The 54,513-nt window shown below is 56.8% G+C and carries 71 protein-coding genes and 1 other annotated feature (1 of these 72 only partly in view); of the genes, 4 read left to right on the plus strand and 67 right to left on the minus strand.

The window, feature by feature from the left end; genetic code table 11:
• Positions 1-283 precede the first annotated feature (283 nt).
• Together ACFO3S_RS24850 and ACFO3S_RS24855 are read right to left on the minus strand one after the other, a co-directional pair.
• On the minus strand, positions 284-514 hold the full coding sequence (locus ACFO3S_RS24850) for a hypothetical protein (RefSeq protein ID WP_378101610.1): 231 nt from the start codon (positions 512-514) through the stop codon (positions 284-286).
• A 350-nt stretch (positions 515-864) separates the two neighbouring features.
• A complete protein-coding gene (locus ACFO3S_RS24855) occupies positions 865-1,476 on the minus strand; it encodes a stage II sporulation protein M (protein ID WP_378101613.1) in 612 nt (203 codons plus the stop codon).
• 216 nt (positions 1,477-1,692) lie between these two features.
• On the opposite strand from ACFO3S_RS24855, the gene pdaB reads away from it, so the two are divergent.
• Positions 1,693-2,493 (plus strand): polysaccharide deacetylase family sporulation protein PdaB, encoded by an 801-nt coding sequence (gene pdaB / locus ACFO3S_RS24860; protein WP_378101616.1) that lies wholly within the window; start codon positions 1,693-1,695, stop codon positions 2,491-2,493.
• On the opposite strand, the gene ACFO3S_RS24865 is transcribed toward pdaB, so the two are convergent.
• Positions 2,486-3,103 (minus strand): KinB-signaling pathway activation protein, encoded by a 618-nt coding sequence (locus ACFO3S_RS24865; RefSeq protein ID WP_378101619.1) that lies wholly within the window; start codon positions 3,101-3,103, stop codon positions 2,486-2,488. The genes pdaB and ACFO3S_RS24865 overlap by 8 nt on opposite strands.
• Before the next feature lie 132 nt (positions 3,104-3,235).
• On the opposite strand from ACFO3S_RS24865, the gene gerD reads away from it, so the two are divergent.
• On the plus strand, positions 3,236-3,946 hold the full coding sequence (gene gerD / locus ACFO3S_RS24870) for a spore germination lipoprotein GerD (protein ID WP_378101622.1): 711 nt from the start codon (positions 3,236-3,238) through the stop codon (positions 3,944-3,946).
• A 68-nt stretch (positions 3,947-4,014) separates the two neighbouring features.
• On the opposite strand, the gene ACFO3S_RS24875 is transcribed toward gerD, so the two are convergent.
• The 38 genes from ACFO3S_RS24875 to rpsJ all read right to left on the minus strand — a co-directional run bounded on the left by ACFO3S_RS24875 (position 4,015) and on the right by rpsJ (position 25,552).
• Positions 4,015-5,130 carry a P-loop NTPase gene (locus tag ACFO3S_RS24875; RefSeq protein ID WP_378101625.1) on the minus strand — a complete coding sequence of 372 codons (1,116 nt, stop codon included), beginning with the start codon at positions 5,128-5,130 and terminating at the stop codon, positions 4,015-4,017.
• A 45-nt stretch (positions 5,131-5,175) separates the two neighbouring features.
• Positions 5,176-5,967, minus strand: a complete 792-nt coding sequence (cwlD, locus tag ACFO3S_RS24880; RefSeq protein WP_378101810.1) for an N-acetylmuramoyl-L-alanine amidase CwlD — start codon at positions 5,965-5,967, stop codon at positions 5,176-5,178.
• Between the two features lie 93 nt (positions 5,968-6,060).
• On the minus strand, positions 6,061-7,239 hold the full coding sequence (gene sat, locus ACFO3S_RS24885; protein ID WP_378101628.1) for a sulfate adenylyltransferase: 1,179 nt from the start codon (positions 7,237-7,239) through the stop codon (positions 6,061-6,063).
• Positions 7,240-7,281: 42 nt separating this feature from the next.
• Entirely contained in the window at positions 7,282-7,974 is a 693-nt protein-coding gene (locus ACFO3S_RS24890) for a phosphoadenylyl-sulfate reductase (protein WP_378101631.1), read from the minus strand.
• A gap of 221 nt (positions 7,975-8,195) precedes the next feature.
• The gene (gene rpsI / locus ACFO3S_RS24895; protein ID WP_378101634.1) at positions 8,196-8,588 is read right to left on the minus strand and encodes a 30S ribosomal protein S9; all 393 of its coding nucleotides are present in this window, start codon (positions 8,586-8,588) and stop codon (positions 8,196-8,198) included.
• 18 nt (positions 8,589-8,606) lie between these two features.
• Positions 8,607-9,044 carry a 50S ribosomal protein L13 gene (gene rplM, locus ACFO3S_RS24900; protein ID WP_378101637.1) on the minus strand — a complete coding sequence of 146 codons (438 nt, stop codon included), beginning with the start codon at positions 9,042-9,044 and terminating at the stop codon, positions 8,607-8,609.
• 254 nt (positions 9,045-9,298) lie between these two features.
• On the minus strand, positions 9,299-10,156 hold the full coding sequence (gene truA / locus ACFO3S_RS24905) for a tRNA pseudouridine(38-40) synthase TruA (RefSeq protein ID WP_378101639.1): 858 nt from the start codon (positions 10,154-10,156) through the stop codon (positions 9,299-9,301).
• Positions 10,157-10,255: 99 nt separating this feature from the next.
• Positions 10,256-10,621, minus strand: a complete 366-nt coding sequence (gene rplQ / locus ACFO3S_RS24910; RefSeq protein WP_378101641.1) for a 50S ribosomal protein L17 — start codon at positions 10,619-10,621, stop codon at positions 10,256-10,258.
• Between the two features lie 33 nt (positions 10,622-10,654).
• Entirely contained in the window at positions 10,655-11,599 is a 945-nt protein-coding gene (locus tag ACFO3S_RS24915) for a DNA-directed RNA polymerase subunit alpha (protein WP_378049948.1), read from the minus strand.
• 170 nt (positions 11,600-11,769) lie between these two features.
• Entirely contained in the window at positions 11,770-12,168 is a 399-nt protein-coding gene (rpsK, locus tag ACFO3S_RS24920) for a 30S ribosomal protein S11 (protein WP_378101644.1), read from the minus strand.
• Positions 12,169-12,184: 16 nt separating this feature from the next.
• The gene (gene rpsM, locus ACFO3S_RS24925; RefSeq protein WP_094050606.1) at positions 12,185-12,553 is read right to left on the minus strand and encodes a 30S ribosomal protein S13; all 369 of its coding nucleotides are present in this window, start codon (positions 12,551-12,553) and stop codon (positions 12,185-12,187) included.
• Positions 12,554-12,578: 25 nt separating this feature from the next.
• Complete coding sequence (gene rpmJ / locus ACFO3S_RS24930; protein WP_003333770.1) at positions 12,579-12,692, minus strand: 50S ribosomal protein L36; 114 nt, start codon at positions 12,690-12,692, stop codon at positions 12,579-12,581.
• 152 nt (positions 12,693-12,844) lie between these two features.
• Positions 12,845-13,060 (minus strand): translation initiation factor IF-1, encoded by a 216-nt coding sequence (gene infA / locus ACFO3S_RS24935; RefSeq protein WP_116065578.1) that lies wholly within the window; start codon positions 13,058-13,060, stop codon positions 12,845-12,847.
• Positions 13,061-13,062: 2 nt separating this feature from the next.
• Positions 13,063-13,419 (minus strand): hypothetical protein, encoded by a 357-nt coding sequence (locus ACFO3S_RS24940; protein ID WP_378101647.1) that lies wholly within the window; start codon positions 13,417-13,419, stop codon positions 13,063-13,065.
• 15 nt (positions 13,420-13,434) lie between these two features.
• A complete protein-coding gene (gene map, locus ACFO3S_RS24945; protein WP_378101650.1) occupies positions 13,435-14,181 on the minus strand; it encodes a type I methionyl aminopeptidase in 747 nt (248 codons plus the stop codon).
• 6 nt (positions 14,182-14,187) lie between these two features.
• Positions 14,188-14,832: an adenylate kinase gene (locus ACFO3S_RS24950; protein WP_378101652.1), complete on the minus strand. Its 645-nt coding sequence runs from the start codon at positions 14,830-14,832 to the stop codon at positions 14,188-14,190.
• Positions 14,833-14,859: 27 nt separating this feature from the next.
• Complete coding sequence (gene secY, locus ACFO3S_RS24955; protein WP_378101654.1) at positions 14,860-16,158, minus strand: preprotein translocase subunit SecY; 1,299 nt, start codon at positions 16,156-16,158, stop codon at positions 14,860-14,862.
• Positions 16,158-16,601, minus strand: coding sequence for a 50S ribosomal protein L15 (gene rplO, locus ACFO3S_RS24960; protein WP_378101656.1), 444 nt, complete (start codon positions 16,599-16,601; stop codon positions 16,158-16,160). The genes secY and rplO overlap by 1 nt, the downstream gene beginning before the upstream one ends.
• Positions 16,602-16,639: 38 nt before the next feature.
• Entirely contained in the window at positions 16,640-16,819 is a 180-nt protein-coding gene (gene rpmD, locus ACFO3S_RS24965) for a 50S ribosomal protein L30 (protein ID WP_378101658.1), read from the minus strand.
• A gap of 14 nt (positions 16,820-16,833) precedes the next feature.
• On the minus strand, positions 16,834-17,331 hold the full coding sequence (rpsE, locus tag ACFO3S_RS24970) for a 30S ribosomal protein S5 (protein WP_378101661.1): 498 nt from the start codon (positions 17,329-17,331) through the stop codon (positions 16,834-16,836).
• Between the two features lie 27 nt (positions 17,332-17,358).
• Complete coding sequence (rplR, locus tag ACFO3S_RS24975) at positions 17,359-17,724, minus strand: 50S ribosomal protein L18 (protein WP_378101663.1); 366 nt, start codon at positions 17,722-17,724, stop codon at positions 17,359-17,361.
• Between the two features lie 61 nt (positions 17,725-17,785).
• On the minus strand, positions 17,786-18,328 hold the full coding sequence (gene rplF, locus ACFO3S_RS24980; RefSeq protein ID WP_378101666.1) for a 50S ribosomal protein L6: 543 nt from the start codon (positions 18,326-18,328) through the stop codon (positions 17,786-17,788).
• A 30-nt stretch (positions 18,329-18,358) separates the two neighbouring features.
• Entirely contained in the window at positions 18,359-18,757 is a 399-nt protein-coding gene (gene rpsH, locus ACFO3S_RS24985; protein ID WP_378101669.1) for a 30S ribosomal protein S8, read from the minus strand.
• A 30-nt stretch (positions 18,758-18,787) separates the two neighbouring features.
• A complete protein-coding gene (locus tag ACFO3S_RS24990; protein ID WP_027087364.1) occupies positions 18,788-18,973 on the minus strand; it encodes a type Z 30S ribosomal protein S14 in 186 nt (61 codons plus the stop codon).
• Positions 18,974-19,023: 50 nt separating this feature from the next.
• Positions 19,024-19,566 carry a 50S ribosomal protein L5 gene (gene rplE, locus ACFO3S_RS24995; RefSeq protein ID WP_378101671.1) on the minus strand — a complete coding sequence of 181 codons (543 nt, stop codon included), beginning with the start codon at positions 19,564-19,566 and terminating at the stop codon, positions 19,024-19,026.
• A 35-nt stretch (positions 19,567-19,601) separates the two neighbouring features.
• Entirely contained in the window at positions 19,602-19,955 is a 354-nt protein-coding gene (gene rplX, locus ACFO3S_RS25000; RefSeq protein WP_378101673.1) for a 50S ribosomal protein L24, read from the minus strand.
• Between the two features lie 45 nt (positions 19,956-20,000).
• On the minus strand, positions 20,001-20,369 hold the full coding sequence (gene rplN, locus ACFO3S_RS25005) for a 50S ribosomal protein L14 (protein WP_378101675.1): 369 nt from the start codon (positions 20,367-20,369) through the stop codon (positions 20,001-20,003).
• Between the two features lie 35 nt (positions 20,370-20,404).
• A complete protein-coding gene (gene rpsQ, locus ACFO3S_RS25010; RefSeq protein ID WP_094050619.1) occupies positions 20,405-20,668 on the minus strand; it encodes a 30S ribosomal protein S17 in 264 nt (87 codons plus the stop codon).
• 23 nt (positions 20,669-20,691) lie between these two features.
• Entirely contained in the window at positions 20,692-20,889 is a 198-nt protein-coding gene (gene rpmC, locus ACFO3S_RS25015) for a 50S ribosomal protein L29 (RefSeq protein ID WP_094050620.1), read from the minus strand.
• The gene (gene rplP / locus ACFO3S_RS25020) at positions 20,876-21,313 is read right to left on the minus strand and encodes a 50S ribosomal protein L16 (RefSeq protein ID WP_094050621.1); all 438 of its coding nucleotides are present in this window, start codon (positions 21,311-21,313) and stop codon (positions 20,876-20,878) included. Before rplP ends, rpmC begins: the two co-directional genes overlap by 14 nt.
• A 2-nt stretch (positions 21,314-21,315) precedes the next feature.
• Positions 21,316-21,978, minus strand: a complete 663-nt coding sequence (gene rpsC / locus ACFO3S_RS25025) for a 30S ribosomal protein S3 (RefSeq protein WP_378101678.1) — start codon at positions 21,976-21,978, stop codon at positions 21,316-21,318.
• Positions 21,979-21,991: 13 nt separating this feature from the next.
• Positions 21,992-22,330: a 50S ribosomal protein L22 gene (rplV, locus tag ACFO3S_RS25030; RefSeq protein ID WP_094050623.1), complete on the minus strand. Its 339-nt coding sequence runs from the start codon at positions 22,328-22,330 to the stop codon at positions 21,992-21,994.
• An 89-nt stretch (positions 22,331-22,419) separates the two neighbouring features.
• On the minus strand, positions 22,420-22,701 hold the full coding sequence (gene rpsS, locus ACFO3S_RS25035) for a 30S ribosomal protein S19 (RefSeq protein ID WP_378101681.1): 282 nt from the start codon (positions 22,699-22,701) through the stop codon (positions 22,420-22,422).
• Positions 22,702-22,763: 62 nt separating this feature from the next.
• Positions 22,764-23,594, minus strand: a complete 831-nt coding sequence (rplB, locus tag ACFO3S_RS25040; protein ID WP_378101682.1) for a 50S ribosomal protein L2 — start codon at positions 23,592-23,594, stop codon at positions 22,764-22,766.
• A 29-nt stretch (positions 23,595-23,623) separates the two neighbouring features.
• The gene (rplW, locus tag ACFO3S_RS25045; RefSeq protein WP_378101684.1) at positions 23,624-23,917 is read right to left on the minus strand and encodes a 50S ribosomal protein L23; all 294 of its coding nucleotides are present in this window, start codon (positions 23,915-23,917) and stop codon (positions 23,624-23,626) included.
• A complete protein-coding gene (gene rplD / locus ACFO3S_RS25050; protein WP_378101686.1) occupies positions 23,917-24,540 on the minus strand; it encodes a 50S ribosomal protein L4 in 624 nt (207 codons plus the stop codon). Before rplD ends, rplW begins: the two co-directional genes overlap by 1 nt.
• A gap of 31 nt (positions 24,541-24,571) precedes the next feature.
• Positions 24,572-25,198, minus strand: coding sequence for a 50S ribosomal protein L3 (rplC, locus tag ACFO3S_RS25055; RefSeq protein ID WP_378101688.1), 627 nt, complete (start codon positions 25,196-25,198; stop codon positions 24,572-24,574).
• Between the two features lie 45 nt (positions 25,199-25,243).
• Positions 25,244-25,552, minus strand: a complete 309-nt coding sequence (gene rpsJ / locus ACFO3S_RS25060; RefSeq protein WP_027087350.1) for a 30S ribosomal protein S10 — start codon at positions 25,550-25,552, stop codon at positions 25,244-25,246.
• A gap of 307 nt (positions 25,553-25,859) precedes the next feature.
• On the opposite strand from rpsJ, the gene ACFO3S_RS25065 reads away from it, so the two are divergent.
• Together ACFO3S_RS25065 and ACFO3S_RS25070 are read left to right on the plus strand one after the other, a co-directional pair.
• A complete protein-coding gene (locus tag ACFO3S_RS25065) occupies positions 25,860-26,555 on the plus strand; it encodes a DUF421 domain-containing protein (RefSeq protein WP_378101690.1) in 696 nt (231 codons plus the stop codon).
• Between the two features lie 90 nt (positions 26,556-26,645).
• On the plus strand, positions 26,646-27,233 hold the full coding sequence (locus ACFO3S_RS25070; RefSeq protein WP_378101692.1) for a YitT family protein: 588 nt from the start codon (positions 26,646-26,648) through the stop codon (positions 27,231-27,233).
• A gap of 73 nt (positions 27,234-27,306) precedes the next feature.
• On the opposite strand, the gene tuf is transcribed toward ACFO3S_RS25070, so the two are convergent.
• The 26 genes from tuf to ACFO3S_RS25200 all read right to left on the minus strand — a co-directional run.
• The gene (tuf, locus tag ACFO3S_RS25075) at positions 27,307-28,500 is read right to left on the minus strand and encodes an elongation factor Tu (RefSeq protein WP_378101694.1); all 1,194 of its coding nucleotides are present in this window, start codon (positions 28,498-28,500) and stop codon (positions 27,307-27,309) included.
• A 104-nt stretch (positions 28,501-28,604) separates the two neighbouring features.
• Positions 28,605-30,680: an elongation factor G gene (gene fusA, locus ACFO3S_RS25080; RefSeq protein ID WP_378101696.1), complete on the minus strand. Its 2,076-nt coding sequence runs from the start codon at positions 30,678-30,680 to the stop codon at positions 28,605-28,607.
• Positions 30,681-30,719: 39 nt separating this feature from the next.
• A complete protein-coding gene (rpsG, locus tag ACFO3S_RS25085; RefSeq protein WP_378101699.1) occupies positions 30,720-31,190 on the minus strand; it encodes a 30S ribosomal protein S7 in 471 nt (156 codons plus the stop codon).
• Positions 31,191-31,247: 57 nt separating this feature from the next.
• Positions 31,248-31,670, minus strand: coding sequence for a 30S ribosomal protein S12 (gene rpsL / locus ACFO3S_RS25090; protein WP_378101701.1), 423 nt, complete (start codon positions 31,668-31,670; stop codon positions 31,248-31,250).
• 348 nt (positions 31,671-32,018) lie between these two features.
• Positions 32,019-32,723, minus strand: coding sequence for a hypothetical protein (locus ACFO3S_RS25095; RefSeq protein ID WP_378101703.1), 705 nt, complete (start codon positions 32,721-32,723; stop codon positions 32,019-32,021).
• Positions 32,720-33,604 (minus strand): ATP-binding cassette domain-containing protein, encoded by an 885-nt coding sequence (locus tag ACFO3S_RS25100; RefSeq protein ID WP_378101705.1) that lies wholly within the window; start codon positions 33,602-33,604, stop codon positions 32,720-32,722. The genes ACFO3S_RS25095 and ACFO3S_RS25100 overlap by 4 nt, the downstream gene beginning before the upstream one ends.
• Positions 33,605-33,721: 117 nt before the next feature.
• The gene (rpoC, locus tag ACFO3S_RS25105; protein ID WP_378101707.1) at positions 33,722-37,345 is read right to left on the minus strand and encodes a DNA-directed RNA polymerase subunit beta'; all 3,624 of its coding nucleotides are present in this window, start codon (positions 37,343-37,345) and stop codon (positions 33,722-33,724) included.
• 45 nt (positions 37,346-37,390) lie between these two features.
• Positions 37,391-40,936: a DNA-directed RNA polymerase subunit beta gene (rpoB, locus tag ACFO3S_RS25110; protein WP_378101709.1), complete on the minus strand. Its 3,546-nt coding sequence runs from the start codon at positions 40,934-40,936 to the stop codon at positions 37,391-37,393.
• Between the two features lie 248 nt (positions 40,937-41,184).
• Positions 41,185-41,799 (minus strand): class I SAM-dependent methyltransferase, encoded by a 615-nt coding sequence (locus ACFO3S_RS25115; protein ID WP_378101711.1) that lies wholly within the window; start codon positions 41,797-41,799, stop codon positions 41,185-41,187.
• 183 nt (positions 41,800-41,982) lie between these two features.
• The gene (gene rplL / locus ACFO3S_RS25120; RefSeq protein ID WP_378101713.1) at positions 41,983-42,351 is read right to left on the minus strand and encodes a 50S ribosomal protein L7/L12; all 369 of its coding nucleotides are present in this window, start codon (positions 42,349-42,351) and stop codon (positions 41,983-41,985) included.
• A 64-nt stretch (positions 42,352-42,415) separates the two neighbouring features.
• Positions 42,416-42,916 (minus strand): 50S ribosomal protein L10, encoded by a 501-nt coding sequence (gene rplJ / locus ACFO3S_RS25125; protein ID WP_378101715.1) that lies wholly within the window; start codon positions 42,914-42,916, stop codon positions 42,416-42,418.
• Between the two features lie 54 nt (positions 42,917-42,970).
• Positions 42,971-43,182, minus strand: a sequence feature (ribosomal protein L10 leader region).
• 68 nt (positions 43,183-43,250) lie between these two features.
• Entirely contained in the window at positions 43,251-43,943 is a 693-nt protein-coding gene (rplA, locus tag ACFO3S_RS25130) for a 50S ribosomal protein L1 (protein WP_378101717.1), read from the minus strand.
• A 123-nt stretch (positions 43,944-44,066) separates the two neighbouring features.
• Positions 44,067-44,492: a 50S ribosomal protein L11 gene (gene rplK / locus ACFO3S_RS25135; RefSeq protein WP_116065543.1), complete on the minus strand. Its 426-nt coding sequence runs from the start codon at positions 44,490-44,492 to the stop codon at positions 44,067-44,069.
• 84 nt (positions 44,493-44,576) lie between these two features.
• Positions 44,577-45,110 (minus strand): transcription termination/antitermination protein NusG, encoded by a 534-nt coding sequence (nusG, locus tag ACFO3S_RS25140; RefSeq protein ID WP_094050644.1) that lies wholly within the window; start codon positions 45,108-45,110, stop codon positions 44,577-44,579.
• 25 nt (positions 45,111-45,135) lie between these two features.
• A complete protein-coding gene (gene secE, locus ACFO3S_RS25145; RefSeq protein ID WP_094050676.1) occupies positions 45,136-45,345 on the minus strand; it encodes a preprotein translocase subunit SecE in 210 nt (69 codons plus the stop codon).
• 18 nt (positions 45,346-45,363) lie between these two features.
• Positions 45,364-45,513: a 50S ribosomal protein L33 gene (gene rpmG / locus ACFO3S_RS25150; protein ID WP_094050645.1), complete on the minus strand. Its 150-nt coding sequence runs from the start codon at positions 45,511-45,513 to the stop codon at positions 45,364-45,366.
• Between the two features lie 402 nt (positions 45,514-45,915).
• Positions 45,916-46,572 carry an RNA polymerase sporulation sigma factor SigH gene (sigH, locus tag ACFO3S_RS25155; protein WP_378101720.1) on the minus strand — a complete coding sequence of 219 codons (657 nt, stop codon included), beginning with the start codon at positions 46,570-46,572 and terminating at the stop codon, positions 45,916-45,918.
• A gap of 171 nt (positions 46,573-46,743) precedes the next feature.
• Positions 46,744-47,292: an NYN domain-containing protein gene (locus ACFO3S_RS25160; protein WP_378101723.1), complete on the minus strand. Its 549-nt coding sequence runs from the start codon at positions 47,290-47,292 to the stop codon at positions 46,744-46,746.
• Positions 47,285-48,079 (minus strand): 23S rRNA (guanosine(2251)-2'-O)-methyltransferase RlmB, encoded by a 795-nt coding sequence (rlmB, locus tag ACFO3S_RS25165; protein WP_378101814.1) that lies wholly within the window; start codon positions 48,077-48,079, stop codon positions 47,285-47,287. Before rlmB ends, ACFO3S_RS25160 begins: the two co-directional genes overlap by 8 nt.
• A 219-nt stretch (positions 48,080-48,298) precedes the next feature.
• The gene (locus tag ACFO3S_RS25170; RefSeq protein WP_378101725.1) at positions 48,299-48,745 is read right to left on the minus strand and encodes a Mini-ribonuclease 3; all 447 of its coding nucleotides are present in this window, start codon (positions 48,743-48,745) and stop codon (positions 48,299-48,301) included.
• Positions 48,742-50,154: a cysteine--tRNA ligase gene (cysS, locus tag ACFO3S_RS25175; RefSeq protein ID WP_378101727.1), complete on the minus strand. Its 1,413-nt coding sequence runs from the start codon at positions 50,152-50,154 to the stop codon at positions 48,742-48,744. Before cysS ends, ACFO3S_RS25170 begins: the two co-directional genes overlap by 4 nt.
• Before the next feature lie 5 nt (positions 50,155-50,159).
• Positions 50,160-50,945 carry a serine O-acetyltransferase gene (gene cysE / locus ACFO3S_RS25180; RefSeq protein WP_378101730.1) on the minus strand — a complete coding sequence of 262 codons (786 nt, stop codon included), beginning with the start codon at positions 50,943-50,945 and terminating at the stop codon, positions 50,160-50,162.
• Between the two features lie 504 nt (positions 50,946-51,449).
• Positions 51,450-52,910, minus strand: a complete 1,461-nt coding sequence (gene gltX, locus ACFO3S_RS25185) for a glutamate--tRNA ligase (RefSeq protein WP_378101732.1) — start codon at positions 52,908-52,910, stop codon at positions 51,450-51,452.
• 129 nt (positions 52,911-53,039) lie between these two features.
• A complete protein-coding gene (gene ispF / locus ACFO3S_RS25190) occupies positions 53,040-53,525 on the minus strand; it encodes a 2-C-methyl-D-erythritol 2,4-cyclodiphosphate synthase (protein WP_378101735.1) in 486 nt (161 codons plus the stop codon).
• Between the two features lie 70 nt (positions 53,526-53,595).
• Positions 53,596-54,285: a 2-C-methyl-D-erythritol 4-phosphate cytidylyltransferase gene (gene ispD / locus ACFO3S_RS25195; protein ID WP_378101738.1), complete on the minus strand. Its 690-nt coding sequence runs from the start codon at positions 54,283-54,285 to the stop codon at positions 53,596-53,598.
• A 92-nt stretch (positions 54,286-54,377) separates the two neighbouring features.
• Positions 54,378-54,513 carry the final stretch of a PIN/TRAM domain-containing protein gene (locus ACFO3S_RS25200; RefSeq protein WP_378101817.1) on the minus strand. Its footprint extends 953 nt past the window's final position, so only the last 136 of its 1,089 coding nucleotides appear in the window; its start codon lies beyond the right edge, outside the window — the gene reads right to left on this strand; the stop codon is at positions 54,378-54,380.

Consider the following 54,513-nt stretch of genomic DNA (forward strand, 5'->3'; position numbering starts at 1 on the left):
TTTGAGGCTCATTTCTTGCTGGTTACCGTCTTTCGACGATGTTTTGTTTCTTACGCTCAATGTTCAGTTTTCAAAGAACAATCGGTGTTGCTTTGGCGTCTACCGCGCTAACGGCGACTTTTATAATATATCACAGCCGACTACCTCTTGGCAAGAGTTTTTTTCAAACTTCTTGATCGCCGTTCAAAGTCTGTCAGCTCTTCCCCAAAAAGCGGGGCGTAGGATAATTTATCACAAACCAATACTAAGGTCAAGTTTATTTCTCGATTTCCGTACATTCTTCTCAAGACTTGTGGCTTTGAGATTTCAGCCCCAGCGCATATCGCGACAGCTCCTTCGGCGGCGCTATGCGGGCATACATTCTAAAAATGATCTTATAGCGCCGCTTGATCGCATCCTTCACCGGCCCGTCCAGCCGGCGATCGCTCATGTCCAGCAGCATCTCGTCCATTTCCTTGCGAAGCAAATAGTCAAACTCCCTGCATTCCTTTTCCGTAAACATCATTCCGAGCATAGTGCGCGAATCCTCCCGTGATTAGGCAGCTTAGAGGGCCGGAAACGTCGGGGCGAATGCCTGCGAAGATTCCGGCGCGTTCTACTGTTATGCTCTATTTTCGCCCACTTTATGACACAAGCCGGCTTACGCCGTCCTTAGGATCGGCGGGATAACGTTTATGTCGGAGGTGATTCAGATAAGGATAACGAATTTTATACTTTCTGAATCACCAAGCAAAAACGCCTTCGGCATCCTCTAAACGCAGAATCGCGTTTTTGTCGGAGGTGATTCAGAAAGAGAAAGCGAATTTCATACTTTCCGAATCCCTTAAAATGTTCGGAGGATCGCTTCCGCCTGTCGCGGGAAATTCAGGACCTCATCAGCCACATCGTAATCGTGCTCTCTACCACGGCTCCGAGCAGCAGAAGAGCGACGACGGCGATCAGCGCCGGCACCGCTCCTGTCGCCGTCCGGACGAAGGGCTGCCAGGGCTCCTTCCGGCCGAACGCCGACCCGAATACGCCGCGGATGAGCGTCAATCCGAATCTCATGCCGAACGCGCAAGCCAGAAATACCGCAGACAGCTCCAAAATACCGTGCGGCAGCAGACCTTTAACGACAAGCAGGAAAACATTCTCGCCGTTGGCGGAGAAGCCGGACAGCAAATAGCCGAGGATCATTCCGTTGGATACCAGCATGAACAAGGGCATCAAGCCGGCGAAAATGCCGAGCCCCATCACCATAATCGTATTGAAGACGTTGTTCATCGTGATGAGCAGGAACGCGGTCCGTTCGGGATGCTCGGAGGCGTCGATCGATTTCGCGATCGACTCGATTCCTTTGAGCTGCTGATTGAGAAATTCCGAAGGCGCGTTCGGCGTTCCCCCGATAACCATCCCGGCGAAAAACAAAATGATCGAGAAAATAAAGTACGGACGAATCTCCTTCCAAGTAAGCAGCAAGCCTGCGCGCGTAAACATAAGCTTATCCCCCATTAACAACAGACTATGGATTTCGGCGCTGTTTGATGCAGCCTTCCGAAAAGATCCGCCTGCGGACTTATTTGAACTTCCTCAATGCGAATATCTATATGGGTCAAGCATACATTGATAATAGTCAAGTCCCGCGGCCAGTCCAAGAGAACCCGCAAGACGAAACCGTAGACTACTCTGTTCCGGAAGGAGCCGATCGTATCCATGAGTTCTTTTTACGTATTTAACGGACGGCGCATCAAAAGAGCATTTTTTCTCACCGTTGCGGCCATTCTATCCGTAGCCGTCATCTGGGTCGAGAAAAACAACCTGAGCGTATTCGCCCCCCACCCTCCGGCTGCCGTATACAACGTGCCGACGGATCGTAAAGTCATTGCCCTGACCTTCGACATCAGCTGGGGAGAGAAAAGAGCGGAGCCGATTCTTGATGTGCTCCAGTCCAAAAACGTCGAGAACGTCACCTTTTTCCTGTCCTCTCCCTGGAGCAAGGCCCATCCGGATCTGGTGAAGAAGATCGCCGACGCCGGGTACGAGATCGGCAGCCACGGACACAAGCACGACAACTACAGCCAGTACACCGACGAGGAAATCCGCCGGCAGATCACGATAGCAGACGGCATACTGCGCGATATGACCGGCAAGTCTCCTACGCTGATCCGTCTGCCTAACGGAGATTTCGACAAGCGGGTGCTGCGAATCGCCGACGAGCTTAACTACAAGGTCGTTCAATGGGACACCGATTCCCTGGATTGGAAAAACCCCGGCGTCGACACGATCGTAGAGCGGGTAGTCGGCAAAGCCCATGCCGGCGACATCGTTCTGCTGCACGCCAGCGACTCCAGCAAGCAGACGCATGAAGCGCTCCCGATCATCATCGATCAGCTGCGCGCCAAGGGCTACGAATTCGTCACCGTGTCCCAACTGATCCATCAGACGGAAACGAAAGGCAAGATCGTGCAGGATCGGTCCGCCTGGAACGAGCTAGCTTCCCCTTATTTTATTTAGACGGCGAGACGGCGGGCTGCTGCGATTCGACCGGCTGCCCCAATATTTTATGCAGCTGCATAATCTGGTAGCCGTTGCAGACGAACAGCGGAATGAGCTGGTAGAGCAGAGAAGAAATATCTCCGGTCCTGAACGCCGGAATCGTCTCCACGGTCGTAATGGCGATCATGAAGAACAGCGTCGGAATCCAGGCTCCGGGCGACGTCTGTCCGACTTTAATCCATGCGACCAGAGCGGAGCCGGCCAGAAGCGCCAAAGGCGTCAGCCAGAACGTCATGGCGGGAAAGCTCGAATCGTATGTCCAATAGGCGATTTCGAACAGTACGAATAAAGCGAGGAAGCCTTGAATCGCCACCCAGTAATAAGGACGTCTAATGACGCTGCGAGCGATGTAGTTCAACATCATGTAGGCAAAAAAGCCCATGTGCGCGAACGCTCCGAACGTCATTCCGATCAGAGCCATCATCAGCACATAGGACAGCCAACCGCTTGCCTCGACGTTGCGGAAATCGGGATTAAACAGTTGGATGCACACGCTTCCGACCACAGTAACGATGGCACCGATCAATATCGTCATGCCGAATAATTTCATCCATTTGCGTAAGCTCAAATCCGGAAACCTCCTCTAAGTGATCAACTCTCATTTTACCATGAACAAGCTAAAAAGCCATGAACAACCCCTTATATTCACAAGGTTGTCGAAGCATACTACAGCCATCACCCTATGAAGGGAGTGGTCGGTATGCGATATCGCTTGGGAGCACTCGGATGTCTGCTGGCGGCCTCCCTCCTGCTATCGTCCTGCGGTCAGGAGTCCGGGGGCGGAGGCGGCGGCGGACAAGTCAGCTACAAAGACGTAAAATCGATGGTGATCGACATTCTGGGCTCGGAAGAAGCCCAGAAGGCGATGGAGAAAGCCTCCACCGCCCAATACGGCGCCAGCACCCTGCAGATGAAAAGCATGACGCCTTCGGATCAGGCGCAGGTTAGGCTGGCGGTGAAGGACGTGCTGACGGCCCCGGAGTATTCCACTATTCTGGAAGGCATTATGCGCGATCCCAAGTTCGCCGGCGAATTCGCCAAGGCAGTCAGCAAAGACAACAAGCAGATTCACAAGGAGCTCATGAAAGATCCGGCCTATCAGAAGGAACTCGTAGATATGTTCAAAACGCCGGAGATGGTGAAAGTCTTGACGGACTCGATGAAAAACCCCGACGTTCGCAAGGTCATTATGAGCTCGGTCACCGAACAGATGCAAAACCCGTTATTTAAGCTGGAAATCATGAAGCTGCTGCAAAGCGTCGTGAAGGAAGAGCTGAATCCCCAGCCTCAGAAGAAGGAGGAGAAAAAGGAAGGCGGCGGAGAAGGCGGAGAAGGTCAAGGAGGCGAAGGAGGAGGAGAATCGGAGGGCGGCGAATCGGAAGGCGAAAGTGGCGGAGAAAGCGAATCTTAACGATAAAAAGGCTGTTCCTCTCCCGGCAAGCGCCGCCGGTCCAAGAGAACAGCCTTCTTCATGAATCGTTATTTCCCGCAACGATCAATGACCGTCTGCGCCAGGGCCAAGTACTCCCGCCCGATCTCCGAATCGGCCTTGTAGACCGACGGGGAGAAGTCCGGTTCGGCGGGATGGTTATCGGGAGCCCCCAGCGGGAACTGAGCCAGCAGATCGGTGCCGAGCGTCTCGGCCAGCTTGCCGCCGCCTCCCCGACCGAAGACGTACTCCCGCTCGCCCGTCGTCTTGCTCTCGAAATAGGACATGTTCTCGACGACGCCGATAATCTCGTGGTTCGTCTTGATCGCCATCGCTCCGGCCCGGGCAGCGACGAACGCCGCCGTCGCATGAGGCGTCGTTACGATGATCTCCTTGCTCTGCGGAATCATCTGGTGAACGTCCAGCGCCACGTCCCCCGTTCCCGGCGGCAGGTCAAGCAGCAGGTAATCGAGTTCGCCCCAGTCGATCTCCGCGAAGAAGTTGCGCAGCATCTTGCCCAGCATCGGCCCGCGCCAGACGACGGGGCTGTTGTCCTGGACGAAGAACCCCATCGAGATCACCTTGACTCCGAACTTTTCGATCGGTTTAATTTTATCGCCGACCTGCTCGGGCCTCTCCTCGATTCCCATCATATCCGGTACGCTGAAGCCATAGATATCGCTGTCGATCAAGCCGACCCGCTTGCCCTTCCGGGCGAGCGCGACCGCAAGATTCACCGTCACGGTCGACTTGCCGACGCCGCCTTTGCCGCTGGCGATGGCAATGAATTCCACGCCGCTGGCGGGATGAAGAATCGTATGCTGCTCCAGACCGGCGCCATGGCCTCTGACCGGAGCCTCCTGCGGCTTCGCGGCCGCCGGACCCCCGTCCCCCTGGCCGGCTTCGGCCTCAGACTGCTCTCGCTCCGTCATGGCTCGCACACGAATATGAGGCCGCTGCCCGATCAGCCCGGAGAGCGCCGCGACGACGCCTTGTTCTACGTCGGAAGCCTGTCCCATGCTGTCCGGATGCAGCACTATCGTCAGCGAGACGGCCGATTCTCGAATCATCGTATCCCGAACCAGGCCGAGAGCGGTCAGGCTTCGTTGAAGGGTAGGCTCCTGCACGGACTGCAGAGCCTCCAGTACTTGTTCTTTGGTGACCACGAGTTTGACCCCCAATATATTGAAATCCGTGCCTTGCTATTGTCATTATAGCACAGGCTCGCCCGACGCACCTGATCGACCGGAAGAGCCCGGGGCTTCGGAGGCGAATTTCAGAACTCCGCGATAGATGGAAGCCGCCACCTTCCGCTGGTACTCTTCGTTGGCGAGCAGACGCGCCTCTTCCGGGTGAGACAGAAATCCGACCTCCACGAGCGCGGTCGGCATCTCCAGCGTCTTGAGCAGATAGACGGAGTCGGCTTCCTTGGCCACTCGCTGAGTGTTGCCCAGCGCGCTTCTCAGCTCGCTCTGGATATCCGTTGCCAGACGCTTGCCTTCGGCGTTCTTCGTCGAATAGAACGTCTGGGCCCCCGACCATCGGGGGGACGGAATGCTGTTCATGTGGATGCTGATCGTCATGTCGGCCCGCTGCTTGCTGACCTGATCGGCCCGTCGCAGCAGATCCTCCGTCTTGCGGCGAGCTTGACTCCTCGTCTCCGGCGCCGCCAGATCGTAATCGCCTTCGCGAGTGAGCAGCACCAGAGCGCCGGCCTGCTGCAGATAGTCCCTCAGGTACAGCACGATCGCGAGATTCAAATCCTTCTCGATCACGCCCTCCCGGCTGACCGCTCCTCCGTCCGCCCCGCCGTGGCCGGCATCGAGCGCGATCACCTTGCCGGACAGCGGCAGCGTCCAATGCGTCCATGTGCGCGACGACGGGATTTCGCTCAGAAATACGGTGGCGATCAAAGCGATCAGACATACGACGATCCCGAGCCTAAGCATAGCCTGCCGCGTCATCCAGACGACCAGACGCATGCGCCTTTTTTGGGGGTTCAATCCTGATTTTCGATGTCCGTTTAACAAAATAAATCCACCTCGTCCCGGGGAAAGCTCCCTACATCATATGGGACAAGGTGGACTTTTATGAATTTAGATCGAGTAGCTTTTGCTCGCTTCCGCCATGCCTTCGATCAGAATCGCAGCCACTTCCGGACGGGAAAACTCCGGCGGAGGGCAGATTCCGTCGCGCAGCAGGGCGCGAACCTTCGTTCCGGACAGCGTCAGATGGTCTTCCTTGCCGTGCGGGCACGTTTTGCTCGAGGCCATGTTGCCGCATTTCGTACAGAAGAAGCTGTGCTCGAAGTACAGCGGCGTAATGCCAAGCTGTTCGGAAGCCAACGTCTTCAGCAAATCCTGGGCTTCATAGGTACCGTAATAGTCGCCTACGCCGGCATGATCGCGCCCGACAATGAAGTGCGTGCAGCCGTAATTTTTGCGAACGAGCGCGTGGAAGATCGCTTCCCGGGGTCCGGCATAACGCATCGCGGCAGGGAAGACGCCCAGGAATACGCGATCCTGCGGATAATAATGGTCCAGAAGCGCCAGATAGCTCTTCATTCGGACGTTAGCCGGAACGTCGTCCGACTTCGTCTCTCCGACGAGAGGATTCAGGAACAGGCCGTCGACGATCTCCATCGCCGCCTTCTGAATGTATTCATGTGCTCTGTGCACCGGGTTGCGGGTCTGGAAGCCGACGACGGTCTTCCACCCTTTCTCGGCGAAGTTGCGCCGGGTTTCCGAAGGAGTGAAGTAAAACTCGTTAAATTTCTCGGGAACCGGACGATTCAGCACCTGAATCGCTCCCCCGACATAAATGTCGGGTCGATCGAACAGCTTCACGACGCCGGGATGCTCCATATCGTCCGTCTTGAACACCTGTACGGCTTCATGGCGCTTGTCGACCCTGTAGATGCTCTCGACGTCGATCACCCCGTACAGGATGCCGTCGCTCTCTCCGACAAGCGCGGCTTTCTGGCCGACGGACAGCTGCTTCGCTTGATCTTCCGTCACCGCGAGCGTGACCGGAATGCTCCAGATTGCGCCGCTCGACAGCTTCATGTCGTTCACTACGGATAAATAGTCGTTCTCGTTCATAAATCCGGTCAGCGGGCTGAACGCCCCGACGCCGATCAGATCGAGATCGGAGATCGTCCAGGCGTTCACCGGGATAGAAACCGATTCGGCCGCTTGGGCCAGCAGCGCCTCGCGCTCCGCCCCTTCCGCCACCCGATTGATCAAAGTTCCGCCATGCGGTAAGATTGCGCTCATGTTCTAAATAGCTCCTTCTTTATCCTATGAGTTCCGTTCGCCTTACTTGTGCAGACCGCATTCCGTCTTTTCGTTGCCCGCCCAGCGTCCGGACCGCGGGTCTTCGCCCGGCATGACCGGCTTCGTGCAGTGCTCGCAGCCGATGCTCGGAAAATTCCGATCGTGCAGCGGATTATAAATAATATCGTTCGCCCGAATGTAGGCCCATACGTCTTCCGACGTCCACGAGGCGAGCGGATTAAACTTAACCAGCCCGAACTTCGTATCGTACTCCACCTTCTTCGCGTTGGCGCGGGTGGGCGCCTGATCGCGGCGAATCCCGGTGATCCAGGCCTCGTATGTCGAGAGAACGCGGGTCAGCGGCTCGACCTTGCGAAGGTTGCAGCACGCGGTCGGGTCGCTCTTCCACAGCTCGGCCCCATATTCGGCCTCCTGCTGCTCCGGCGTCAGCTTGGATTTGACCTCGACGAACTTCAGGTTGTATTTCTCGGCGATCCGATCCCGAGTCTCGTATGTTTCTTTAAAGTGAAAATCGGTGTCCAAATAGAAGATGTCCGTAGAAGGGCTGATCTTCTGAAGCATATCCACCAGAACGACGTCTTCCGCGCCGAAGCTGCACGCGAACGTAATGTTCGGAAACGTCTCGATCGCCCAAGCGATAACGGTTTCCGCGGATGCGTCCTCGAACTCCTCCGCTTTGACGCGAATCAGATTTTCCTTTTCGATCAAGTTCATCCTCATGACCTCCACTTAAACCCTAGTATTTAAGTATGAATACATACATTATACGCCTGAGACGGGAATACTTCAATCCAAAATAGATTAAACTTTTTTTGGAAGCGGGCCGCCGGCACGCCAACCGTTGTCGAGGCGCCGCGCTGCCCCCGTCGGGGCGGCAAAACGCAAAAGAACCCCCTGGCCTCAAAGACCAAGGGGTTCTGCTGCGAATAAGAGAATTAACGTTTCGAGAATTGAGGCGCGCGACGAGCCGCTTTCAAGCCGTATTTCTTACGCTCTTTCATGCGAGGATCGCGAGTCAGGAAGCCGGCTTTCTTCAGCGCCGGGCGAAGCTCGGGATCCGCTTTAAGAAGAGCGCGGGAAATTCCGTGACGAATTGCGCCGGCCTGGCCGGACGTACCGCCGCCGTGAGCGAGCACGAGCACGTCGTACTTGTTCACCGTCTCGGTCAGGTTGAGCGGTTGCTTAACGATCAGCTTCAACGTCTCGACGTCGAAGTAGTCGTTGATTTCGCGTTTGTTAATAATGATGCGGCCTTCACCCGGCACGAGACGAACCCGCGCAACGGAGTGCTTGCGGCGACCCGTTCCTAAATATTGCACTTGAGCCATTCGAAAGTCCTCCTTTTATTATCCGCGAAGTTCGTAAACTTCAGGTTGTTGGGCTTGATGCGGATGCTCGCTGCCTGCGTACACTTTCAGCTTGCTTTGCAGCTGATGTCCGAGCTTGTTCTTCGGAAGCATGCCGTACACGGCCAGCTCGATCATGCGGGCCGGCTTTCTGTTCAGCATTTCCTGAGCGGTCGTCGTTTTCAGTCCGCCCGGATAGTGGGAGTGCGTGTAGTATTTCTTCTGTTGGAGCTTCTTGCCGGTCAGAACGATTTTCTCCGCATTGATGACGATAACGAAATCTCCGGTATCGATATGAGGAGTGAATTCCGGTTTGTGTTTGCCGCGGATCAGAGCCGCAGCTTCGCTGGCCAGACGTCCGAGCGTTTTGCCTTCGGCGTCGATGACGTGCCATTTGCGCTCGACTTCAAGCGGCTTAGCCATGTAAGTGGTACGCATGAAACATCCTCCTTCGGGTGATTTCCCTGCTTTTATGGGGTACGTCGTTTACATTTCATTCTTATTCATTGCGAATATCGGGTATTGCTTAAGCAGATGCGTTGGCTTGGATGTGGAAACCGGGCGAGGCCGATTTCGCCAAACACACCAAATAACCGGCGTTTCTGCGCTGGGGCCGTGGGAAGCCACGCAGAAAGCACAAAGTTTATTGTACATGAAACCAGGCGTATATGCAAGCCAACATTAGCAAATATTTAGCCATCATTTTCAAGCTGTCCGGTTCCGTTCGGCAATCGCTCGTACACGACCTCCCATAAGATCAGCCCTTGCGGCACCGCCGTCGGTCCGGCGAGCGCCCGGTCGCGGGACGCGAGGATGGCGGCCACGTCCTCTGGCGTTCTCTTGCCTTCGCCCACCTGGATCAGCGTTCCGGCGATGATGCGCACCATGTTGTAGAGAAAGCCGGTTCCGGTTACGTACAGATGAATAATCCCTCTTTGTTTCCCGGGATATTGCTTCTCGTCCCATTGCCGGTTATAGATCGGATTCGCATACAGACTTTCCGCCTCGAACCGATCGTCCACCTCCAGCCGTGCGCCGAGAATCGTGCGGACGTGGCTCGGCTTGGTGGAGAGCGGCGACGTGAACGCGGAAAAATCGTGCTCGCCGACCAATAGCGCAAGTCCGGCTCTCATCGCTTCGACGTCGAGCGGTGTCGGGTGATGGAACTCGTAACGCTTGCGGAACAGATCCGGAACTCGATTGCAGTTAATCGTGTAGCGGTACGTTTTGCTCAAGGCGTGATGGCGGGCGTGAAAATCGTCCGGCACGGCGTAGGCGCTCTGAACGACGATATCGTCCGGCAGCCTTGTATTAAGCGCAATCGCCCAGCGCTCGATCGGGATGCCCGACGACGTCGTGAAGTTGGCGACCTGGCATCTGGCGTGAACGCCGGCATCCGTCCGTCCCGAGCCCAGTATGCGCACCCGTTCCCCGGACAGCTTGAAGATCGCTTCCTCCAGCTTGTCCTGTACGGTATTGCCGCCCGGCTGACTCTGAAACCCGTGATACTCCGTGCCGTCATAGCTGACGATAAGGGCAATGTTCCGCACGTTATCTCCTCCAACCCTTGCATTCGCCGTTCCCGCAGGGGGCACAAAAAAAGGATGATCCGAATGCGGGATTCGGTCCATCCTTTTTTGCTCCGCTTCTTACGCGCGGTCTACGAGCTCGAGAAACACCATCGGAGCCGAATCTCCACGGCGAGGTCCCAGCTTCAGAATGCGCGTATAACCGCCCGGACGCTCCGCATAACGCGTAGCGAGCTCGGAGAACAGTTTTTGGATGGCGTCTTGCTCGCCATTCAGGGATTCGCGACGAACGAACGCCGCCACTTGACGACGCGCATGCAAGTCGCCGCGCTTAGCCAACGTGATCAGACGCTCTGCGATCGAGCGAACTTCCTTGGCTTTCGCCTCGGTCGTCTGGATCCGCTCATACAGGAACAAGTCGGTCGTCAGATCGCGGAACAACGCTTTACGCGAGCTGGAGTCGCGACTCAATTTTTGATAAGCCATTTTGTTTTCCCTCCTTTGCTACTGCTAACGATGCTACTCCTCGAAACGCAAGCCGAGTCCCAGCTCTTCGAGCTTCTCTTGAACTTCCTCCAAAGACTTGCGGCCCAGGTTGCGGACCTTCATCATGTCCTCTTCGGTTTTCGTGATCAGCTCTTGAACGGTATTGATGCCGGCGCGCTTCAGGCAGTTGTAAGAACGGACGGAGAGATCGAGCTCCTCGATGGTCATCTCGAGCACTTTCTCCTTCTTGTCCTCTTCTTTTTCCTTCATCGTCTCGGTATCTTTAGCCTCATCCGTAAGACCTACGAACAAGGATAAGTGGTCGGTCAAAATTTTCGCGCCCAGGCTCACCGCTTCTTCAGGCCGAATGCTGCCGTCGGTCCATACTTCAAGCGTAAGCTTGTCGTAGTTCGTCACCTGGCCGACGCGCGTGTTCTCGACTTGATAGTTGACGCGGGTAATCGGGGTATAGATCGAATCGACCGGAATGACGCCGATCGGCTGGTCTTCCTTCTTGTTCCGATCCGAAGGAACGTAACCGCGGCCGACGCGCGCGAAAATGCGCATGTGCAGTCGGGCTCCCGAAGCGAGAGTCGCGATATGCAAATCCGGGTTCAGAATCTCGACGTCGCTGTCCGCGCGAATATCGCCGGCCGTGACGACGCCGTCGCCTTCCGCATCGATCTCGAGCACTTTCTCCTCATCCGAATGAATCTTCAGCGACAGGCGCTTCAGATTGAGGATAATTTGCGTCACATCCTCGATGACGCCCGGAATCGTAGAAAATTCATGAAGCACGCCGTCAATCTGCACCGATACGACGGCCGCGCCCGGCAAGGACGACAGCAGAATGCGGCGAAGAGAGTTGCCGAGCGTCATGCCGTAGCCGCGCTCGAGCGGCTCTACGACAAAACGCCCGTACCTCTTGTCATCATGAATTTCCACGGAATCGATTTTTGGTTTCTCGATCACTATCATAACCAAAACCTCCTTCAAAACGTCGCTGACGTTGCCCTTTGTTCACCCAACGAAATGGATCAGCCTTATCGATAAGGAGAAATGTTTATGGGGTAAACCGTGTAGTATGCCTAACCGTTACAACCATTATTCTCAAGTTGTTCTTGTTTGATACCACAACAGCAACGTTATTAGACGCGGCGGCGCTTCGGAGGACGGCAACCGTTATGCGGGATCGGCGTTACGTCTCGGATCATGCTGACTTCAAGACCGGCGGCCTGCAACGAACGAATCGCGGCCTCGCGGCCTGCGCCAGGACCTTTAACGGACACCTCAACCAAACGCATTCCGTGTTCCATCGCAGCGCGAGCTGCGGCCTCGGCAGCCATCTGAGCCGCGAACGGCGTGCTTTTGCGGGAGCCTTTGAATCCAAGGTTGCCCGAGCTAGCCCAGGAAATCGCGTTGCCGTGCGGGTCCGTAATCGTAACGATCGTGTTGTTGAACGTGGAACGGATATGCGCCACGCCGGAGTCGATGTTTTTGCGATCACGACGCTTGGTACGAACGACTTTCTTGCCCTTTTGTGCCATGTTTTGTTATCCCCCCTTATTTCTTCTTGTTCGCTACCGTACGACGCGGACCTTTGCGTGTACGAGCGTTCGTCTTCGAACGTTGTCCGCGAACCGGAAGACCGCGGCGGTGACGGATGCCACGATAGCAGCCGATTTCGATCAGCCGTTTGATGTTTAGTGCAATTTCGCGACGCAGGTCGCCCTCGACCTTCACTTCTTTGTCGATCGTTTCGCGCAGACGAGCCAGCTCGTCTTCGGTCAGATCACGAACGCGAGTGTCGGGATTGACGCCCGTGGACGCCAGAACCTTCTGGGAAGTGGACTTGCCAATTCCGAAGATGTACGTCAGGGCGATTTCCACGCGCTTGTCGCGCGGGAGGTCAACACCAGATATACGTGCCATAGTTTAGAGGCACCTCCTTCTATCGTTAGCCTTGTTTTTGTTTGTGCTTCGGGTTCTCGCAGATCACCATCACGTTGCCTTTGCGGCGAATGACTTTGCATTTTTCGCAAATCGGTTTGACCGATGGTCTCACCTTCATGATAATACCCTCCTTAATTGTGCGATCGATCGTGCGCGTCTTCGGCGTCGCAGATCGGTCGTCACACCGTGACTGATAGATCGCGTCGCTTAACGTCGCGTTCAGTCATCGCGTCCGTGCGATCGAGCGTTCGTCGCGCGAACGGATAAAGCTTACTTGCGGTAGGTGATACGGCCGCGCGTCAGATCATAGGGTGACAATTGAATTACCACTTTATCCCCCGTCAGAATCCGTATGAAATGCATCCGGAGCTTGCCGGAAACATGCGCAAGGATTTGATGCCCGTTCTCGAGCTCTACCTTGAACATGGCATTCGGCAACGGTTCAACGACCGTTCCTTCCACCTCAATGACGTCCTCTTTGGCCACCGTCATTCTCCTTTCTCTTCAGCATGCGTTCCGAGCGAGAGCGATGAAGCGGAGTCCTGCTCCTTCTTATCGCTCTCTGCGAGCCGTCGTTCGATTTGACCGATAGCGTACCGAAGCTTCGCGTTGGTTACGCGTCCAGTGTCGCGAATGCTGCTGGCGACTTCCTCGCTTCGGAACCCGATCCGTTCGAGATGCAGCACGTTTTTGCGTTTGGGCCGATCGAACCGGCGTTTGTCGCCGTCGGCCACGAGCGCGAATCGCTCCTCGACGAGCGCGATCACGACCGCTAGCTCACCTTCGTCTTTACCGCGCCGGCTTCTCACGAGATCGCCGGGCGCGAGCTTCACGTTTACCGTCATATCTTCCACCTGGCTTTACGCACGGGTTAAGATTTCGTACCCGTCTTCGGTCACGGCGATCGTATGCTCGAAATGCGCGCACAAGGATCCGTCCACGGTCACGACCGTCCAGTTGTCGGACAAGGTTTTCACGTAGCGCTCTCCTACATTGACCATCGGTTCGATCGCGAGAGTCATTCCCGGCTTCAGTCTCGGTCCCCGATCCGGCGCTCCGTAGTTCGGAATTTGCGGCTCCTCGTGGAGAGCCGCGCCGACGCCGTGGCCGACATACTCTCTGACGACGGAGAACCCGGCTTCCTCAATCACTTTCTGAATGCCGTGAGAGATCGTGAACAGCCTGACGTCCGGGCGGACCAGCTCGAGCCCCGCATAGAGGGAAGCCTCGGTCACGTCCAGCAGCCGCTGAGCCTCATCGCTGATCTGTCCGACTCCGTACGTCCATGCGGAGTCGCCGTGATAGCCTTGATACTGTGCGCCGATATCGATGCTGATGATGTCGCCCTCAACGAGCTTCCGCGGTCCGGGGAACCCATGGACGAGTTCCTCGTTCGTGGAAGCGCATATGCTGGCGGGAAAACCGTTGTAACCTTTGAAAGAGGGAACGGCGCCTTGGCTTCGGATGAACGCGTCGGCGATCCGATCGAGTTCGGCGGTCGTCACGCCGGGAACGATCGCTTGCTTCATCAAGCGATGCGTCTCCGCCACGATTCTGCCCGCCTCCCGCATCAAGCTTAGCTCTTTCTCGGACTTGATCACGATCATGGCCGATTACCCTCTGAGAAGGGAAGCGATATCGGACGTGACCGTATCGATATCCTTCTCGCCGTCTACTTCGCGGAGCAAACCTTTGTCGCCGTAATACGTCAGCAGCGGAGCCGTCTTGCTCGAGTACTCGTCAAGACGCGTGCCCACCTTCTCTTCCGTATCGTCGGAACGCTGATACAGCTCTCCCCCGTCCTTGTCGCAGACGCCTTCCTGCTTCGGCGGGTTGAAAACAATATGATACGTTGTGCCGCAAGTTTTGCAGATCCGTCTTCCGGTCAAGCGGGCCAGCAGGAAACCGCGGTCCACTTTGAGGTTGATGACATGGTCGATCTTGCGTCCCATTTCGGCGAGCATGCCGTCGAGCGCTTCGGCTTGAGCGATCGTCCGGGGAAAGCCGTCGAGCAGAAATCCGCTCGCGCAGTCTTCCGCCGCCAGTCGATCGCGCACGATGCCGTTGGTCACTTCATCCGGTACGAGAAGGCCTTGGTCGACATACTCCTTGGCCTTCTGTCCGAGCGGCGTGCCTTGCTTCATGGCTAAGCGAAACGCATCACCGGTCGAGATGTGCGGAATGCCGAATTGAGCGACGATCCGTTCTGCCTGCGTTCCTTTGCCGGCGCCAGGAGGCCCCATAAACAAGATGTTCATTGCTGTTCCTCCTGTCCGTCTCGTAAATTACTTATTGATAAACCCTTTGTAGTGGCGTTTGATCAATTGGCTTTCGATTTGCTTCATCGTCTCCAGCGCAACCCCGATGACGATCAGGAGCGAAGTGCCGCCCAACTGAACCGATTTCGGGAGATCTGCGAGCGCTCCGAAGAATACCGGCAGCACCGAGATTAGAGCCAGGAAGATCGCGCCCGCGAGCGTGATGCGGGTAATGACGCGCGTCAGGAAGCCGGCCGTTGGCTTGCCCGGACGAATGCCCGGAATGTAGCCGCCGTTCTTCTTCATGTTATCCGCCAACTGTTGAGGGTTGAACTGAACGAACGTGTAGAAGAACGTAAATCCGACAATCAGCAGCACGTACAGAACCATGCCGAGCGGCTTGTCGTAGTACAGATGGGTAATGATCCATTGCGCCCAGTTTTGGTTCGCCCAGAACTGCGCGATCGTGATCGGGAACATCAGCAGCGATACTGCGAAAATAACCGGAATAACGCCCGCGCCATTCACCTTAAGCGGAATGTGCGTCGATTGTCCGCCGTACATTTTCTGGCCGACAACCCGTTTCGCGTACTGAACCGGGATTTTGCGAACGCCTTGCTGAATGAAGATGACGCCTGCAATAATCAGAATGATTACGAGCAGGATGATGACCATCTTCACGATGTTCAAGAACAGCTGGCTGGCATCGACGAATTGGGTTTCGTAGATATCGCGAATGTGCTTGGGCAGAGAAGCGACGATCGCCGCGAAGATCAAGATCGAGATCCCGTTGCCGATGCCTTTCTCGTTAACCTGCTCGCCCAGCCACATGAGGAACGCGGTACCCGCCGTCAACACGATGGCGATCATAAGGTACGTCGCCACGTTTGCGTCGATGACCATTTCATAAGCGTACATCCGGTTAAACCCGATGGCCGTAGCGAAAGCCTGGATAAGCCCAAGGATAATCGTTCCGTAACGAGTCACCTGAGCCAGCTTGCGCTTGCCGTTTTCGCCTTCCTTCTGCCATTCCGAGAACTTCGGAATAACGTCCATGGAAAGCAATTGAACGATGATCGAAGCCGTAATGTACGGCGTAATCCCCAGAGCAAAAATGGAGAAGTTGAACAGCGCACCGCCAGAGAACGTGTTCAGAAGGCCGAACAGGTCTGCTCCTGCTTGGTCAGCCATCTGGAGCACGTCTTTGTTAATGTTCGGGACCGGGATGAAAGAACCGATACGGTAGATTAACAGGATGAAAAGGGTGAAGAGGATCCTCTTGCGAAGGTCCTCAACTTTCCAAATGTTAGTGACGGTCGCGAACATTAGATCACCTCGGTTTTACCGCCGGCGGCTTGAATTTTTTCTGCTGCAGACTGAGAGAACTTATGAGCCTTAACAGTCAGCTGCACGTTCAGATCGCCATTGCCCAGAATTTTAATTCCGTCTTTCGGATTTTTCAGAATGCCTTCGTTCAGAAGCAATTCCGGCGTCACTTCCGTTCCCGCCTCGAAACGGTTCAACTGGTCAAGATTCACGATCGCGAACACCGTCGCAAAACGATCGTTGTTGAAGCCGCGCTTAGGAACCCGACGGTACAACGGGTTTTGTCCGCCCTCGAATCCCGGACGAACTCCGCCGCCGGAACGAGCGTTCTGCCCTTTGTGACCGCGACCGGACGTTTTGCCGAGACCGCTGCCGGCGCCGCGTCCGACCCGCTTGCGGGTGAACTTGGAGCCTTCGTTAGGAGCCAGCTCATGCAATTTCATCGTACGTCGCACCTCCTTGAAATATTATGCTTATTATCTTAGACTTCTTTAACTTCTACCAGGTGACTGACCGTATTGATCATGCCGCGAACCGCGACGTTGTCTTCCTTGACTACGGACGAATGCAGCTTGCGGAGCCCCAGAGATTTCACCGTTTCACGCTGATTCTCAGGACGGCCGATCAAACTGCGCACGAGGGTAATTTGAAGCTGTGCCATCTTGTTTCCCCTCCTTAACGGAATAGCTCTGCAACGGTTTTGCCGCGCAGTTTCGCTACGTCTTCGGCGCGTTTCAGACGGGACAATCCTTCCAACGTCGCATTGACCATGTTAATGGAGTTGGAAGATCCCAGCGACTTCGTCAAAATATCGCCGACTCCAGCCAGCTCGAGCACGGCGCGAACAGGACCGCCCGCAATAACGCCCGTACCTTCCGATGCTGGTTTCAACAACACTTTGCCGGCGCCGAAACTTCCCGTAACGGCGTGTGGAATCGTCGTTCCAACGAACGGTACGAAGACCAGATTTTTCTTGGCGTCTTCGACGCCTTTGCGGATCGCGTCAGGAACTTCGGACGCTTTGCCGATGCCTGCGCCAACCCAGCCCTTGCCGTCGCCGACAACGACGAGTGCGCTAAAGCTGAAGCGGCGTCCGCCCTTGACGACCTTGGAGACACGGTTGATTTGCACCATTTTCTCCGTCAGTTCCAGTGTGTTCGGATCTACACGCAAGTCGTTTACCTCCTTGTCAAAAATGAATTAAAACTGTAAACCGGCTTCGCGTGCAGCATCCGCCAGTGCTTGAATACGTCCGTGATACAGGTAGCCGCCGCGATCGAACACGACGTTCTCATATCCTTTTTCCTTCGCGCGCTTGGCGATCAATTCGCCAACCTTGCGCGCTGCTTCCACGTTTCCGCCGTTTCCGATTCCAGCAAGCTCCTTGTCGACCGTCGATGCGCTGGCGAGAGTTACGCCTTTTACGTCATCGATCAATTGAGCATAGATGTGCTTGGAGGAACGAAACACGGACAGACGTGGACGTTCGTTCGTCCCGCTGATTTTCTTACGGACCCGAAGGTGTCTTTTCAGACGAGCCTTGTTTTTATCGGCCTTTGTAATCATCCGCATTTACACTCCCTTCATGAAATGAACGACGCAGAGCTCTTAAGCCGCCGCGTACGTCTTATTTTTTCTTGCCTGCTTTACCTTCCTTGCGAAGGATGCGCTCGTTCTCGTACTTGATGCCTTTGCCTTTATACGGTTCCGGCTCGCGAACGGCACGGATTTTCGCTGCGGTTGCGCCGACAAGCTCTTTGTCGATGCCCTTCACGATAATCTTGTTCTGTGCAGGAACTTCGAACTCGATGCCCTTCTCCGGCAGGAACTCTACCGGATGAGAGTAACCAACGTTCAGTACAAGCTTCTCGCCGGACTTGCTTGCGCGATAACCTACGCCGACCAGCTCGAGATTTTTGGAATAACCTTCGGTTACGCCGCTCACCATGTTGGCCACTACGCTGCGGGTCGTTCCGTGCAGAGCACGGTGAAGCTTGTTATCGGAAGGACGTTCAACGGAAATGACATCGGACTCGTACGAAACTTTCATATCGCCGTGCAGCGCGCGGGACAAAGTTCCTTTCGGTCCTTTGATCGTAATTACGTTGTTGTCCAGGTTCACGTTCACGCCGTTAGGCACCTGAATCGGTTTGCGTCCAATACGGGACATGGGTACACCTCCAATCGTGTGACAGTTAAATTACCAAACGTAGCAGAGCACTTCGCCGCCGGCGTTCCCTTGACGGGCTTCCTTGTCGGTGACGATGCCTTTGGATGTGGAAATGATCGCGATGCCGAGGCCACCCAACACGCGCGGCACTTCGTTCGACTTCGTGTATACGCGCAGGCCGGGCTTGCTGATGCGCTTGAGGCCCGTAATAACGCGCTCGTTGTTCGGTCCGTATTTCAGGAAAATGCGGATCAAGCCTTGCTTGTTGTCTTCCACGTACTCGGCGTCGCGGATAAAGCCTTCGCGCTTCAGGATTTCAGCAATTTGCTTCTTCACCGTAGACGCAGGCAATTCCACAGACTCATGACGCACCAGATTCGCGTTGCGAATGCGCGTCAACATATCTGCAATAGGATCAGACATAACCATGGGGTAAACCTCCTTCCCGAACTAGGCTGATTACCAGCTCGCTTTTTTAACGCCAGGAATCTGGCCCTTATATGCCAACTCGCGGAAACAGATCCGGCAGATCTTGAACTTCTGCAGTACGGAATGCGGACGGCCGCAACGCTCGCAACGCGTGTAAGCTTGGACTTTAAACTTCGGCGCGCGTTGTTGCTTGATTTTCATCGATGTTTTTGCCACTTGCTTTCACACCTCCATTAGGTAACCTTTTGCTATTGACCGGGTGATCGTCACTTCGCAAACGGCATACCCAATTGGGTGAGCAGCTCACGCGCTTCTTCGTCCGATTGTGCCGTCGTGACGATGACGATGTCCATCCCGCGAACTTTATCGATCTTGTCGTATTCGATCTCCGGGAAGATCAACTGCTCCTTCAAACCGAGCGTGTAGTTGCCGCGGCCGTCGAACGATTTGGTCGATACGCCGTGGAAGTCGCGCACGCGAGGAAGAGAAATGTTGAACAGCTTATCCAGGAAGTGGTACATGCGCTCGCCGCGCAGCGTCACCTTCACGCCGATCGGCAGATTCTCCCGCAGACGGAAGCCCGCGATCGATTTCTTGGCGCGCGTAACAACAGGCTTCTGACCGGCAATCTTCTGCATGTCTTCCACTGCAAAATCGATGATTTTGGAGTTGGCAACCGCTTCGCCGACGCCCATGTTGATGACGACTTTCTCCACCTTCGGCACTTGCATGACCGATTTGTAGCTAAACTTCTGCATCAGCGCAGGAGTGATTTCATTCAGGAAACGTTCCTTCATTCTTGCTGCCATGAGTCACAATGACCTCCTTTCCGTTCTTACTCCGATTAGTCGATCAATTCTCCGGAACGTTTTGCGACCCGGACTTTCTTGCCGTTATCCAGCGTTTTGTAGCCGATACGAGTCGGCTTGCCGCTCTTCGGATCGATATGCATGACGTTGGAAGCGTGAATCGGCGCTTCGCGTTCGATGATACCGCCTTGCTGGTTTTGCGGGTTCGGACGAGTATGACGCTTGATCATGTTCACGCCTTCGACAAGGACGCGGTTCTCGCGCGGGTAAGAGGCGATAATGCGGCCCTTCTTACCTTTGTCCTTGCCGGAGATCACGATGACGTTGTCGTCCTTTTTCACGTGCAGTTTATTGTTGTGCGATTCGAGCACTTTTTTCAGACGGGGCATGGGTACACCTCCTTGAGTGGTTCTCCATCGGTGCGCTCCGGAGTCTTACAGAACTTCCGGTGCCAGGGAAATGATTTTCATGAAATCACGTTCGCGAAGCTCACGGGCAACAGGTCCGAAGATCCGGGTGCCGCGAGGGCTCTTGTCTTCTTTAACGATAACAGCAGCGTTCTCGTCGAACGCGATATAGGATCCGTCTTTGCGGCGTACCGAACGTTTCGTGCGAACGATCACGCATCTTACGACATCGCCTTTTTTGACAACGCCGCCTGGTGTTGCTTGTTTAACGGAGCATACGATCATATCGCCGATATGTCCTACGCGGCGTCCCGTACCGCCAAGCACACGGATGCACATCAATTCTTTCGCGCCGGAGTTGTCGGCAACGGCCAGACGCGTAAACGGTTGAATCATCGCAGGGTCCTCCTTTCAGTAGCGGGTAAGTCGACTTAAGCCAATACGGCTTTCTCGACGATTTCGACCAGACGCCATGTCTTGTCTTTCGACAACGGGCGGGTCTCCATGATTTTCACGGTATCGCCGATTTGCGCTTCGTTGTTCTCGTCGTGCGCCTTGAATTTCTTCGTGTATTTAATCCGCTTGTGGTACAGGCTGTGCTTCTTGTACGTCTCGACAGCTACCACAATCGTTTTGTCCATCTTATCGCTGACGACTTTGCCGATTTGCACTTTGCGATTGTTGCGTTCGCTCATGGTCATCCTCCTTTTCCCGGGTATTAGCCGATGCCGAGTTCACGCTCGCGCAAAATGGTTTTAGCCCGAGCGATTTCTTTCCGCAATTCGCCAAGGCGGTGCGGGGTGTCCAGTTGGCCGGTAGCCAGTTGGAAGCGGAGGTTGAACAGTTCATCCTTGAAGCCGGCGATCTTCTGCTCGAGTTCCGCCGATGTCAGGTTGCGAAATTCACTGGCTTTCATTTGCTTCACCACCCAGTTCTTCACGTTTCACAAACTTCGTCTTCACCGGCAGCTTGTGCGCGGCAAGGCGCATTGCTTCGCGTGCGATCTCCTCGGATACCCCTGCAAGCTCGAACATCACTTTGCCCGGCTTTACAACGGCAACCCAAGCTTCTACGTTACCTTTACCGCTACCCATCCGAACCTCGAGAGGCTTCTGGGTGATCGGCTTCGAAGGGAAGATTTTGATCCAGACTTTACCGCCCCGTTTGATGTAACGAGTCATCGCGATCCGAGCAGCCTCGATCTGACGGTTCGTTACCCAAGAAGCTTCCTGTGCCTGCAGGCCGTATTCGCCGAAGTGAACCTCGGTGCCGCCTTTGGCGCGGCCTTTCATTTTACCGCGATGTACTTTGCGGTGTTTGACGCGTTTAGGGACCAACATGATCAGTTGCCTCCTTCCTGGGCAGCTCTTTTCTTCGTCGGAAGGACTTCGCCGCGGTAGATCCACACTTTTACGCCGATGCGGCCGTAAGTCGTATGAGCTTCCGCCGTTCCGTAGTCAATGTCAGCGCGAAGCGTGTGCAGAGGCACCGTTCCTTCGCTGTATCCTTCTTGACGAGCAATTTCCGCTCCGCCCAGACGGCCGCTAACGGAAGTCTTGATTCCTTTTGCTCCTGCGCGCTGCGTACGCTGAATCGCCTGCTTCATCGCACGGCGGAAAGAAACGCGACGCTCCAGTTGTTGCGCGATGCTCTCGGCAACGAGGACAGCGTCCAGCTCAGGGTTTTTGATCTCGGAGATGTTGATGTGTACTTTTTTGCCGTTCGTCATTTTCGTCAATTGGCCGCGAAGCACTTCGACTTCCGAACCGCCCTTGCCGATGACGATGCCCGGCTTAGCCGTATGAATCGTAACGTTGACGCGGTTGGCCGCACGTTCGATCTCGATTTTGGAAACCGCGGCTTCTTTCAGCTTCTTCTTCAGGAATTCGCGGATTTTGACGTCCTCAATCAGAAGGGTGCCGAAATCTTTGTCCGCATACCATTTGGATTCCCAGTCACGAATGATGCCGATGCGAAGACCGACGGGATTTACTTTTTGACCCACACGTTGTCCCTCCTTATTTCTCAGATACGACCAGCGTAATGTGGCTGGAGCGTTTGAAAATGCTGAATGCGCGACCTTGGGAACGAGGCTGGAACCGTTTCATGGTAGGTCCTTCGTTAACGAAGGCCTCGGAAACGACCAATTTGTTCACGTCGAGCTGATAGTTGTGTTCGGCGTTGGCAATCGCGGAGTTCAGCAGCTTCTCCAGAACCGGAGAGGCCGAACGAGGCGTATGACGCAGAATGGCGATGGCGTCTCCTACCTTCTTGCCGCGGATCAGGTCCACGACCAGGCGGACCTTGCGCGCCGGAATGCGAATGTTATTCACGACAGCTTTCGCTTGCTGAGACATCGGTGTACCTCCTCCCTTACGTACGTTACGTGACGATCGCCGCGAACGCCGTACAGCGTCCGAGCCGAATCGCACTTCGTAGGGTTATATTAGCGCTTGCCCGTTTTCTTATCGTCGTCCGTGTGACCCTTGAACGTGCGCGTAGGCGCGAACTCGCCCAGCTTGTGGCCGACCATGTCTTCCGACACGTAGACCGGCACGTGCTTGCGGCCGTCGTATACCGCGAACGTATGGCCCACGAATTGCGGGAAAATCGTCGAACGGCGAGACCACGTTTTGATGACGGCTTTTTTATTCGATCCGGACAGCTCTTCTACTTTCTTAAGCAGATACCCGTCCACGAAAGGTCCTTTTTTCAAACTGCGACCCATGGAATGCTCCTCCCTTCAAAACGGCTTGAGAGTTCCGCGTCCGCGCCAACAGACAAGGTGCGTTACTTGCTGCGGCCGCGAACGATATATTTGCTCGAAGCTTTTTTCTTCTTGCGAGTTTTGTAGCCCAGAGTCGGCTGTCCCCAAGGAGAAAGCGGGGATTTGCGTCCGATTGGCGCGCGTCCTTCGCCACCGCCGTGCGGGTGATCGTTCGGGTTCATGACGACACCGCGGACGATTGGACGCTTGCCGAGCCAGCGATTGCGTCCCGCTTTGCCGATGTTGATCAGCTCATGGTCCGAGTTGCCGACCGTGCCGATCGTTGCGCGGCAAGTTTTCAGAATGCGGCGAATCTCGCCGGAAGTCAAACGGATCGTCACATAGGCATCTTCTTTACCGAGCAGCTGGGCGCTGGTGCCGGCCGCGCGTACGAGTTGACCGCCTTTGCCCGGCTTCAGCTCGATATTGTGGATAACCGTACCGACCGGAATGTTCTCCAGCGGAAGCGCGTTGCCCACTTTGATGTCGGCGTCAGGTCCGGACGTAATCACGTCGCCGACTTTGAGCCCCTTCGGAGCGATGATATAAGCTTTCTCTCCGTCTGCATAGTTGATCAGAGCGATATAAGACGTACGGTTCGGATCGTATTCGATCGTAGCCACGCGGCCGGGAATGCCGTCCTTCGTGCGCTTGAAGTCGATAATCCGGTATTTACGCTTATGTCCGCCTCCGTGGTGACGAACGGTAATTTTACCTTGGTGGTTGCGGCCTGCGCGTTTGGAGAGCGGCGCGAGCAGCGATTTCTCGGGCTCGTTCGTCGTAATCTCTTCGAACGTCGCGATCGTCATTTGACGACGGCTGGCCGTTGTCGGATTAAACTTTTTGACTGGCAATGGGATTCCCTCCTTACTTTAGAGAATGATTAAACGGAAGCTTCGAAGAATTCCAGCGGCTTGCTGTCTTCGGAAAGCTGCACAATTGCTTTTTTCCACTCGGACGTATACCCGCTGTGTCTGCCGTAGCGCTTCGGCTTGGCAGGCATTCTGAGCGTATTGACGCTAACGACCTTGACTTTGAAGATTTGCTCGATCGCTTGCTTGATTTCCGTTTTGTTGGCTTTCAGCTCGACCTCGAACACATATTTGCGCTGTTCGATGAACTCGCTCGTACGCTCGGTAATGACCGGACGCTTGATCAGATCGCGAGGGTTTCTCATTACGCGAACACCTCCTCGACTTTAGCGACCGCATCCTTCGTAATGATCAGCTGATCGTGCTTGATCACATCGAGGACATTGATTCCGTCTGCTGCGACGAACTTCACGCCAGGGATGTTGCGCGCGGACAAAGCCACATTCTCTTCATAATCCGCCGTAACGACAAGCGCTTTGCGGGATACTTTGAGATTGGTCAAAATTTTCACGAATTCCTTCGTTTTCGGTTGGGCCAGGCTCAGTTGGTCCAGAACGATCAGTTGATTATCCACAACCTTGCTGGAGAGAGCCGATTTGATGGCCAAACGGCGAACTTTACGCGGCAATTTGAAGCCATAGCTGCGAGGCGTCGGTCCGAAGACGATGCCGCCGCCCTTCCATTGCGGCGCGCGAATGCTGCCCTGACGAGCGCGGCCCGTTCCTTTTTGTTTCCAAGGCTTGCGTCCGCCTCCGCGCACTTCCGAGCGTCCTTTCGTGTCGTGCGTGCCGGAACGAACGGCAGCTTGCTGGAGCAATACGGCGCTGTGCAGAACGTGTACGTTCGGCTCCAGGCCGAATACTCCTTCCGCCAGATCCAATTGTCCGACTTCTTTGCCGTCTACGTTAAATACGGATACTTTCGGCATGAGTGGTCCTCCTTTCCTCTTACGTTACGAATTATTTCTTCACCGCGGAGCGGATTTTGAGATAGCTGTTGCGAGCGCCCGGTACGGAGCCCTTGATCAGAAGCACGTTGCGTTCTACGTCGACTTTAACGATCTCCAGGTTTTGAACCGTGATCGTATCGCCGCCCATGCGACCGTGCATTTTTTTGCCCTTCGGCACGCGGTTGGCGTCGCGAATCGTCGCAAGCGAACCGTTGCCGCGGTGGTATTTCGAACCGTGCGTCATCTTGCCGCGGGCAAAGCCCCAACGCTTGACGGCGCCAGCCGTTCCTTTACCTTTGGAAATCCCCGTTACGTCAACAATATCGCCTTCGGAGAATTGGTCAACCTTAAGTTCCTGACCAACCTCAACTTCTGCCGGCGTAATTCCGCTCACTTCGCGGATGAAGCGCTTGGGGCCCGTTCCTGCCTTCTTAGCGTGGCCGATTGCGGGTTTGGTAGCCAGCTTTTCGCGCTTGTCCGCGAAGCCGAGCTGAACTGCTTCGTATCCGTCGTTATCCGCAGTTTTCTTTTGCAATACGATATTCGGAGTCGCTTCCACCACAGTGACAGGCACTACGCTGCCGTCCGCGGCGAAGATTTGCGTCATTCCGAGTTTACGTCCCAAGATTCCTGACATGTTGACACCTCTTTTCTCGATGGATCTGATTAGCTCAAAGCCCTATTACAGTTTGATTTCGATATCGACGCCAGACGGCAGGTCGAGGCGCATCAATGCGTCTACCGTTTGCGGCGTCGGATTGACGATATCAATCAAACGCTTGTGCGTACGCATTTCGAACTGCTCCCGCGAGTCCTTGTACTTGTGGACCGCACGCAAAATCGTGATGATTTGCTTTTCGGTCGGCAGCGGGATCGGACCGGAGACACCTGCACCAGTACGTTTTGCCGTTTCTACGATTTTCTCCGCGGATTGATCGAGGATACGATGATCGTAGGCTTTCAAACGGATGCGGATTTTTTGCTTTGCCATAGAATTCCCTCCTTCATTCGCCCAATTTTGGAATCGGACATACTCCGTGAGAAAAACCCGACTTGCACCGGTTGGCCTCCCTTATGGCAAAGGGGCCGGGTGTGTCGGCAACCTCTCACATCAGCGCACAGTCACAGACCAACATTCACTATTATAGCGATCTGCCCAATCGATTGCAACATTAATTTTCATAATCGGTTTCTGCGTTCGGGAAATCCGTTTTCTCGCTGTCCGGCGGTACATGCGCGGCTGGAAAATAGGGAAACTTAAAGGGCGATCACCATTGTTCAAAGGGGGTAAAGCGCGAATGCCGACATGGCTGGAGGTGACGCTGCGGACTATAATGTCCGTTGCCATCCTTTTTATCATCACCCGGATTCTGGGCAAAAGGCAAGTGTCCCAGTTGTCGCTGTTCGAATACATAACGGGAATTTCGATCGGCAACCTGGCCGCTTATCTGTCTCTCGATACGGATACGAAGTGGTATATCGGAATCGTGGCGCTGAGCGTGTGGGTCATCGTGTCGTACGGAATCGAGATTATCCAGCTAAAGAGCAAGCGGACCCGGGACTTCCTCGACGGGACCTCCACGGTATTCATGAAGAACGGTAAAATTCTCGAAGACAACCTGAGAGAGGAGCGGGTCTCGTCCGACGAGCTGATGGAGATGCTGCGGAAGAACAATGTGTTCGACGTGTCGAAGGTGGACTTCGCGATCATGGACGCGAGCGGGGAATTGAACGTTCAGCTGAAAAAAGAGTACCAGCCGCTCACGCCTTCGGATGTCGGTCTGTCCGTCTCTCCGGAGAAGTACAATATGGCGGTCATTATGGACGGCAAGATTATGGAGGACTCGCTGAAAAAAATCGGGCTGAACCGCGCCTGGCTGGAGCATAAGCTGCAGCAGCTCGGCATCTCGATGGAGAAAATTTATTTCGCCCAGGTGAATTCTCAGAACAAGCTGTATATCGATCCTTACGAAGATTCGTTTAACGAAAGGTAAAAACCGCATATTTTTTTCCAGCGCCTCGTCATCGCTTGTCTTTTTCTTCCATATAAATAAGACAGGCCATGAGGAAGGGACTGGTTTCGCTTGATTTCTATCCATAAAGTCGCCGCGATCGCCATCGGTTGTCTGCTGATCGCGGTCGGTATCGATTTTTTCCTGATGCCGCTAAAGGTGCTCGACGGCGGCTTTATCGGAATCGCTCTGATCGGCAACTACCTGTTCGGAATCCGGGTCGGCGTTCTGCTCATTCTGTGCAGCCTGCCCGTCTTCGTCTATACGTGGTTTACGGACAAGGCGATCTTCTTCCATAGTCTGCTTGGGATGTTCACGCTGTCGTACGCCACCGATCTGCTCGATCCGTACAACCCCTTCGGCCCGATCATTGCCGCGCATCCTTTCGCCGCTTCGATTGCGGGAGGAACGTGCATCGGAATCGGGTTCGGAATTTTGTTAAAATACGACACCAGCACCGGCGGCGTCGATCTGTTGGCCAAGCTGCTCGCCAAAAGGGTAAAGCTTAACGTCGGCATTCTCATCCTCATGATGGATTCGCTGGTCATCGCCCTCGGAGGCATTTTGTTCTCGCTCGATACCTTTTTCCTATCGGTTGCGACGATTACTTCCGGCGGAGTCGCGACCAGCCTGTGCACCTCGAAGTATTTCGCTTATTGACGGGGAGCCGCAGATCCTCTTGCAAAAAAACTGTCCAAGGCGATCGCCTTGGACAGTTTGCGCATTGCTGCTCTTATTTTTGGATGGAAGCAACTGCGCCCGCGCCTACCGTACGGCCGCCTTCGCGGATCGCGAAGCGAGTGCCTTCTTCGATAGCGATCGGGGAGATCAGCTGAACCGTTACCGTGATGTTATCGCCAGGCATAACCATTTCCGCGCCTTCCGGCAGGTTGATGATACCCGTTACGTCCGTCGTACGGAAGTAGAACTGAGGACGGTAGCCCGTGAAGAAAGGCTTGTGGCGTCCGCCTTCCGCTTGAGTCAGAACGTAGATTTGAGCGGTGAATTCCGTGTGAGGCTTAACGGAACCCGGCTTAGCCAATACTTGGCCGCGCTCGATGTCTTTACGGTCAACGCCGCGGAGCAATGCGCCGATGTTGTCGCCCGCTTGAGCTTGGTCGAGCAATTTGCGGAACATTTCTACGCCCGTTACAACCGTCTTGCGAGTTTCTTCTTGCAGACCGATGATTTCGGCTTCGTCGCCGACTTTAACGATACCGCGCTCTACACGGCCCGTAGCAACCGTACCGCGTCCCGTGATCGTGAACACGTCCTCGACCGGCATCAGGAAAGGCTTGTCAGTCGCGCGCTCCGGAGTCGGGATGTAGCTGTCGATCGCTTCGAACAGCTCGATGATTTTGTCAGCCCAAGGGCCGTCCGGGTTAGCCAGAGCTTCGCGAGCAGCGCCGCGGATGATCGGAGTGTCGTCGCCCGGGAACTCGTACTCGTTCAGCAGGTCGCGGATTTCCATCTCAACCAGCTCGAGCAGCTCTTCGTCTTCTACCATGTCGCATTTGTTCAGGAATACGACGATGTAAGGAACGCCGACTTGGCGGGAGAGCAGGATGTGCTCGCGCGTTTGCGGCATCGGGCCGTCAGCGGCGGATACGACCAGGATTGCGCCGTCCATTTGAGCAGCGCCCGTGATCATGTTTTTAACGTAGTCGGCGTGTCCCGGGCAGTCAACATGAGCGTAGTGACGGTTAGGCGTCTCATACTCAACGTGAGCCGTGGAGATCGTGATGCCGCGCTCGCGCTCTTCCGGAGCCTTGTCGATTTGGTCGAATGCGACAGCAGAACCACTGCCATATTTTTTGTTCAATACCGAAGTGATTGCAGCAGTCGTCGTCGTTTTGCCGTGGTCAACGTGACCGATCGTCCCGATATTCACGTGCGGTTTTGTACGTTCGAACTTAGCCTTAGCCATTGGATACTGTTCCTCCTTAATGAGAGAAAGATTTGATTTTTTATTTGATGACGGGGGAGCGCCGCGTCTAAGCGGCGCTCCGCCCGTCCGCTTCCTGAAGCTTCTTACGCGCCTTTGTTCTTGGAGACGATCTCGTCGGAGATCGACTTCGGCACTTCCTCGTAGTGGGAAAGCTCCATCGAGAATACGCCGCGTCCTTGCGTACCGGAACGGAGAGTCGTGGAGTAACCGAACATTTCAGCCAACGGCACCTTCGCGCGGACGATTTGTGCGCCGAAACGCATATCCGATCCTTCGATGCGGCCGCGGCGGGAGCTCAGCATGCCCATGACATCGCCGAAGTACTCTTCGGGAACCGTGACTTCAACCTTCATGATCGGCTCGAGCAGCACAGGATCGCATTTGTCCTTCGCCGCTTTAAGCGCCATCGATCCGGCGATTTTGAACGCCATCTCCGAGGAGTCGACGTCGTGGTATGATCCGTCGAAGATCGTCGCTTTGATATCGACGAGCGGGAAGCCGGCCAATACGCCGTTCTTCATCGCTTCTTCGATACCGGCTTGTACCGGCGCGATGTATTCGCGCGGAACGACTCCGCCGACGATCTTGTTTTCGAACTGGAAGCCCGTACCCGGCTCGAGCGGTTCGAACTCGATCCAGACGTGGCCGTATTGACCGCGTCCGCCGGATTGACGAACGAACTTGCCTTCGACCTTCGCCGCCGTGCGGAACGTCTCGCGGTAAGCAACCTGCGGCTTGCCGACGTTCGTCTCGACTTTGAATTCGCGAAGCATACGGTCGACGAGAATTTCGAGGTGGAGCTCGCCCATCCCCGAGATGATCGTTTGGCCGGTCTCTTCGTCCGTATGCGCGCGGAACGTCGGATCCTCTTCGGCCAGCTTCTGCAGAGCGATGCCCATCTTGTCTTGGTCGGCTTTCGTCTTCGGCTCGACCGCAAGCTGGATAACCGGCTCCGGGAAGTTCATCGACTCGAGGATGACCGGGTTCTTCTCATCGCACAGCGTATCGCCCGTCGTCGTGTCCTTCAGGCCGACGGCAGCGGCGATGTCGCCCGCGTAGACCTGATCGATCTCTTGACGGCTGTTCGCGTGCATCTGGAGAATACGGCCGATCCGCTCGCGCTTGCCTTTCGTCGCGTTAACGACGTAGGAACCGGAGTTCAGTACGCCGGAGTAGACGCGGAAGAAAGTCAGACGGCCCACGTAAGGGTCGGTCATAATCTTGAACGCCAGCGCCGAGAACGGCTCGCTGTCGGAAGATTTGCGCGTCGTTTCCGTGCCGTCTTCCAGAACGCCCTTGATGTCCGGAACGTCCGTCGGAGCGGGAAGGTAAGCGACGACAGCATCCAGCATCGGCTGAACGCCCTTGTTGCGGTAAGAGGAACCGCAGACGACCGGGAAGATTTTCACTTCGCAGACGCCTTTGCGCAGAGCGGCTTTAATCTCCTCTACGGTCAATTCTTCGCCTTCGAGGTATTTCATCGTCAGCTCTTCGTCCAGCTCGGCCACTTTCTCTACCAGCTCGTTGCGAAGCTCCTCGACTTGGCTTGCGTATTCAGCAGGAATTTCAACCACTTCCGGCTCTTTGCCGAGATCGTCTTTATAGACGTAAGCAACCTGTTCGACCAGGTCGATCATGCCTTTGAACGTATCTTCGGCGCCGATCGGCAATTGAATCGCTACTGCGTTCGCGTTCAGGCGCTCTCTCATGTCCTTGACGACATTCAAGTAGTCCGCGCCGATAATATCCATCTTGTTCACGTAGGCGATCCGCGGTACGCCGTAACGGTCGGCTTGGCGCCATACCGTCTCGGATTGCGGTTCTACGCCTTCTTTGGCGCTGAATACGCCAACAGCCCCATCCAATACGCGCAAGGAGCGCTCGACTTCTACCGTAAAGTCAACGTGACCCGGAGTGTCGATAATATTGATGCGGTGACCTTTCCACTGAGCGGTCGTCGCGGCGGACGTAATCGTGATGCCGCGCTCCTGCTCCTGCTCCATCCAGTCCATCGTAGCGGCGCCTTCGTGCACTTCGCCGATTTTGTGAACGCGTCCGGTGTAGAACAAGATCCGTTCGGTCGTGGTCGTTTTACCCGCATCAATGTGCGCCATAATCCCGATGTTGCGCGTATTTTGCAAGGAGAACTCTCTAGCCATGAATACAGTCTCCCTTCAAAATGTCTCGCTTCGCTCTAATTACCAGCGGTAGTGCGCGAACGCTCTGTTCGCTTCCGCCATCTTGTGAGTGTCCTCACGTTTTTTGACGGCTGCGCCCGTGTTGTTGGATGCGTCCAGAATTTCTGCAGCCAGACGCTCTTCCATCGTTTTCTCGCCGCGGTTGCGAGCGTAGTTCACGAGCCAGCGCAGTCCAAGGGACGTGCGGCGCTCAGGCTTCACTTCTACTGGAACTTGATAGTTCGCGCCGCCTACGCGACGGGCTTTAACTTCAAGCACCGGCATAATATTCTTGATCGCTGCTTCAAAGACCTCCATAGGCTCTTTGCCGGAGCGCTCTTGAATGATTTTGAACGCATCATAGAGCAGTTGCTGCGCTACGCCTCTCTTACCGTCGATCATGATCCGGTTGACAAGGCGAGTTACCAGCTTGCTGTTGTACAGCGGATCCGGGAGTACGTCCCGTTTCGGAACCGGTCCTTTGCGTGGCATTAAGGTTCCTCCTTTCTCATTCTTAACGTTCAGGCACAATCAGGATGCCCGACCGGATTAGGATTTTTTGGCTTTCGGCTTCTTCGTTCCGTACTTGGAACGAGCTTGCTGGCGGTTGTTGACTCCCGCCGTATCCAGAGCGCCGCGAACGATGTGGTAACGGACACCCGGAAGGTCTTTAACACGGCCACCGCGTACAAGAACGACGCTGTGCTCCTGCAGGTTGTGGCCGATTCCTCCGATGTAGGCGGTCACCTCTACGCGGTTCGTCAGACGAACACGGGCGTATTTACGAAGAGCGGAGTTCGGTTTTTTCGGCGTCATCGTTCCTACACGGGTGCAAACCCCGCGCTTTTGAGGAGCGCTCATGTTCGTTTCTACGCGTTTGAGCGCGTTGAAACCTCTTTGAAGCGCCGGCGATTTCGATTTGACGACCTTCGATTGACGGCCTTTACGAACGAGTTGATTGATTGTTGGCATGCTGCCACCCCCTTCCCATGACGGGTAAAAATAAAAGAATAAGCGATCGGATCGACTCGGCTTGCGAAGTCCACAGATCCAGGTGGTTCATTTTGAGAGACGAGAAAGGGCCCGACCGGCAGTCCCGCACGCAAGCGGTCAACCGCATCAAACCCGTTATTCCTATTCTCTATCGGCTCCGGCGAAACGCCTCCGGCCGACTACAGCTCACCATCGCCCAGGTCCGCACCGGTCATGGCGCGTCGGAAGGACGCACCTCTGGCACACACTAGAACATATTATCATCTGGATATTAGCATGTCAAGAACCCACTTTCGCCTGAATTCAAGCGCTTTTCCGGGGCCCGTCTTAAAACTTCCTCTTGCCCATCAACCGAAGGAAAATACAGAATAAAACGGCGCTGTAACCGTAAGGCGCTAACAAGACGATCGCTTTGTCCATCGGCCGGAAGTCGTGATACTCGTTCAAGGCGTCGATCAGCGGAAATACCGGCGGAAGCAGCGAAGCCAGAAACCGGACGGAGTCGGGCAGCGCCTCGCGAATGCCGCCGCCCGCGAGCGAGACGGCGACGACCAGAATGAGGCCGATGACCGCCTCGCTTAGTTTGCGGACTAGCTTGTTCGTGAATAGATAGGATAAGGCCATTCCCAGCAGCGACAAGCCCAGATGGGCAACGTACGCGGCCAACATCTCGCCTGCGCCGGGCTGCCTGTCGAATCTCGCGAGCAAGATCGGATAGACTGTCGTAGCCAGCGACAATGCGGCGACGATCAAGACCAGCGGCAGCGCCCGGCCAAGGTAATATTTGTAGAGATTGCCCGCGTGCAGGACGCCGACGATCTGCTGCGTCTCCCGTTCGGCATCGACATAGCCGAAGGCGAGCCAGACCGAGACGACGAACATGAAGGACGCGGTCAACGAATAACTCGGCATGACGGGATTCGGAGCGACGCCGTAGATAAAGCCGAGAACAAGCGCGTAGCAGATCATCGGCGCTACGTAACGATAAGATCGGACGTAATCCTTGAACGCGAAACGCATTAATCCGATCATATCCGTTCGTCCTCCCGATTCGCTTCCGCGACCGAGCGGATCGATCCGCCCGCCGCCAGCACGGACCCCAGAAACCGGTCGGAGCGTCCGGCTTCGATATGAACCGCCCACATTCCGCGCTCCTTGTACGTTAAGAGAACGCCTTCCGCCGCTCCGAATACGGTCTCCGCCGTCTCGTCGTCGAGCGTGAAGACGATTGCGACGCATGCCTTCGACGTCCGAGACCGAGGAGCGCTTATCGACTCGACCTTCCCGTTCTCCAGCATGACGACCCGATCCGCCAGCCGGTCCACGAGTTCCGGTTCGTGCGTAGAGAACACGATCGCCATGCCGCCGGAGTTGAGCCGCGCGAGCGTCTGCATCAGTTCTTCTTGCGTCCCGGTGTCCAGGCCGGATAGCGGCTCGTCCAGCAAGAGCAGATCCGGTTCTTCCAGCAGAGCCTGCATCAGATTGACCTTCTGCAGCATTCCTTTGGAGAATGTGTCCAGGCGCCCCTTCCCGTTCGGCAGCCGAAACGTCTCCATAAGATCAGCGATTCTCCGCTCGAGAGCCTCGGCCTTCATCCCTCTGATGCTCCCCATCGCGCGCAAATACTCTTCCGCGGTAAACCGCAGCTTGGGGAAGCGATCGGGCGCGAACCCGATCCGCTTGAGGGGGACGCGGGCAAGCCTCTTTCCTGCGTCCAGCGCCCCGAGCCCGCTAATCGCCTTGAGCAGCGTGCTTTTCCCCGAGCCGTTACGCCCGAGCAGCGCCACGACCTCGCCCGCGCCGATCGACAGGGACAGCTTTTCCAACGCGGCTTTGCCGGCGTATATCCGGTCGATCTCGACAAGCTTCACCAACGGGGTGGACTCCTTCGCGTTGTCCGACGCTTTGACCATGAACGTCCCTCCTTCTCCCGAGGCGCGGACTTCCGCCATCGGATTCTCGTCCGGCAAACGCATAAAGAAACGGATGCCGTTCCCGGCATCCGTTTCTCGCGCTTGCGCGCCTCTCTCTTATTCCGCGCCGACCGGCTCCAGCTCCGCCGTCTCGTCCGTTTGCTCATCAAACGGGGACACGACTTTGATGTTGCGGTAGCGAGCCATCCCCGTGCCTGCCGGAATGAGCTTCCCGATAATGACGTTCTCCTTGAGGCCGAGCAAGCGATCGACTTTGCCCTTGATTGCGGCGTCGGTCAGAACGCGCGTCGTCTCCTGGAAGGACGCCGCCGACAGGAACGAATCGGTCTCGAGAGACGCCTTCGTGATCCCCAGCAATACCGGACGGGCAACCGCCGGCTCCTTGTCGGACAGGATCGCTTCGCGGTTGGCCGCTTCGTATTCGTGAAGGTCGACGAACGCTCCGGGGAGCAGGTTCGTATCGCCCGGATCGACGATGCGGATTTTGCGAAGCATCTGCTTGATCATAACCTCGATATGCTTGTCGTTGATCTCAACGCCCTGGTTCCGGTATACGCGCTGCACCTCTTGCAGAATGTAGTTCTGCACGCCCCGGATCCCTTTGATGCGCAGCATCTCTTTCGGATCGATGGAGCCGTCCGTCAGCTCGTCGCCGGCCTCGACCTGCTGGCCTTGAACGACGCGAATGCGCGAGCCGTAGCTGACCGGGTAGATCTTCGATTCCGCTCCGCCCTGAAGCTCGATTTCGCGGCGATCCTTCGTCTCGCGGATCTCTTTCACGACGCCGTCGAGCTCGGAGATGATCGCTTGGCCTTTCGGGTTCCGGGCCTCGAACAGCTCCTGGATCCGCGGCAAACCTTGCGTGATGTCGTCTCCGGCGACGCCCCCGGTGTGGAACGTGCGCATCGTAAGCTGGGTTCCCGGCTCGCCGATCGACTGAGCGGCGATAATGCCGACGGATTCCCCGATCTCGACCTGCTTGCCGGTCGCCAGATTGCGTCCGTAGCAGAGCTTGCAGACGCCGTGACGAGCGCGGCAGCTGAGTACGGAACGAATCTGAATGCTCTTGATGCCCGCGCGGACGATTTCTTCCGCCTTAGGCGTATCGATCAGATCGTTGCGGTGCGCGATAATCTCTTTCGTCTCCGGATGGCGGATCGTCTCGAACGCGTAGCGGCCTTCGATCCGGTCGAACAGATCTTCGATGACCTCTTTGCCGTCCTCGATCCGGGTGACGGTAATGCCTTTGTCGGTGCCGCAATCGTCCTCGCGAACGATCACGTCCTGAGCCACGTCGACGAGACGGCGGGTCAGATAACCCGAGTCGGCGGTACGAAGAGCCGTATCGGCGAGACCTTTCCGCGCGCCGTGCGTGGAGATGAAGTACTCCAGGACGGTGAGGCCTTCGCGGAAGTTCGACTTGATCGGGAGCTCGATGATCCGTCCGGACGGGTTGGCCATCAGGCCGCGCATGCCGCCCAGCTGGGTGATCTGCGACTTGTTGCCCCGCGCCTTGGAATCGACCATCAGCATGATGCTGTTGTAGCGATCCATGGACTTCATCAGAATGTCCGTAATCTCGTCCTTCGTCTTGCTCCAGATTTCGATAACGCGGTCGCGGCGTTCCTCGTTCGTGATGAGGCCGCGCCGATACTGCGTCGTAACGACTTTAACGCGCTCTTCGGATTTGCTCAGAATGTCCTGCTTCTCCTGCGGCACGACGACGTCGGCGATGCCGATCGTAATGCCCGCGCGAGTCGAATACGTAAATCCGAGCTGCTTGATGTTGTCCAGAATGACCGACGTCTGGGTCGTATGGTAGATGCGGAAGCATTCTCCGATAATGTTGCCCAGATACTCTTTGCCGACGGCTCCCGGAACGGCCGGATCTTCGATATACTTCGAGATGTCGGCGCCTTTTTCGTAGATGAAATATTTATCCGGCGTACCTTTCACGAGGTTTTCTTTTGTCGCCTCGTTGATATAAGGGAACGTGTCCGGGAAAATTTCGTTGAAAATAATTTTGCCGATTGTCGTGACGATCAGCGCTTCCTGCTGCTCCGGCGTGAACGTCTTCTTCTTCAGTTCCTTAACCGGAATAACGACGCGGGCGTGCAGCGAGATGCCTTCCGTGCCGCGCTGGTAAGCGGAGATCGCTTCGTTGACGTTGGCGAAGCGCAGACCGGAGCCGTAAGCCTTGTTGTTGTCCATCGTCAGATAGTAGCAGCCAAGAACCATATCCTGAGATGGCGTAACGACCGGCTTGCCGTCCTTCGGGTTCAGGATGTTGCCCGCGGCCAGCATCAGCAAGCGCGCTTCCGCTTGAGCTTCCGCAGACAGCGGTACGTGCACGGCCATCTGGTCGCCGTCGAAGTCGGCGTTGTACGCCGTACAGACGAGCGGGTGCAGCTTGATGGCGCGGCCTTCGACCAGAACCGGCTCGAACGCTTGAATGCCCAATCTGTGCAGCGTAGGGGCGCGGTTCAGAAGCACCGGATGCTCCTTGATCACTTCTTCCAGCACGTCCCACACTTCAGGGCTGACGCGTTCGACTTTGCGCTTCGCGCTCTTGATGTTGTGGGCCAGACCTTTCAGCACGAGCTCCTTCATGACGAAAGGCTTGAACAGCTCCAGCGCCATCTCCTTCGGAAGACCGCACTGATACATTCTCAGGCTCGGCCCTACGACGATAACGGAACGTCCGGAGTAGTCGACCCGCTTGCCGAGCAGGTTCTGACGGAAGCGGCCTTGTTTTCCCTTCAGCATGTGGCTGAGCGATTTCAGCGGACGATTGCCGGGACCCGTAACCGGGCGGCCGCGGCGGCCGTTGTCGATCAGCGCGTCGACGGCTTCCTGCAGCATCCGCTTCTCGTTCTGCACGATAATGTCCGGCGCGCCCAGGTCGAGCAGACGCTTCAGCCGGTTGTTCCGGTTGATGACGCGGCGGTACAGGTCGTTCAGGTCGCTCGTCGCGAAGCGTCCGCCGTCCAGCTGAACCATCGGGCGCAGCTCCGGAGGAATGACCGGCAGCACGTCGAGGATCATCCAATCCGGCAGGTTGCCGGAATTGCGGAACGACTCGATGACTTCCAGACGCTTGATCGCGCGGTTGCGGCGCTGGCCCTGGGCCGTGCGCAGCTCTTCCTTGAGCGTCTCCAGCTCGCGGTCGAGATCGATGTCCTGCAGCAGCTTTTTGACCGCTTCGGCGCCCATGCCCGCATGGAACGCATAGCCGTACTTGTCCCGGTAGCTGCGGTATTCCTTCTCGGAGAGCAGCTGCTTCTTCTCTAGCGGCGTGTCTCCCGGATCCGTCACGACATAGGAAGCGAAGTAGATGATCTCCTCGAGCGAACGGGGAGACATATCCAGCGCGAGACCCATGCGGCTCGGGATGCCCTTGAAGTACCAGATATGCGACACCGGAGCGGCCAGCTCGATATGACCCATCCGCTCGCGGCGCACCTTGGCCCGCGTCACTTCGACGCCGCAGCGATCGCAGACGACGCCTTTGTAACGCACTCTCTTATACTTGCCGCAATGACATTCCCAGTCCTTCGTCGGTCCGAAAATCTTCTCGCAGAACAAGCCTTCTTTTTCCGGCTTTAACGTCCGGTAGTTTATCGTTTCCGGCTTCTTGACTTCGCCTCTCGACCAGGATCTGATCTTGTCGGGCGAAGCCAAACCGATCTTCATAAACTCAAAGTTATTGACGTCTAACAAGGAGCAAGCCCTCCTTCATCGTTGCTAAGATTTCGGATCCTAAAGTTATTCGACGCCGACTTCGGAACCTTCGAGATTCAGATTCAGCTTATCTCCAGCGGAATCGTCGTCGTCGTCGATTTCCTTCATTTCGATCTCCTGTTCGTCCCCGGACAGAATCTTGACATCCATGCCCAAGCTCTGGAGCTCCTTGATCAATACTTTGAACGATTCGGGAACGCCCGGCTCCGGAACGTTCTCGCCCTTGACGATCGATTCGTACGTCTTCACGCGGCCGACGACGTCGTCCGACTTGACGGTCAGAATCTCTTGAAGCGTATAGGCCGCGCCGTAAGCCTCGAGCGCCCATACCTCCATCTCCCCGAAGCGCTGGCCGCCGAACTGGGCTTTACCGCCGAGCGGCTGCTGCGTAACGAGCGAGTATGGACCGGTGGAACGGGCGTGAATCTTGTCGTCGACCATGTGCGCCAGCTTGATCATGTACATGACGCCGACGGTAACTTCGCGCTCGAAAAACTCTCCCGTGCGGCCGTCGCGCAGACGCCACTTGCCGTTGCGGGCCATGCCGGCCTCTTCCATCGTGTCGAAGACATCGTGCTCGGTCGCTCCGTCGAATACCGGCGTCGCGGCGTGAATGCCGAGCAGCTTGCAGGCCATGCCGAGGTGAACCTCGAGCACCTGCCCGATATTCATCCGGGAAGGAACCCCGAGCGGATTCAGAACGACCTGTACCGGCGTTCCGTCCGGCAGGAACGGCATATCCTCCTCCGGCAATATCCGGGCGATAACCCCTTTGTTGCCGTGGCGGCCCGCCATCTTGTCGCCCTCGGAAATTTTCCGCTTCTGGGCGATGTAGGCGCGGACCAGCTGGTTGACTCCCGGAGGCAGCTCGTCGCCGTTCTCGCGGGTGAACACCTTCACGTCGACGACGATGCCGTCCGTACCGTGAGGAACGCGCAGCGACGTATCGCGGACTTCGCGGGCCTTCTCGCCGAAGATCGCATGCAGCAGACGCTCTTCCGCCGTCAGCTCCGTTACGCCCTTCGGCGTCACCTTGCCGACGAGAATGTCGCCCGCGCTGATCTCGGCGCCGACGCGGATGATGCCGCGCTCGTCAAGATTGCGAAGCGCGTCTTCCCCGACGTTCGGGATGTCGCGCGTAATTTCTTCCGGCCCGAGCTTCGTATCCCGCGCCTCCGATTCGTACTCCTCGATATGGATCGAGGTATAGACGTCTTCGCGCACAAGCTTCTCGGACAGCAGAATCGCATCCTCGTAGTTGTAGCCTTCCCACGTCATGAAGGCGACGACGACGTTGCGGCCGAGAGCCAGCTCGCCGTTGTCCGTGGAAGGACCGTCAGCCATAATGTCGCCCTTCTTGATCACGTCGCCGCGGCGAACGAGAGGCCGCTGGTTAATGCACGTCCCTTGGTTGGAACGCATAAATTTCTGCAGCTTGTATTTGACGATGTCGCCCTTGACTTCCTTGCCGTCGATCACCTCGACCCGGCGAAGCTGGATTTCATTGGCAGACACTCGTTCGATATATCCGTCATATTTGGATACAATACATACCCCGGAGTCCTTCGCGGACTTGTGCTCCATGCCCGTGCCGACGAAAGGAGCCTCCGGAATGAGCAGCGGAACGGCTTGACGCTGCATGTTCGAACCCATCAGCGCGCGGTTCGAGTCGTCGTTCTCGAGGAACGGAATCATCGCCGTCGCCACGGACACGACCTGCTTCGGCGAGACGTCCATGTAGTCGACCCGATCGCTCGGCATCGTCAAGATATTATCGGTCTGCTTGTTATAGCGGACGATAATATTCTCTTCCGCGAACGTTCCGTCCGGATTCAGCTTCGCGTTCGCCTGCGCAATGATGTAGTTGTCCTCTTCGTCCGCGGTCATGTAGACGATCTCGTCCGTAACCCGGTTCGTGTTCGGATCGACTTTGCGATACGGCGCCTCGATAAAGCCGTATTCGTTAATTCTCGCGAACGACGACAGGGAGTTGATCAGACCGATGTTCGGTCCCTCCGGCGTCTCGATCGGACACATCCGGCCATAGTGGGAGTTATGAACGTCCCGCACCTCGAAGCCCGCGCGTTCCCGCGTCAGACCGCCCGGTCCGAGCGCGGACAGACGGCGCTTGTGGGTCAGCTCGGCCAGCGGGTTCGTCTGGTCCATGAACTGCGACAGCTGCGAGGAGCCGAAAAACTCCTTGATGGCCGCGATAACCGGACGAATGTTAATCAGCGCTTGCGGCGTGATGGCGTTCTGATCCTGGATCGACATCCGTTCTCGAACGACCCGTTCCATCCGGGACAGACCGATGCGGAACTGGTTCTGCAGCAGTTCGCCGACGGAACGCAGACGACGGTTGCCCAGGTGGTCGATGTCGTCGGTATTGCCGATGCCCTGAAGCAGGTTCATGAAATAGTTGATGGACGCGATAATGTCCGCCGGCGTAATGTTCTTCACCGTCTTGTCGATAATGCCGTTGGAGATGATCTTCACGACTTTACCGTCTTCGATCGGCGAGAATACGTTGATCGCCTGCAGCGGAATGTCCTCCGATTCGTAAATGCCGCCGGCGACGCGATAATTTCTGAAGCCGACGTTGCTCTCGAGCATCGGAAGAATCTGATCGAGCAATCTGCGGTCGATCATCTGGCCGGCTTCGGCGATAATCTCGCCCGTCGAAGGATCGACCAGCGTTTCCGCGAGACGTTGGTTAAACAAGCGGTTCTTGATGTGCAGCTTCTTGTTGACCTTGTAGCGGCCGACGTTCGCCAGATCGTAGCGCTTCGGATCGAAGAAGCGGGCGATCAGCAAGCTGCGGGCGTTCTCGAGCGTAGGCGGCTCGCCGGGGCGCAGTCGCTCGTAGATCTCGATGAGCGCCTTCTCGGTCGAGTCGGTGTTGTCCTTCTCGAGCGTGTTGCGAATGAAATCGTCTTGTCCGAGCAGCTCGAGAATCTCCGCATCGGTCCCGAAACCAAGCGCGCGAAGAAGCACCGTAACGGGAATTTTCCGCGTACGATCGATCCGCACGTATATAATATCTTTAGCATCCGTCTCCAGCTCAAGCCAGGCTCCGCGATTCGGAATGATGGTGGCAGTGTAGTTCTTCTTGCCGTTCTTATCCACTTTCGTACTGAAATAGACACTTGGGGAGCGCACCAATTGACTGACGATAACGCGTTCCGCACCGTTGATAATGAAAGTGCCCGTCTCGGTCATGAGCGGAAAATCGCCCATGAACACTTCCTGCTCCTTCACTTCTCCGGTTTCCTTGTTGAGCAACCGGACTTTCACGCGAAGCGGAGCTGCGAAGGTGACATCGCGTTCCTTCGACTCGTCTACCGAATATTTGGGCTCGCCCAGGCTGTAGTCGATGAACTCCAGCACCAGATTGCCCGTGAAATCGGAGATCGGCGAAATGTCCTGAAAAATTTCCCGCAAACCCTCGTCCAAAAATTTCTGGTACGATTGCTGCTGGATTTCGATCAGGTTCGGAACGTCCAACACTTCATTAATGCGGGCGTAGCTGCGCCGCGAACGGCGGCCATACTGAACAAGATGTCCTGCCAACTTAACCTCACCCCTTAAGTCTGCTTCAACACATAAACAAAGAAAAGCCACTTATGCGCCGATAGGCGGCACAATGGCAACTCATCCTGCCCTTACCCCAAAACAAACCCATTATACGCCAATCGGCGCGATTTTATTCCCGGGATAAGGACTGGAGTTTGAGGGCATTTTTGAGTTGAAGACAATTAGCCCATCCTAATACTGACATTTTTTAATAATACCATAGCGAAAATGTCAAGTCAAATTTTTTATTCATTTTTTCGGCGTGCCGCTCGATAGATGCGATATCCCTTATCCTTGGCCGCTTCCGAGACTTCGTCCTCGCCAAAAATTTCTTCCAGCTTGGCTCTAGCCGAAGGGGCTCCCTGCTTGTTCTGGATCACGATCCATAGCTCCCCGTCCGGATTCAGCCGGTCGTAGGCTTCGGAGAGAATGCGGTGAACGACCGCCTTCCCCGCGCGAATGGGCGGATTGGAGAGAATCATGTCGAAGCGCTCGTCCTGAACCGCATCGTACAGATCGCTCTGCGCGAACGAAACGTTGCGGATGCCGTTCGCCTCCGCGTTCAGCTTGGCCAGCTCGACCGCCCTCTCGTTAATATCGATCAGGGTGACATGTCCTTGCGGCGCGAGGCGGGCCGCGACGAGACCGATCGGTCCGTATCCGCAGCCGACATCCAGAACCCGGGCATCCGCCGGAATCGCCATATGTTCGATCAGCACCCGACTGCCGTAGTCCACCCCGTCCCGCGAAAACACGCCCGCATCCGACGTCAGCCTTAAGCGAATGCCTCGCAGCGTCGTATCGATGATGCGCCTGTCGCTCTCCGATCGGGGTTTCGACGAATAATAATGATCGTTCATCCTCTATTCCCTCCGCACACCGGCCGGGACGCCTTCGCGATAGGTTCGTCAAGCGGGACGGCCTTCGATCCAGCATCCCGAGAAAAACCGGACTTTTGGAACGCGTATTTTAAGCATGATCAACTTTGCGCATGAACAAACCCCTCGAAGAAAATCTTCAAGGGGTTCGTAAGGTCCCGCCGCTTATTTTACTTCTACTTTAGCGCCGGCTTCTTCAAGCTTCGCCTTGATCGCGTCGGCTTCCTCTTTAGAAGCTTTCTCTTTCACCGGCTTCGGAGCGTTGTCTACGAGGTCTTTCGCTTCTTTCAAGCCGAGGCCCGTAATTTCGCGAACCGCTTTGATGACGTTGATTTTGGAAGCGCCGGCGTCGGTCAGTACGACGTCGAATTCGCTTTGCTCGGCAGCGGCTTCGCCTGCGCCTGCTCCGCCTGCGACGACAGCGACAGGAGCCGCAGCCGTTACGCCGAATTCTTCTTCGATTGCTTTAACGAGATCGTTCAGTTCGAGAACCGTCATCGATTTGATGGCTTCCAAGATTTGCTCTTTGCTCATTTGTGTATCCTCCATGTATTGAGATCAGATGATCTGCTTTATTTGATATTCGTTCGAATCCAGGTTACGCGCTTGCTTCGTTCTTGTCCGATACCGCTTTGACGGCAAGGGCAAAGTTGCGAACCGGCGCTTGAAGCACGCTAAGCAGCATGGACAGCAAGCCTTCGCGGGACGGAAGATCCGCCAGCGCTTTGACTTGAGCCGCGTCCACGTAACGGCCTTCGACGACGCCGCCCTTAATCTTCAGAGCTTCGTTCTTCTTCGCGAAGTCGCTCAGAACTTTAGCCGGCGCAACCGCGTCGGCGCTGAACGCAACGGCTGTCGGACCGGTCAGAATGCTGTCGAGCTCGCTCAGATCCACGGCTGCCGCCGCACGGCTGACCAAGGAATTTTTCAGAACCTGGAATTCGACGCCGGCTTCGCGCAGCTGCTTGCGAAGCTGCGTCACTTGCGCCACGTTCAGGCCGCGATAGTCGGCGACGACCGTGCTGCTGCTTTCGCGGAGCTTCGCTGCGATCGTATCGACTTCCTGCTGTTTCGCCGCGATGATTTTCGCGTTTGCCATTGTGTGCACCTCCTATGATTGGTTGGATACTCCGTATCGCTTGCCGCTCGTTCCCGGGGCATAAAGAATGCCCCCGCAGACGTTGCGGAGGCATGGCACGATCTCGCTTGCACGCGCGGACGCTCCAACGCCCGGCGTACAAGAAAAGCTCTATTCACACACCTCGGTAGGAAATTAAGCATGGTGACGGTCATAATAGTCGGCGAATGCCGCCCATTGCGCTCGCACCCAGCACCTACGGTCTACGGTATCCATATTCGTTTGTCAACTTCACCAGATTACCACTTAAGGAATCCGGTGTCAAAGACCGTTTGTTCCCATCTTCCTCGCCGGATTAGCGATACGCCGCCGCGTTCACGCGAGCGCCCGGTCCCATCGTCGAAGAAATCGAGATGTTCTTCAGGTAGATTCCTTTGGCGGAAGCTGGCTTAGCGCGGTTCAGCGCGTCGATCAGAGCTTTCAGGTTCTCGTTGAGCTTCTCGGCGTCGAACGAGACTTTGCCGATCGGTGCGTGAATTTGTCCGGCTTTGTCCAGACGGTATTCGATCTTACCGGCTTTAATCTCCTGGATGGCCTTCGCAACGTCGTTCGTTACGGTGCCAGCCTTAGGGTTCGGCATCAAGCCTTTGCCCCCGAGAATACGGCCGAGCTTGCCGACTTCGCCCATCATGTCCGGAGTGGCGACGCAGACGTCGAACTCGAACCATCCTTGCTGGATTTTGTTGATGAGATCGGCATCCCCTACGTAATCCGCTCCTGCGGCTTCAGCTTCTTTCAGCTTGTCGCCTTTCGCGAATACGAGAACGCGCTGCGTTTTGCCGGTGCCGTGAGGCAGGACGACTACGCCGCGCACCGCTTGGTCTTGCTTTCTCGGATCGACGCCGAGACGGACGGCGGCTTCGACGGTTTCGTCGAATTTGGCCGTTGCCGCTTTCTTCACGAGCTCGATCGCTTCCAACGATTCGTAGGTCGCGTCGCGGTCGATCAGCTTGGCGGCTTCTCTGAACTTCTTCCCATGTTTAGCCAAGTTGTTCTCCTCCTCATTGTGGTAGTAACGGTGTGTTCAATCCGCATTCCGCTTCGGAACGACCCGGATTGTTCCTCCCACTTGCGCGTCCGTACGGACGCGTACAACCGCCGAATTCGGCGATTAGTCTTCGATCGCGACGCCCATGCTGCGGGCCGTGCCTTCGACCATACGCATCGCAGCTTCAACGGAAGCCGCGTTCAAGTCCTGCATCTTCTGCTCGGCGATCTCGCGAACTTTCGCGCGCTTGACCGTAGCGACTTTCTTCTTGTTCGGCTCGCCGGAACCTTTTTGGATTCCTGCGGCTACGCGAAGCAGTACCGCTGCCGGAGGAGTTTTCGTCTCGAACGTGAAGGAGCGATCCTCGTATACGGAAATGACGACCGGAATTACCAGGCCGGCTTGATCCGCCGTGCGAGCGTTGAACTCTTTACAGAATTGCATGATGTTAACGCCAGCTTGACCGAGCGCAGGACCGATCGGCGGCGCAGGGTTAGCTTTACCCGCGTTAACTTGCAACTTTACCAGCTTAATCACTTTTTTTGCCATGTTGCACACCTCCCTGACCCATGATGCGGTTTAACGGAACTTGCGTCCCTCCCGCTCTTTCAAGAAACCCAAACTGCAAAGATATTATATCTTCTCCACTTGAGTGAAATCCAACTCAACCGGGGTTTCCCTGCCAAACATGTTGACGTGCACCTTCAGCTTGCTCTTGTCGGCGAGAATCTCTTCCACGGATCCGACAAAATTGGCGAAGGGCCCGACCTTGACGCGGACGTTCTCTTTCAGTTCGAAATCGATGACCGGCTTCGGCTCGTCCATGCCCATGTGACGCAGAATGCCTTCTACTTCGTCAGGCAGAAGAGCGGTCGGCTTCGATCCCGATCCGGTGGAGCCGACAAAGCCGGTAACGCCCGGCGTGTTTCGGACCACGTACCAAGAATCGTCCGTCTGGATCATCTCCACGAGGACGTAGCCCGGATACACTTTGCGCATAACCGTCTTTTTCTTGCCGTCCTTGTTGACGATCTCTTCTTCCATCGGCACGAGAACGCGGAAGATCTTGTCTTGCATACCCATAGATTCCACGCGTTTCTCCAGGTTCGCCTTAACCTTGTTCTCGTACCCGGAATACGTGTGCACTACGTACCATCTTTTCTCCATGGAAAAGCCACCTTTGGTTCCTGCGTCAGATGATCATATCGACGAGGGATGAAATACCGATGTCCAGCACCCAGAAGTAGATCGTCACCAGAACCACGGTCACAATAACGATGATCGTGTAGCTGACGAGCTCTTTCCGGTTGGGCCAGCGGACTTTCTTTAGTTCGTTCCAGCTATCGGCAAAAAACGAAAAAAAGGACCCAAAGTTTTGCTTCATTTTGGCCAGGAAAGTCACTTTCATACCTCCTAGGAGTTAACGCGTCTCGCGATGAGGAGTATGTTCATTGCAAAATTTGCAGAACTTCTTCAACTCGATGCGATCGGCGTGAGTCCGTTTATTCTTGCTCGACGTGTAGTTCCGTTGCTTGCAGCTCGTGCAAGCCAGCGTGATGATCACCCGCATCCCTTCCACCTCCCGGGACCATGACTTCATAAAAATACAACCATTCGGCGGAAACTCCAGCTTGGCGAACCAAGGCCGAGTTCGAAATCGCGATCCGACGGGCGGGCCATCAAGACAACAATTCCTGGTGTTTCGCCGATGATTCTGAGCCAGCGCATAAGAAACCACGTTAAGGTTACTAAAATAATTTATCACAGGGGGAAATCGATGTCAACGAAAACTGTCTGGGCGTAACCGGCACCGGTTCAGTATCATTCTTCCAGTTTTCGTTCCATATTAATCGCGGGTCCCAAAATATTATCATATGTATCGTCCCCCGAACTCTCCGCAGGAAGGTTCAAGGCCGTAAAAAAAGCAGCTTCGGATGGGCTGCTTGTGCGTTCTTGCTTATTGCCTATCGAATTAGTGCTCGCTGCCGATGTCGCGAATCTCCAAGTATCGCTCCAGCTTGCGCTTGACCCTCTGCAGCGCGTTGTCGATGGACTTGACGTGCCGGTCCAGGTCGACCGCGATTTCCTGGTACGAGCGCCCGTCCAGATAAAGCATAAGCACCTTGCGCTCCAGGTCGCTCAATATCTCCGTCATCTTGTCCTCCAGGCCGTAAAACTCCTCCTGGTTGATGATCATCTCCTCCGGATCGCATACCCGGGAGCCGCAGATGACGTCGAGCAGCGTTCGGTCCGAGTCTTCGTCGTAGATGGGCTTATCCAGAGAAACGTAGGAATTGAGAGGGATATGCTTCTGACGGGTAGCCGTCTTGATTGCGGTAATGATCTGCCGCGTGATGCAGAGCTCGGCGAAGGCTTTGAACGAAGCCAGCTTGTCGCCCTTGAAATCTCTGATCGCCTTGTAGAGACCGATCATGCCTTCCTGCACGATATCCTCCCGCTCCGCGCCGATCAGGAAGTAGGATCGCGCCTTGGCGCGAACGAAATTGCGATACTTATGAATGAGGTACTCCAACGCTTCGCTATCTCCCAAGCGAACGAATTCAACGATGTCCTCGTCGGCCCTGAAGTCGTACTCAAGCGTTGCCAGTCTCTCCAAGTCGACGCTCACGAACATCCCTCCGGTCTGCATTGGCGTACTGGAACCTCTTACTCTACCAAACTATTATCAATATACTTGATCTATCGCATAGCGTCAATGGAGTAGAAGCGATTGTCCTCCGACCCGCGGTGGTAAAATTGTAAATAAAAGCCACGCTTCGACAAGACCGCCTCTCCTTCGTCAAGAATCTTTAAGCCCCCTCCTCATCCGTTCCAGTCTCCTTTGCACGTCTTCCGGCAGAACTCCCTCCAACGGATTTTTCTTCAGCTGCCGATCGCTGCGGATGGCCGTCCGGATGTCGGCGCGGCTCTGCCGAACCGCGTGGAGCAGCTCCCGCGCGGAGACGCGGAGCGCTCCGAGGCCGAGGACGACGTGCTGTTCGACGAGATCGGAAGTGGCGACGTAAACGTTGCGCTTGACCGACAGCCACTCTCCGACCAGCCGTTCGGTGCATTCGTCGGCCGTCTCCCGCTCGCGGGTGTAGACGACGCTGAACTTTTTGCGGGGGCGGTACTCCTTGCCGGCTCCGGGCACGCGGAAGGCGTCGAAGACGACGATCACGACCAGTCCCGCGTAGCTCTGGTAATCCGACAGCATGTCCAGCAGCCGGTCCCGGGCGTCCTCCAGCCGCTCTTCCTTCAGCTCGGTCAACTCCGGCCACGAGCCGATGATGTTATACCCGTCGACCAGCAGAACATCCTCCCTCTGGAACGATCTCCTCTCACGCATGGCCGGACGAGGACGCCGGCGAGGACGAAGCTTCTCCCCGCGCCGCCTGCCCGCGCTGGCGAACGACTTCGTACAGCAGCACTCCCGCGGCCACGGACGCGTTCAACGAATTGATCCGGCCGACCATCGGGAGCGACAGGATAAAGTCGCATCTTTCCTTGACGAGGCGGGACAGGCCCTGCCCCTCGTTGCCGATGACGATGGCGAGCGGACCGGTCAGATTCGTGCCGTAGAAGCTCTCCGGGGCGCCCGCGTCGGCGCCGGCGATCCACAGTCCCGCTTCCTTAAGCTTCTCCATCGTCTGCACCAGATTCGCCACCCGGGCCACCGGAACGTATTCGACGGCTCCGGCCGACGTCTTGGCGACGACGGCGGTCAAGCCGGCGCTTCGACGCTTCGGGACGATGACGCCGTGAACGCCGGTGCAGTCGGCCGTCCGCAGGATCGAGCCCAGATTATGCGGGTCCTCGATCTCGTCGAGCAGCACGAGAAGCGGCGCCTCCCCCCGCTCGGCGGCGCGGGCCAGCAGCCCGTCCACGTCGGCGTAGGCGACGGCCGCCGCCTGGGCGACGACGCCTTGGTGCTGCATGTCCGGAACGAGCCGGTCCAGCTTGCTTCTGTCGACCTGCTGAACGACGATGCCGCGCGACTTCGCCTCTTCCAGAATCGGCTGCACGAGAGACCGCTGGGCCTGCGCATAGACGAATATTTTATTGATCGACCGGCCGGCCCTCAGCGCTTCCAGCACGGGGTGCTTGCCGACGACGTACTCCTCTTCGCTCTTCAGGCCCCCCTCCCGGCTCCACGACTCGTCGAAGATCGGCTCGTCGGCCGGAAGCCGGCGCGCCGGCCCGGCGTGTCGCGGCTCCTTGCCCTCGCCGCGCCGGGACGGCTTTCCGCCCGGCCCCCGCCCGCCGCTTCCGGCGTTCGCTTTCCGGCCTTGGGGGGTGCGGCCTCCCGGGGATCTCGGATCATTGTTGCCCATTCGTTCATCTTCCTTTATCGTTTAATGCGCCTGATCGGCGTCAGCGAAGGCCACTTCCATCAGCTGCTCCAGGCGCTCTCGGTTTCCCTTGTAATACAGATAGCCGACGAGACATTCCAGCGCCGTCGCGAGGCGGTAGTCCGCCGGGTCGGCATTGCGGGGAGGCTGACCGGACTTCGTATTGCGTCCCCTCCGGACGATATCCGCCTCCTCTTCCGTCAGCAGGGGCGTCCAGCGCTGCAGCAGCTTCGCCTGCGCGGCCGCGGAGACGTATTTCGTCGCCGCTCGGTGCAGCTCGTGGGGCTTGCGGCTGCTGACTGCGACCAGCCGCTGGCGGATATACACTTCGTACACGGCGTCGCCCGTGTAAGCCAGCACGATCGGGGACAGCAGGCCTACCGGCACGTCCGCCGGGACGAGCGGCGCTATGACGGGAGGGACGGAGAGCGGCTGCGGACGATTCGTCATTTGCGGCGCCAGCGGATTCCTTGAGGCGTGTCTTCCAGCAGAATGCCCCGTTCCGCCAGCAAGTCGCGAATTTCGTCCGCCCGCGCGAAATTGCGGTTCGCCCGCGCGGCCGCACGCTCGGCGATCAGCGCGTCCACCTCTTCGTCCAGCAGCTCTGCGCCGGCTTCGTCGGGCAGCAGTCCGAGAATGCCGTTCATCTCGCCGATCAGCTCCCCGATGAACAGCAGATCGATCTCGCTGACCACCTCGCGCTGCAGATACGCGTTCGCTTCCGAGACGACGCCGAACCAGGCCGTTATCGCGTCCGGCGTGCTGAAATCGTCCTGCATGCGGGCGTGGAAGTCGCCGCGAAGTTTCTCGAGCCGAGTCTTCAATTCCGCATCGGCCGTCAGCGAGAGGCTGCCCTTGGCTACCGTCGACAGCCGGTGCTTCACGTTGTCGCGGCAGTTCGCCAGCCGCTCGACGCTGCTGCTCGCCTGCCGGATCGTCTCGTCGCTGAAGTTCAGCGGACTGCGGTAGTGGGTGGCCAGCATCAGGTAGCGAATCGCGTATCTGCTTGCGCCCTTAAGCATCTGCCGGACGTTAACGCCGTTGCCGAGAGATTTCGACATTTTCTCGTTGTTGATGTTCACGAAGCCGTTGTGCATCCAGTAACGCGCCAGCGGCTTGCCCGTCAGCGACTCCGACTGCGCGATCTCGCATTCGTGGTGGGGAAACTGCAGGTCGTGTCCCCCTCCGTGAATGTCGAGCGTATCCCCCGCGAACTTGCGCACCATCGCCGAGCATTCGATATGCCAGCCCGGCCGACCTTCCCCCCAAGGGCTTGGCCAGCGAATCTCGCCGGGCTTGGCCGCCTTCCACAGAACGAAGTCCTGCGGATTTTCCTTGCGCTCGTCGACCTCGATCCGAATGCCGTACTGCAGCTCGTCGAGATTTTTGTGCGACAGCTTGCCGTATTCGGGGAACGTCGACGTGCGGAAGTAGACGTCTCCCTTGCTTTCGTATGCTTTGCCCTGTTCGACCAGCTCCCGAATGAACTCGACGATCTCGTCGATCGTTTCCGTAACCCGCGGCGACACGGTCGGAGGCTTGGCGCCCAGCGCCTCCCGGTCTTCCTTGAAGGCGGCGATGAACTTCTCCGCCAGCTCGGGCACCGTCATGTTCGTCTCCGCCGCTTTGCGGATCATCTTATCATCTACATCCGTGTAGTTGACGATGTAGTTGACCTCGAAGCCGATCGCTTCCAGATAACGCCTCACGACGTCGAAGAAGATGACCGGTCTGGCGTTGCCGATATGGATGTAGTCGTACACCGTCGGCCCGCAGACATACATATTCACTTTTCCCGGCTCTCGCGGAACGAAAGGCTCCAGCTCCCGGGTCATGCTATTGTACAGGTTCAGATTCACTTGCTCTAGCTCCTTTTCTTCTCTGATTCCGGCAAGCTGACCAGCTCGCGCTCGGGAGAATCACCGGCTCCGAGCGGCGGGACGCCGGGCGCGCCGCCCGGACGAGTCCGTCCGCCGTCCCTGCCGCCCGGGCCCGCTTCCGGCCGGCCTTCCTTCTTGAGCCATTCCACCTCGGCCTTAAGCTCGTTGATTTCCTTCTGCATGTGCCGGAACGTCTCGATCAGCGGATCGGGCAGATTCGTATGGTCCAGCCGATCTCCGATCTTCTTGCCGTTGCGCTTGACGACGCGTCCCGGAATGCCGACGACGGTGCTGTTCGGCGGCACCTCCCGAAGCACGACGGAGTTGGCTCCGATATTCGTATGATCCCCGACCGTGAACGATCCGAGCACTTTCGCACCGGAGGCGATGACGACGCGATTGCCGATCGTCGGATGGCGCTTGCCCTTCTCCTTCCCGGTGCCTCCAAGCGTAACGCCCTGGTAGATGACGACCTCTTCCCCGATCTCGCACGTCTCGCCGATGACGACGCCCATTCCGTGGTCGATAAACAGCTTGCGGCCGAGCTTCGCCCCGGGGTGGATCTCGATCCCGGTGAAAAATCGGCTGATCTGGGAGATGATCCGGGCGATCGTATATAATCTGCGGCGGTAAAAAAACCGGGCGACGCGATGAGCCCAGATCGCATGCAGGCCCGCATACGTAAAGACGACTTCAAACCAGCTGCGGGCGGCAGGGTCGTTCTCGAATACCGCCTCGATGTCCGACTTGACCGTACGCCATATCCCCATGTCTCATCCCCTGCTTTCTATATAAAAAAAGCCTCTGCAGCGTAATCGCTGCAGAGACGTCGCGACGCGGTCCCACTCTGCTTAAGCAAGCGGCCCTGACGGCGTGCCTGCTCCTCTACGGATCGGTAACGGGAATCCCTCCGGCACCGCTTAACGGCCCCGGCGATCTTCGCATCCCGTCGGTTGTCCGCTCGGCGGCGCAGCTCCCAGGCGCACTTCGGTTTTGCGCGAACGAGGCGGCTCCCAGCCATGGCCGCCCTCTCTGGGCATTCTGCAGCAAAACTTACTTTCCTGTTCGTCGCACTTTCGATATAGCTCAAGTATATCCGAACCCCGCAGCCGTGACAAGACGCGAGGCTTATCCGGGCCGGAGTCGCCGTCGGCTCCGTCTGCGGCCGCTGCCGGAGAACCGTTGGAGAGCTTCCGAACGGTCCCGCAGATCGTTAACATTGGCCCGCGAACGCTCCGAAAACCGCCGGAAGCCAACCGGATTCGCCTGTTCGCCTAAAGCCGCTCCGCCAGGCGCTTCAGCACGGTGTCCCGACCGAGCAGCCAGATCGTACCGTTAAGGTCCGGCCCGTGCGTCTGTCCGGTCAAGGCGACGCGGATCGGCATGAACAAGCCTTTGCCCTTGACTCCGGTTGCGGTCTGCACCGCCTTGATCAAAGCTTTCATATTGTCGATGGTAAAGCCTGCTTCGCCCGCGTCCTCGATTTGACGGCGGAACGCCTGCAGTACGGCGGGAACGGTCTCCTCCGCAAGTACCGCGCTCGCCTCGTCGTCGAAGGAAAGCTTCTCTTGAAAAAACAGATCCGACAACGGGACGATCTCCGCCCCGAAGCGCAGATGGTCGCGGAACAGCGCCACCAGCGCGGAAGCCCACTCCAGCTCCCGCTCGTTCGGCGCCTCCGGCAGCCGTCCGGCCGCCTTCAGATGCGGAAGGCACAGCTCAAGCACGCGCTCCGGCTCCGCCTGCTTCAGGTAATGCTGGTTGAGCCAGCTCAGCTTCGCCGTATCGAACACCGCCGGACTCTTCGACAGACGGTTGGCGCTGAAAATCTCGATCAGCTGCTCCCTGCCGAAAATCTCCTCTTCTCCTTCGGGCGACCAGCCGAGCAGCGTAATGAAGTTGAACAGCGCCTCGGGCAAATAGCCCAGCTCTTCGTACTGCTGGATAAACTGCACGATGGATTCGTCGCGCTTGGACAGCTTTTTGCGCTGGTCGTTCACGATCAGCGTCATGTGCCCGAATTCGGGAGGCGTCCAGCCGAACGCTTCGTACACCATCAACTGGCGAGGCGTATTCGTGATGTGGTCCTCCCCGCGCAGCACGTGCGAGATGGCCATCAGATGATCGTCGACCGCAACCGCGTAGTTGTAAGTCGGAATGCCGTCCTTCTTGACGATGACGAAGTCGCCGAAATCCTCGGACTGGAACGAAATCTCGCCTTTGACGAGATCCTGGAACGTATACGTCCGATCGGCCGGCACCGTAAAACGAATGCTCGCCGCGCGGCCTTCCGCCGCCAGCCTCTCTCTGTCCTCCGCGCTCAGGCCGCGGCACTTCCCCGAATATCTCGGAGTCTCGCCGCGCGCCGACTGCTCCTCGCGCTCCCGCTCCAGCTCCTCCTCCGTACAGTAGCACGGGTACGCCAGCCCGCGCTCCAGAAGCTGCTGCGTATGGACGCGATAGATGTCGAGACGTTCGGTCTGGCGGTACGGCCCGTATTCCCCGGGTCGGTCGATGCTCTCGTCCCAATCGACGCCGAGCCATTTCAAGTATTTAAGCTGGCTCTCTTCGCCTCCCGCGACGTTGCGCTTCACGTCCGTATCCTCGATCCGGATAATGAACTCTCCTCCGTGATGGCGAGCGAATAAGTAATTGAAAATAGCGGTTCTCGCATTGCCGATATGAAGATGCCCCGTCGGGCTCGGCGCGTAGCGCACGCGGACTTTAGTGGACATGATCCGTTCCTCCTTGAATATTCGTGGATATATCGCTATATATCGCGTTGTGCGCGAATGTCTTCCTTCGCTCCGGCCGGCTTTGGACGCCCGGATCCAGGGCACTTCCTTGGCCCTCGACCGACTCGCTTATCCGGCCGATTCCTTCACCAGCAGCACGACCGCTTGCGAAGCGATGCCCTCGCCGCGGCCCGGGAAGCCGAGCCGTTCGGTCGTCGTCGCTTTGACGTTGATCTGCGACTCCTCGCACTCGAGCGCGCGCGCAATGACCGCGACCATCGCCGGAATGTACGGCGCCATCTTCGGCGCCTGGGCGATAATCGTCGCGTCGGCGTTGCCGAGCTTGTATCCCCGTTCCTTCGCCAGTCCCCAGACGTGTTCGAGCAGCTTGACGCTGTCGGCGTCCTTGAAGGCCGGGTCCGTATCGGGAAAATGCTTCCCGATGTCGCCCAGGCCCAGCGCTCCGAGAATCGCGTCGCTGATCGTATGTAGCAGGACATCCGCGTCGGAATGGCCCAGAAGCCCCTTCTCGTACGGAAGAGTCACGCCCCCGATGATGCATGGACGGCCTTCCACCAGTTGATGCACGTCGAACCCTTGGCCCACTCTTATCATGTTCAAGCTCCTCCCCTCGTTCACCAAGCGCCGTTTCCCCCGCCTCTTCGACCTCCGGCGGGCAGCCGCCTTAACGCTTGAGGCGCGCCAGCAGCAGCTCCGCGATCGGAAGATCCTCCGGCGTCGTGATTTTCAAGTTGGCGTAGTCCCCCCGGACGATGGCGACCTTCCGTCCCAGCCGCTCGACGAGCATCGCGTCGTCCGTGGCGGCGGCGCCGTCCTCCTTCGCCTGCCGGTGCGCCTCCAGCAGCTCCGCGCGCCGGAACGCCTGCGGCGTCTGAACGCTCCACAGCGCGCTGCGCTCCGGCGTCGATACGATAAAGCCCTGCCCGTCGGACACTTTGATCGTGTCTTTGACGGGCACTGCCAGCGCCGACGCTCCATGCTCCTCGGCCGCGGCGCAGCAGGCCGCGATCTGCTCCGGAGTGACGAGCGGACGGGCCGCATCGTGTACGAGCGCGCCTTCCGTGCGCAGAGCGGCCAGTCCGGCGTATACGCTGGTCTGGCGTTCGGCTCCGCCGACGACGACGTCGGCGACCTTGCCGTAGCGGCCTGCGGCCGCGATCCCCGATGCCCGCTCCGCCTCGCCCTCGCCGACGACCAGCACGACGGAAGAGACGGCGGCGCATCGCTCGAACGCGCCGAGCGAGTATTCGAGCAGCGGCCTGCCGGCCAGCTCCAGATAGACTTTGTTCTCCGCGACGCCCATGCGGGTTCCCCGACCCGCCGCGACGATCACGGCCCCCCAATCCCAAGCCATTCGCACGATCTCCTCACGCATTATCCCAGAATAACAAACGAAAGACGGGACACTGGAGCGCGTCCCGCCCGTAATTCTATTATCATACCGCTTCAGAGCGCTTTTTCCAATAGCTTCGGCTTCGCGAAGATCATTCGACCCGCCGAAGTCTGAAGCACGCTCGTCACGAGCACCTCCATCGTCGTTCCGATGAAGTCCCTGCCGCCCTCCACGACGATCATCGTGCCG

Source organism: Cohnella hongkongensis, from assembly GCF_042654645.1.
GTDB lineage: Bacteria > Bacillota > Bacilli > Paenibacillales > Paenibacillaceae > Cohnella > Cohnella hongkongensis.

Coding starts and splice junctions, on each gene's coding strand:
- rplR (WP_378101663.1), bottom strand. CDS start 17,724: ATGATTACAAAGGCCGATAAAAACAAGGCTCGTCTGAAAAGACACCTT.
- rplO (WP_378101656.1), bottom strand. CDS start 16,601: ATGAAATTGCATGAGCTGGCTCCTAACGAAGGCTCCAAGTTCACCCGC.
- rpsL (WP_378101701.1), bottom strand. CDS start 31,670: ATGCCAACAATCAATCAACTCGTTCGTAAAGGCCGTCAATCGAAGGTC.
- cysE (WP_378101730.1), bottom strand. CDS start 50,945: ATGGGGATATGGCGTACGGTCAAGTCGGACATCGAGGCGGTATTCGAG.
- rplW (WP_378101684.1), bottom strand. CDS start 23,917: ATGAGAAACCCTCGCGATCTGATCAAGCGTCCGGTCATTACCGAGCGT.
- ACFO3S_RS25095 (WP_378101703.1), bottom strand. CDS start 32,723: ATGATCGGATTAATGCGTTTCGCGTTCAAGGATTACGTCCGATCTTAT.
- ACFO3S_RS24915 (WP_378049948.1), bottom strand. CDS start 11,599: ATGATAGTGATCGAGAAACCAAAAATCGATTCCGTGGAAATTCATGAT.
- map (WP_378101650.1), bottom strand. CDS start 14,181: ATGATCGTGATCAAGTCCGAGAAAGAGCTAAGCTTGATGCGGGAGGCG.
- ACFO3S_RS24890 (WP_378101631.1), bottom strand. CDS start 7,974: ATGAACTTGATCGAAAAGGAAAATCTGATTCGCGTCAAAGCGGAGGAG.
- rpsI (WP_378101634.1), bottom strand. CDS start 8,588: ATGGCTCAAGTGCAATATTTAGGAACGGGTCGCCGCAAGCACTCCGTT.
- rpsG (WP_378101699.1), bottom strand. CDS start 31,190: ATGCCACGCAAAGGACCGGTTCCGAAACGGGACGTACTCCCGGATCCG.
- pdaB (WP_378101616.1), top strand. CDS start 1,693: ATGAGTTCTTTTTACGTATTTAACGGACGGCGCATCAAAAGAGCATTT.
- rpsM (WP_094050606.1), bottom strand. CDS start 12,553: ATGGCACGTATATCTGGTGTTGACCTCCCGCGCGACAAGCGCGTGGAA.
- rpmG (WP_094050645.1), bottom strand. CDS start 45,513: ATGCGGGTGATCATCACGCTGGCTTGCACGAGCTGCAAGCAACGGAAC.
- tuf (WP_378101694.1), bottom strand. CDS start 28,500: ATGGCTAAGGCTAAGTTCGAACGTACAAAACCGCACGTGAATATCGGG.
- ACFO3S_RS25170 (WP_378101725.1), bottom strand. CDS start 48,745: ATGACGAATCGTCCGCAGCCGCTCTCCGTCCCTCCCGTCATAGCGCCG.
- ACFO3S_RS24855 (WP_378101613.1), bottom strand. CDS start 1,476: ATGTTTACGCGCGCAGGCTTGCTGCTTACTTGGAAGGAGATTCGTCCG.
- rpsJ (WP_027087350.1), bottom strand. CDS start 25,552: ATGGCAAAGCAAAAAATCCGCATCCGTTTGAAAGCCTACGATCATCGT.
- gerD (WP_378101622.1), top strand. CDS start 3,236: ATGCGATATCGCTTGGGAGCACTCGGATGTCTGCTGGCGGCCTCCCTC.
- ACFO3S_RS24940 (WP_378101647.1), bottom strand. CDS start 13,419: ATGACGGTAAACGTGAAGCTCGCGCCCGGCGATCTCGTGAGAAGCCGG.
- rplC (WP_378101688.1), bottom strand. CDS start 25,198: ATGTCAGGAATCTTGGGACGTAAACTCGGAATGACGCAAATCTTCGCC.
- rpsQ (WP_094050619.1), bottom strand. CDS start 20,668: ATGAGCGAACGCAACAATCGCAAAGTGCAAATCGGCAAAGTCGTCAGC.
- rpmJ (WP_003333770.1), bottom strand. CDS start 12,692: ATGAAGGTGAGACCATCGGTCAAACCGATTTGCGAAAAATGCAAAGTC.
- rplL (WP_378101713.1), bottom strand. CDS start 42,351: ATGAGCAAAGAGCAAATCTTGGAAGCCATCAAATCGATGACGGTTCTC.
- rplM (WP_378101637.1), bottom strand. CDS start 9,044: ATGCGTACCACTTACATGGCTAAGCCGCTTGAAGTCGAGCGCAAATGG.
- gltX (WP_378101732.1), bottom strand. CDS start 52,910: ATGTCCACTAAAGTCCGCGTGCGCTACGCGCCGAGCCCGACGGGGCAT.
- rplN (WP_378101675.1), bottom strand. CDS start 20,369: ATGATTCAACCGTTTACGCGTCTGGCCGTTGCCGACAACTCCGGCGCG.
- rpmD (WP_378101658.1), bottom strand. CDS start 16,819: ATGGCACAGCTTCAAATTACCCTCGTGCGCAGTTTGATCGGCCGTCCT.
- ACFO3S_RS25160 (WP_378101723.1), bottom strand. CDS start 47,292: ATGCGTGAGAGGAGATCGTTCCAGAGGGAGGATGTTCTGCTGGTCGAC.
- fusA (WP_378101696.1), bottom strand. CDS start 30,680: ATGGCTAGAGAGTTCTCCTTGCAAAATACGCGCAACATCGGGATTATG.
- rpsK (WP_378101644.1), bottom strand. CDS start 12,168: ATGGCACAAAAGGGCAAGAAAGTCGTTCGTACCAAGCGTCGTGATCGC.
- ACFO3S_RS25065 (WP_378101690.1), top strand. CDS start 25,860: ATGCCGACATGGCTGGAGGTGACGCTGCGGACTATAATGTCCGTTGCC.
- ispD (WP_378101738.1), bottom strand. CDS start 54,285: ATGGCTTGGGATTGGGGGGCCGTGATCGTCGCGGCGGGTCGGGGAACC.
- ACFO3S_RS25100 (WP_378101705.1), bottom strand. CDS start 33,604: ATGGTCAAAGCGTCGGACAACGCGAAGGAGTCCACCCCGTTGGTGAAG.
- rplD (WP_378101686.1), bottom strand. CDS start 24,540: ATGCCGAAAGTATCCGTATTTAACGTAGACGGCAAAGAAGTCGGACAA.
- rplP (WP_094050621.1), bottom strand. CDS start 21,313: ATGTTGGTCCCTAAACGCGTCAAACACCGCAAAGTACATCGCGGTAAA.
- rpsS (WP_378101681.1), bottom strand. CDS start 22,701: ATGGGTCGCAGTTTGAAAAAAGGACCTTTCGTGGACGGGTATCTGCTT.
- rplJ (WP_378101715.1), bottom strand. CDS start 42,916: ATGGCAAACGCGAAAATCATCGCGGCGAAACAGCAGGAAGTCGATACG.
- ACFO3S_RS24950 (WP_378101652.1), bottom strand. CDS start 14,832: ATGAACATCTTGTTTATGGGGCCTCCTGGCGCCGGCAAAGGAACGCAG.
- rplQ (WP_378101641.1), bottom strand. CDS start 10,621: ATGGCTTATCAAAAATTGAGTCGCGACTCCAGCTCGCGTAAAGCGTTG.
- secY (WP_378101654.1), bottom strand. CDS start 16,158: ATGTTCGCGACCGTCACTAACATTTGGAAAGTTGAGGACCTTCGCAAG.
- rpmC (WP_094050620.1), bottom strand. CDS start 20,889: ATGAAAGCCAGTGAATTTCGCAACCTGACATCGGCGGAACTCGAGCAG.
- ispF (WP_378101735.1), bottom strand. CDS start 53,525: ATGATAAGAGTGGGCCAAGGGTTCGACGTGCATCAACTGGTGGAAGGC.
- rplE (WP_378101671.1), bottom strand. CDS start 19,566: ATGGCAGCAAGAATGAAGGAACGTTTCCTGAATGAAATCACTCCTGCG.
- sat (WP_378101628.1), bottom strand. CDS start 7,239: ATGAGCGCAATCTTACCGCATGGCGGAACTTTGATCAATCGGGTGGCG.
- rpsH (WP_378101669.1), bottom strand. CDS start 18,757: ATGGTTATGTCTGATCCTATTGCAGATATGTTGACGCGCATTCGCAAC.
- rplX (WP_378101673.1), bottom strand. CDS start 19,955: ATGCCCCGTCTGAAAAAAGTGCTCGAATCGCACAACAATAAACTGCAC.
- rplF (WP_378101666.1), bottom strand. CDS start 18,328: ATGTCCCGTATTGGACGCAAACCGATTCAGGTGCCTAACGGCGTGAAC.
- ACFO3S_RS25115 (WP_378101711.1), bottom strand. CDS start 41,799: ATGAACGATCATTATTATTCGTCGAAACCCCGATCGGAGAGCGACAGG.
- ACFO3S_RS24850 (WP_378101610.1), bottom strand. CDS start 514: ATGCTCGGAATGATGTTTACGGAAAAGGAATGCAGGGAGTTTGACTAT.
- rplV (WP_094050623.1), bottom strand. CDS start 22,330: ATGTCTCAGCAAGCGAAAGCTGTCGTGAATAACATTCGCATTCCGGCG.
- nusG (WP_094050644.1), bottom strand. CDS start 45,110: ATGGAGAAAAGATGGTACGTAGTGCACACGTATTCCGGGTACGAGAAC.
- rplK (WP_116065543.1), bottom strand. CDS start 44,492: ATGGCAAAAAAAGTGATTAAGCTGGTAAAGTTGCAAGTTAACGCGGGT.